This is a genomic window from Natronosalvus amylolyticus (genome assembly GCF_024298845.1).
Taxonomy (GTDB): Archaea; Halobacteriota; Halobacteria; order Halobacteriales; family Natrialbaceae; genus Natronosalvus; species Natronosalvus amylolyticus.
The window spans coordinates 53,831-104,885 of sequence record NZ_CP101158.1; the positions used below are offsets into that span (position 1 = coordinate 53,831).

General features: G+C 55.0%; 58 protein-coding genes and 2 pseudogenes (1 of these 60 only partly in view). 44 read left to right on the plus strand and 16 right to left on the minus strand.

The features are described from left to right. The 17 genes from NLK60_RS17175 to NLK60_RS17255 form a co-directional block, all read left to right on the plus strand. Positions 1 to 543, plus strand: the end of a protein-coding gene (locus NLK60_RS17175; RefSeq protein WP_254810599.1) for a S8 family peptidase. 1,062 nt of this gene lie to the left of the window's left edge; the window shows 543 of its 1,605 coding nt (coding positions 1,063–1,605); its start codon lies beyond the left edge, outside the window; it ends in the stop codon at positions 541 to 543. Positions 544 to 572: 29 nt separating this feature from the next. Continuing rightward, positions 573 to 1,412: a hypothetical protein gene (locus tag NLK60_RS17180; RefSeq protein ID WP_254810600.1), complete on the plus strand. Its 840-nt coding sequence runs from the start codon at positions 573 to 575 to the stop codon at positions 1,410 to 1,412. A gap of 137 nt (positions 1,413 to 1,549) precedes the next feature. Then, positions 1,550 to 2,653: a hypothetical protein gene (locus NLK60_RS17185; protein WP_254810601.1), complete on the plus strand. Its 1,104-nt coding sequence runs from the start codon at positions 1,550 to 1,552 to the stop codon at positions 2,651 to 2,653. A gap of 7 nt (positions 2,654 to 2,660) precedes the next feature. Next, positions 2,661 to 2,927, plus strand: a complete 267-nt coding sequence (locus NLK60_RS17190) for a hypothetical protein (RefSeq protein WP_254810602.1) — start codon at positions 2,661 to 2,663, stop codon at positions 2,925 to 2,927. Between the two features lie 96 nt (positions 2,928 to 3,023). Then, entirely contained in the window at positions 3,024 to 3,464 is a 441-nt protein-coding gene (locus NLK60_RS17195) for a hypothetical protein (RefSeq protein ID WP_254810603.1), read from the plus strand. A gap of 6 nt (positions 3,465 to 3,470) precedes the next feature. Next, the gene (locus NLK60_RS17200; protein WP_254810604.1) at positions 3,471 to 3,617 is read left to right on the plus strand and encodes a hypothetical protein; all 147 of its coding nucleotides are present in this window, start codon (positions 3,471 to 3,473) and stop codon (positions 3,615 to 3,617) included. Between the two features lie 13 nt (positions 3,618 to 3,630). After that, the gene (locus NLK60_RS17205) at positions 3,631 to 4,419 is read left to right on the plus strand and encodes a hypothetical protein (RefSeq protein ID WP_254810605.1); all 789 of its coding nucleotides are present in this window, start codon (positions 3,631 to 3,633) and stop codon (positions 4,417 to 4,419) included. Next, positions 4,416 to 4,787, plus strand: coding sequence for a hypothetical protein (locus NLK60_RS17210; RefSeq protein ID WP_254810606.1), 372 nt, complete (start codon positions 4,416 to 4,418; stop codon positions 4,785 to 4,787). Before NLK60_RS17205 ends, NLK60_RS17210 begins: the two co-directional genes overlap by 4 nt. Next, positions 4,787 to 5,092, plus strand: a complete 306-nt coding sequence (locus tag NLK60_RS17215) for a hypothetical protein (RefSeq protein WP_254810607.1) — start codon at positions 4,787 to 4,789, stop codon at positions 5,090 to 5,092. Before NLK60_RS17210 ends, NLK60_RS17215 begins: the two co-directional genes overlap by 1 nt. Further along, positions 5,089 to 6,117 (plus strand): hypothetical protein, encoded by a 1,029-nt coding sequence (locus tag NLK60_RS17220; RefSeq protein WP_254810608.1) that lies wholly within the window; start codon positions 5,089 to 5,091, stop codon positions 6,115 to 6,117. Before NLK60_RS17215 ends, NLK60_RS17220 begins: the two co-directional genes overlap by 4 nt. Continuing rightward, on the plus strand, positions 6,114 to 6,353 hold the full coding sequence (locus NLK60_RS17225) for a hypothetical protein (protein WP_254810609.1): 240 nt from the start codon (positions 6,114 to 6,116) through the stop codon (positions 6,351 to 6,353). The genes NLK60_RS17220 and NLK60_RS17225 overlap by 4 nt, the downstream gene beginning before the upstream one ends. Beyond that, on the plus strand, positions 6,353 to 6,634 hold the full coding sequence (locus NLK60_RS17230) for a hypothetical protein (protein WP_254810610.1): 282 nt from the start codon (positions 6,353 to 6,355) through the stop codon (positions 6,632 to 6,634). Before NLK60_RS17225 ends, NLK60_RS17230 begins: the two co-directional genes overlap by 1 nt. A 146-nt stretch (positions 6,635 to 6,780) precedes the next feature. Continuing rightward, on the plus strand, positions 6,781 to 7,023 hold the full coding sequence (locus NLK60_RS17235) for a hypothetical protein (protein WP_254810611.1): 243 nt from the start codon (positions 6,781 to 6,783) through the stop codon (positions 7,021 to 7,023). 11 nt (positions 7,024 to 7,034) lie between these two features. Next, positions 7,035 to 7,631: a hypothetical protein gene (locus NLK60_RS17240; protein WP_254810612.1), complete on the plus strand. Its 597-nt coding sequence runs from the start codon at positions 7,035 to 7,037 to the stop codon at positions 7,629 to 7,631. Then, positions 7,628 to 8,671: a hypothetical protein gene (locus NLK60_RS17245; RefSeq protein WP_254810613.1), complete on the plus strand. Its 1,044-nt coding sequence runs from the start codon at positions 7,628 to 7,630 to the stop codon at positions 8,669 to 8,671. The genes NLK60_RS17240 and NLK60_RS17245 overlap by 4 nt, the downstream gene beginning before the upstream one ends. Continuing rightward, complete coding sequence (locus NLK60_RS17250; RefSeq protein WP_254810614.1) at positions 8,668 to 9,981, plus strand: hypothetical protein; 1,314 nt, start codon at positions 8,668 to 8,670, stop codon at positions 9,979 to 9,981. Before NLK60_RS17245 ends, NLK60_RS17250 begins: the two co-directional genes overlap by 4 nt. A gap of 1 nt (position 9,982) precedes the next feature. Then, a complete protein-coding gene (locus NLK60_RS17255) occupies positions 9,983 to 11,692 on the plus strand; it encodes a hypothetical protein (RefSeq protein ID WP_254810615.1) in 1,710 nt (569 codons plus the stop codon). A gap of 10 nt (positions 11,693 to 11,702) precedes the next feature. Here NLK60_RS17255 and NLK60_RS17260 read toward each other — a convergent pair whose 3' ends face one another. After that, positions 11,703 to 12,707, minus strand: coding sequence for a sensor histidine kinase (locus NLK60_RS17260; RefSeq protein ID WP_254810720.1), 1,005 nt, complete (start codon positions 12,705 to 12,707; stop codon positions 11,703 to 11,705). Between the two features lie 128 nt (positions 12,708 to 12,835). On the opposite strand from NLK60_RS17260, the gene NLK60_RS17265 reads away from it, so the two are divergent. Then, positions 12,836 to 15,316: a hypothetical protein gene (locus NLK60_RS17265; protein ID WP_254810616.1), complete on the plus strand. Its 2,481-nt coding sequence runs from the start codon at positions 12,836 to 12,838 to the stop codon at positions 15,314 to 15,316. Between the two features lie 428 nt (positions 15,317 to 15,744). On the opposite strand, the gene NLK60_RS17270 is transcribed toward NLK60_RS17265, so the two are convergent. Then, positions 15,745 to 16,653: a hypothetical protein gene (locus tag NLK60_RS17270; protein ID WP_254810617.1), complete on the minus strand. Its 909-nt coding sequence runs from the start codon at positions 16,651 to 16,653 to the stop codon at positions 15,745 to 15,747. Positions 16,654 to 16,821: 168 nt separating this feature from the next. Continuing rightward, positions 16,822 to 18,405 (minus strand): DUF4175 domain-containing protein, encoded by a 1,584-nt coding sequence (locus tag NLK60_RS17275; protein ID WP_254810618.1) that lies wholly within the window; start codon positions 18,403 to 18,405, stop codon positions 16,822 to 16,824. 104 nt (positions 18,406 to 18,509) lie between these two features. Here NLK60_RS17275 and NLK60_RS17280 point away from each other — a divergent pair, with 104 nt between their 5' ends. Next, positions 18,510 to 19,343 carry an HNH endonuclease gene (locus NLK60_RS17280; RefSeq protein WP_254810619.1) on the plus strand — a complete coding sequence of 278 codons (834 nt, stop codon included), beginning with the start codon at positions 18,510 to 18,512 and terminating at the stop codon, positions 19,341 to 19,343. A gap of 287 nt (positions 19,344 to 19,630) precedes the next feature. Here the strand turns inward: NLK60_RS17280 and NLK60_RS17285 are convergent, their stop codons facing one another. The 3 genes from NLK60_RS17285 to NLK60_RS17290 form a co-directional block, all read right to left on the minus strand. Beyond that, positions 19,631 to 19,819, minus strand: coding sequence for a hypothetical protein (locus NLK60_RS17285; protein WP_254810620.1), 189 nt, complete (start codon positions 19,817 to 19,819; stop codon positions 19,631 to 19,633). A 130-nt stretch (positions 19,820 to 19,949) separates the two neighbouring features. After that, positions 19,950 to 20,576: a Cap15 family cyclic dinucleotide receptor domain-containing protein gene (locus NLK60_RS19720; RefSeq protein WP_425499085.1), complete on the minus strand. Its 627-nt coding sequence runs from the start codon at positions 20,574 to 20,576 to the stop codon at positions 19,950 to 19,952. Beyond that, positions 20,576 to 21,493: a nucleotidyltransferase domain-containing protein gene (locus NLK60_RS17290; protein ID WP_254810621.1), complete on the minus strand. Its 918-nt coding sequence runs from the start codon at positions 21,491 to 21,493 to the stop codon at positions 20,576 to 20,578. Before NLK60_RS17290 ends, NLK60_RS19720 begins: the two co-directional genes overlap by 1 nt. Positions 21,494 to 21,671: 178 nt before the next feature. On the opposite strand from NLK60_RS17290, the gene NLK60_RS17295 reads away from it, so the two are divergent. Together NLK60_RS17295 and NLK60_RS17300 are read left to right on the plus strand one after the other, a co-directional pair. Further along, complete coding sequence (locus NLK60_RS17295) at positions 21,672 to 21,851, plus strand: hypothetical protein (protein WP_254810622.1); 180 nt, start codon at positions 21,672 to 21,674, stop codon at positions 21,849 to 21,851. 290 nt (positions 21,852 to 22,141) lie between these two features. Next, positions 22,142 to 23,332 (plus strand): site-specific integrase, encoded by a 1,191-nt coding sequence (locus NLK60_RS17300; RefSeq protein WP_254810721.1) that lies wholly within the window; start codon positions 22,142 to 22,144, stop codon positions 23,330 to 23,332. A 126-nt stretch (positions 23,333 to 23,458) separates the two neighbouring features. Here the strand turns inward: NLK60_RS17300 and NLK60_RS17305 are convergent, their stop codons facing one another. Genes NLK60_RS17305 through NLK60_RS17320 form a run of 4 tightly spaced genes read right to left on the minus strand, consistent with a single transcriptional unit; the run spans position 23,459 to position 30,073 of the window. Further along, positions 23,459 to 24,202, minus strand: a complete 744-nt coding sequence (locus tag NLK60_RS17305; protein ID WP_254810623.1) for a M48 family metallopeptidase — start codon at positions 24,200 to 24,202, stop codon at positions 23,459 to 23,461. Continuing rightward, positions 24,199 to 27,159, minus strand: a complete 2,961-nt coding sequence (locus tag NLK60_RS17310; RefSeq protein ID WP_254810624.1) for a type I restriction endonuclease subunit R — start codon at positions 27,157 to 27,159, stop codon at positions 24,199 to 24,201. The genes NLK60_RS17305 and NLK60_RS17310 overlap by 4 nt, the downstream gene beginning before the upstream one ends. A 2-nt stretch (positions 27,160 to 27,161) precedes the next feature. After that, positions 27,162 to 28,514 carry a restriction endonuclease subunit S gene (locus NLK60_RS17315; protein WP_254810625.1) on the minus strand — a complete coding sequence of 451 codons (1,353 nt, stop codon included), beginning with the start codon at positions 28,512 to 28,514 and terminating at the stop codon, positions 27,162 to 27,164. Continuing rightward, positions 28,511 to 30,073, minus strand: a complete 1,563-nt coding sequence (locus NLK60_RS17320) for a type I restriction-modification system subunit M (protein ID WP_254810626.1) — start codon at positions 30,071 to 30,073, stop codon at positions 28,511 to 28,513. The genes NLK60_RS17315 and NLK60_RS17320 overlap by 4 nt, the downstream gene beginning before the upstream one ends. Before the next feature lie 1,257 nt (positions 30,074 to 31,330). On the opposite strand from NLK60_RS17320, the pseudogene NLK60_RS17330 reads away from it, so the two are divergent. Next, positions 31,331 to 32,191 (plus strand): annotated as a pseudogene (locus NLK60_RS17330) (tyrosine-type recombinase/integrase); the annotation flags it as partial. Between the two features lie 58 nt (positions 32,192 to 32,249). Continuing rightward, complete coding sequence (locus NLK60_RS17335) at positions 32,250 to 33,983, plus strand: hypothetical protein (RefSeq protein ID WP_254810627.1); 1,734 nt, start codon at positions 32,250 to 32,252, stop codon at positions 33,981 to 33,983. A 16-nt stretch (positions 33,984 to 33,999) separates the two neighbouring features. Here NLK60_RS17335 and NLK60_RS17340 read toward each other — a convergent pair whose 3' ends face one another. From NLK60_RS17340 to NLK60_RS17350, 3 genes are read right to left on the minus strand one after another with little or no spacing between them, the layout of a single operon-like run. Then, positions 34,000 to 36,141 carry a type B DNA-directed DNA polymerase gene (locus NLK60_RS17340; protein ID WP_254810722.1) on the minus strand — a complete coding sequence of 714 codons (2,142 nt, stop codon included), beginning with the start codon at positions 36,139 to 36,141 and terminating at the stop codon, positions 34,000 to 34,002. After that, the gene (locus NLK60_RS17345) at positions 36,134 to 36,475 is read right to left on the minus strand and encodes a DUF8156 family protein (protein ID WP_254810628.1); all 342 of its coding nucleotides are present in this window, start codon (positions 36,473 to 36,475) and stop codon (positions 36,134 to 36,136) included. The genes NLK60_RS17340 and NLK60_RS17345 overlap by 8 nt, the downstream gene beginning before the upstream one ends. Before the next feature lies 1 nt (position 36,476). Further along, positions 36,477 to 37,202, minus strand: a complete 726-nt coding sequence (locus tag NLK60_RS17350; protein WP_254810629.1) for a hypothetical protein — start codon at positions 37,200 to 37,202, stop codon at positions 36,477 to 36,479. Between the two features lie 841 nt (positions 37,203 to 38,043). Here NLK60_RS17350 and NLK60_RS17355 point away from each other — a divergent pair. The 5 genes and pseudogenes from NLK60_RS17355 (at position 38,044) to NLK60_RS17375 (ending at position 41,228) form a co-directional block, all read left to right on the plus strand. Further along, positions 38,044 to 38,319 (plus strand): helix-turn-helix transcriptional regulator, encoded by a 276-nt coding sequence (locus NLK60_RS17355; RefSeq protein WP_254810630.1) that lies wholly within the window; start codon positions 38,044 to 38,046, stop codon positions 38,317 to 38,319. A gap of 131 nt (positions 38,320 to 38,450) precedes the next feature. Continuing rightward, complete coding sequence (locus tag NLK60_RS17360) at positions 38,451 to 38,804, plus strand: hypothetical protein (protein WP_254810631.1); 354 nt, start codon at positions 38,451 to 38,453, stop codon at positions 38,802 to 38,804. Position 38,805: 1 nt separating this feature from the next. Further along, on the plus strand, positions 38,806 to 39,222 hold the full coding sequence (locus NLK60_RS17365) for a hypothetical protein (protein WP_254810632.1): 417 nt from the start codon (positions 38,806 to 38,808) through the stop codon (positions 39,220 to 39,222). A 14-nt stretch (positions 39,223 to 39,236) separates the two neighbouring features. Then, positions 39,237 to 39,362, plus strand: a pseudogene (locus NLK60_RS17370) (ribbon-helix-helix domain-containing protein); the annotation flags it as partial. A 1,404-nt stretch (positions 39,363 to 40,766) separates the two neighbouring features. Further along, positions 40,767 to 41,228 carry a hypothetical protein gene (locus NLK60_RS17375; protein ID WP_254810633.1) on the plus strand — a complete coding sequence of 154 codons (462 nt, stop codon included), beginning with the start codon at positions 40,767 to 40,769 and terminating at the stop codon, positions 41,226 to 41,228. Positions 41,229 to 41,299: 71 nt separating this feature from the next. On the opposite strand, the gene NLK60_RS19820 is transcribed toward NLK60_RS17375, so the two are convergent. Then, positions 41,300 to 41,713 carry an Ig-like domain-containing protein gene (locus NLK60_RS19820; protein ID WP_484555228.1) on the minus strand — a complete coding sequence of 138 codons (414 nt, stop codon included), beginning with the start codon at positions 41,711 to 41,713 and terminating at the stop codon, positions 41,300 to 41,302. 101 nt (positions 41,714 to 41,814) lie between these two features. Here NLK60_RS19820 and NLK60_RS17380 point away from each other — a divergent pair, with 101 nt between their 5' ends. From NLK60_RS17380 to NLK60_RS17425, 10 genes are read left to right on the plus strand one after another with little or no spacing between them, the layout of a single operon-like run. Next, complete coding sequence (locus NLK60_RS17380; protein ID WP_254810634.1) at positions 41,815 to 42,312, plus strand: WDGH domain-containing protein; 498 nt, start codon at positions 41,815 to 41,817, stop codon at positions 42,310 to 42,312. Further along, positions 42,312 to 42,641, plus strand: coding sequence for a hypothetical protein (locus NLK60_RS17385; RefSeq protein WP_254810635.1), 330 nt, complete (start codon positions 42,312 to 42,314; stop codon positions 42,639 to 42,641). The genes NLK60_RS17380 and NLK60_RS17385 overlap by 1 nt, the downstream gene beginning before the upstream one ends. Beyond that, positions 42,634 to 42,888 (plus strand): hypothetical protein, encoded by a 255-nt coding sequence (locus NLK60_RS17390; protein ID WP_254810636.1) that lies wholly within the window; start codon positions 42,634 to 42,636, stop codon positions 42,886 to 42,888. Before NLK60_RS17385 ends, NLK60_RS17390 begins: the two co-directional genes overlap by 8 nt. Beyond that, a complete protein-coding gene (locus NLK60_RS17395; RefSeq protein WP_254810637.1) occupies positions 42,881 to 43,411 on the plus strand; it encodes a hypothetical protein in 531 nt (176 codons plus the stop codon). The genes NLK60_RS17390 and NLK60_RS17395 overlap by 8 nt, the downstream gene beginning before the upstream one ends. Next, positions 43,408 to 43,830 carry a hypothetical protein gene (locus tag NLK60_RS17400; protein ID WP_254810638.1) on the plus strand — a complete coding sequence of 141 codons (423 nt, stop codon included), beginning with the start codon at positions 43,408 to 43,410 and terminating at the stop codon, positions 43,828 to 43,830. Before NLK60_RS17395 ends, NLK60_RS17400 begins: the two co-directional genes overlap by 4 nt. Continuing rightward, the gene (locus tag NLK60_RS17405) at positions 43,827 to 44,249 is read left to right on the plus strand and encodes a hypothetical protein (protein WP_254810639.1); all 423 of its coding nucleotides are present in this window, start codon (positions 43,827 to 43,829) and stop codon (positions 44,247 to 44,249) included. The genes NLK60_RS17400 and NLK60_RS17405 overlap by 4 nt, the downstream gene beginning before the upstream one ends. Continuing rightward, positions 44,246 to 44,686 (plus strand): hypothetical protein, encoded by a 441-nt coding sequence (locus tag NLK60_RS17410; protein ID WP_254810640.1) that lies wholly within the window; start codon positions 44,246 to 44,248, stop codon positions 44,684 to 44,686. The genes NLK60_RS17405 and NLK60_RS17410 overlap by 4 nt, the downstream gene beginning before the upstream one ends. Further along, positions 44,687 to 45,151: a hypothetical protein gene (locus NLK60_RS17415; protein ID WP_254810641.1), complete on the plus strand. Its 465-nt coding sequence runs from the start codon at positions 44,687 to 44,689 to the stop codon at positions 45,149 to 45,151. Then, positions 45,144 to 45,980: a hypothetical protein gene (locus NLK60_RS17420; protein ID WP_254810642.1), complete on the plus strand. Its 837-nt coding sequence runs from the start codon at positions 45,144 to 45,146 to the stop codon at positions 45,978 to 45,980. The genes NLK60_RS17415 and NLK60_RS17420 overlap by 8 nt, the downstream gene beginning before the upstream one ends. A gap of 38 nt (positions 45,981 to 46,018) precedes the next feature. Then, the gene (locus NLK60_RS17425) at positions 46,019 to 46,201 is read left to right on the plus strand and encodes a hypothetical protein (protein WP_254810643.1); all 183 of its coding nucleotides are present in this window, start codon (positions 46,019 to 46,021) and stop codon (positions 46,199 to 46,201) included. Between the two features lie 434 nt (positions 46,202 to 46,635). Here the strand turns inward: NLK60_RS17425 and NLK60_RS17430 are convergent, their stop codons facing one another. Continuing rightward, on the minus strand, positions 46,636 to 47,058 hold the full coding sequence (locus NLK60_RS17430) for a hypothetical protein (RefSeq protein ID WP_254810644.1): 423 nt from the start codon (positions 47,056 to 47,058) through the stop codon (positions 46,636 to 46,638). Positions 47,059 to 47,212: 154 nt separating this feature from the next. Beyond that, a complete protein-coding gene (locus NLK60_RS17435) occupies positions 47,213 to 47,797 on the minus strand; it encodes a hypothetical protein (RefSeq protein ID WP_254810645.1) in 585 nt (194 codons plus the stop codon). A gap of 157 nt (positions 47,798 to 47,954) precedes the next feature. Here NLK60_RS17435 and NLK60_RS17440 point away from each other — a divergent pair, with 157 nt between their 5' ends. The 6 genes from NLK60_RS17440 (at position 47,955) to NLK60_RS17465 (ending at position 50,891) form a co-directional block, all read left to right on the plus strand. Further along, positions 47,955 to 48,239, plus strand: coding sequence for a hypothetical protein (locus tag NLK60_RS17440; protein WP_254810646.1), 285 nt, complete (start codon positions 47,955 to 47,957; stop codon positions 48,237 to 48,239). A gap of 119 nt (positions 48,240 to 48,358) precedes the next feature. Then, positions 48,359 to 48,892: a hypothetical protein gene (locus NLK60_RS17445; RefSeq protein WP_254810647.1), complete on the plus strand. Its 534-nt coding sequence runs from the start codon at positions 48,359 to 48,361 to the stop codon at positions 48,890 to 48,892. A gap of 79 nt (positions 48,893 to 48,971) precedes the next feature. Then, positions 48,972 to 49,175 carry a hypothetical protein gene (locus NLK60_RS17450; RefSeq protein ID WP_254810648.1) on the plus strand — a complete coding sequence of 68 codons (204 nt, stop codon included), beginning with the start codon at positions 48,972 to 48,974 and terminating at the stop codon, positions 49,173 to 49,175. Between the two features lie 112 nt (positions 49,176 to 49,287). Next, a complete protein-coding gene (locus NLK60_RS17455; RefSeq protein WP_254810649.1) occupies positions 49,288 to 49,542 on the plus strand; it encodes a hypothetical protein in 255 nt (84 codons plus the stop codon). Beyond that, positions 49,539 to 49,829 carry a hypothetical protein gene (locus NLK60_RS17460; protein ID WP_254810650.1) on the plus strand — a complete coding sequence of 97 codons (291 nt, stop codon included), beginning with the start codon at positions 49,539 to 49,541 and terminating at the stop codon, positions 49,827 to 49,829. Before NLK60_RS17455 ends, NLK60_RS17460 begins: the two co-directional genes overlap by 4 nt. A 357-nt stretch (positions 49,830 to 50,186) precedes the next feature. After that, positions 50,187 to 50,891, plus strand: coding sequence for an aspartate/glutamate racemase family protein (locus tag NLK60_RS17465; protein ID WP_254810651.1), 705 nt, complete (start codon positions 50,187 to 50,189; stop codon positions 50,889 to 50,891). Positions 50,892 to 51,055 lie beyond the last annotated feature (164 nt).

A 51,055-nucleotide genomic window follows, 5' to 3' on the forward strand; every position in this document is an offset into this window, starting at 1 on the left:
CGCTGGCTGGCAACGCCGGCCTCGAGCGACCACGCTATCGGCGTCGGGGCCACGACGGTCGAATCACCGGAAGACACTCTGAGTGCGTACTACTCAAATACGGGGCCACACGACGGCCTGATCGACACCTCTGGCGGGGAAACTGCCGGAGCAATGCCGACGATTGGCGCTCCGGGCTGTAAGACCGTCGCCGAAGTCGTTTCGACACGCGGCACTGTCGATCACGTCGATTACACGGGTACGAGCATGGCCGCCCCACACGTCGCGGGCGTCATTGCCCTGCTCGTAGCTCACGAGGGCCGCCTTGAGTACGAGGACGTGATAGATCGACTCCAGGCCGCCGCTTCGCCGGTTCCTAACGCCGCCGAAGAGGAAGTGGGCGCTGGCCTACCACACGTTGCCCGGACGCTCGCGGGTGTCGAAAGCGAGGAAACACAGGCTGAGGCGATGACGACCGAAGCTCGAGAGCGCGGGCTCGCGTACGACGCCCTGTCGAATTACCCGCTCACCCAGATTGCGGGCACACTCGAGTCCTGGTACTAATCCCTATGACCGACAGCACACCCACCCAAATGAGCGCAAGCGACAGCCAACACCAGGGCTCTCGAAGCCGACGTGGCTTCCTCCGAACGCTCCCGACCTCGCTTACGCTGGGTACTATCGGGTCTGTCCAGTCAGCGACCGCCAACGAAGGCACCGAGTACGAGTGGGTCAATGACGGTGACTATATCGAGCGTACGTTCGACGAAGACACGCTCCTCGAGTGGGTACCGTTCCTCAATATCTCGAGTGACGCCCGCCGCAAATTCATCGGCCTGTACGGGTTCACCGCCCGATCACCGGATCACGATACCGACGCCCACTGCTTTTGGGCGCGGTACACTCACCAAGAGTCGGCAGCCGATGATATGGGATTCTGGGACGAAGCCGCTGGCTGGATGAGCTCAGATTCTCACCTTTGGGATCACGAGCCATCTACGATTTTCACCGATAGCCAAACCGGTGAGTTCCGGAAGGCAATCGCCACGGGCTACCATCACTACCCACTCGAGATATCGGCGATGAACGCACCACTGACACAGTTCTACGGCACTCGAGATAGCCACCTACACCTCAACGTCGTCGACCCGTGGCACCACTATACGGTTGACCATAATGAGCAGGGCCAGGACCCAACTTATTTCGGGCGCTTTGAATCGTTCATCGCGAACCGCGATTCGTGGGAGGAGCAGAACATCTTCAAAAACTCGAACCCACTGGCAATCGACAACCCGTGGGCGCTTGCAGATGGCCGGGCCGATTCCTGGTGGGACGAAAGCACTCGTGACGCGCGTGCAGCCCGCATCTGGGCCTACCTCGGCCTACGCGGGGCCGGTGACGTTGACTCGAGTGTCCTACCAGCCCTCTACTGAAATCATGATCCAAACACTACATCCGAGATACTCAGCAGGCGGTGTACCCCCACCTCTGAGTGATCCAACCCCACACTCGAGTACAGCCCGCTAACCAACCTCCCGATCTCGTTCCTTTTAGGAACACTCCGAATCCAATGAGACACTTCACCAAACTCACTGCCGTGTTCATGCTGCTCGTCGTCGCGATGGCGGCCATGACCGGCTCCGTTGCAGCCGCAGAATCACCCGTAATCACTACCGAAAGCGACCTCGACGAAGGCGTTACCGTCCAGAACTTCAACGCCTCGAGTGAGCAAACCTCAACACTTCAGTTCGAGACGGACACGACCGTCGACACTAACTCCGTGTCGGTGACGATCGAAGCCCAAAACGGTACTCACTACGACAAAGACGACAACTACGCCGACTACGAACTTGTCGAAGAGAATAACGTCGATGGCAACGACGTTCACGCGTTCAACATCGGCCACGACGACCTCGAGACGGTGCCGATCGACGCCAACGGCACGACCGATATCGACATCACGGTCGCACACACGTACACTGACACCGAAGGCAACACGGTCACCGACGAGACGACCATCACCGTAACGCTCGAGGCGACCAACGAGCGAACCGTACTCTTCGTGAACGAGGAAGCGCTCGAGAATGACGACGTTGGCCCGGAGATCGACGTTGACGAGTACGAATCGCCGTGGTACTCAAGCGATGACGACACACCGGACACCTACCACATCGAAGACGATCTCGCCATCGACGGCGCGAACACGACGGTCTACGTGTTCTTCGACCACGATGACATGGCTGAGGCGTTCGACACCGAAGCCGATTCGGAGTCGTTCATCTCGGATCTGACGTTCTTCGATACCGATGAGGAGACCGTCTACCGCGTCTACGCCGACTCGCCCGGTGACGCGACCGACGCCGACGAGGATACCTACATGCTGGTTCACAGCAACTCGCTGGAACTCGTCATCGGTGACGAGTACGACGGCGAAGAGTCCCTCGAGGGCCACGTTGGAAGCCACGCACCTGGCGACCTCGATGACGTTGGCTTCTGGGACCTCCAGAGTACGTACTTCGACCTGCAAGACATGAGCTTCCTGAGCCTGGACTTCGCGTCGACTGATTTCTGGGAGTCGCTCTGGGATGCGCGCTCGGCTAACGGCGGGCTGCTGCCCGTCCTGTCCGTGATGGCCGGTGGCATTGCCGTGACCCGTCGCCGTCCGGGGGCCTAAACCTACGATGAGCCAGCGAACACAGGCACTAGGCCGTGTGTGGTCGCTACTCTGGCAGTTCACAGTTGGGTACGTCCTCGCTTTGATCATCGGGATTATCGCGATGATTTGGGCGATACTCGACTTGCTGTGGCAACTGATCAGTGGCCGGAACGATTTCTCCGAAGACTCACTGCCCGCACAGTGGGTCTCGAGGACGATTTCGTGGAATGCTACCCAAACCATCTACGGTTTGACAGGCGGGGCCGATAGAAAATGGCGACCGCTGCCCTGACCTGACGAAACCAGTTTTCGCGGTTGCCCGTTTGGACACCACTCACCAGTCGTGAGCGTGAGTAGTGCGTCAGTTCGACTCTGACGGCGGGCACTTATGGCAACGACCTCAAGCAATGCCAGTTCCAACCCATCCCAGACTGACCGCCTACCTCAAGATGGCTTCGAGGCCACGCTCAAAGAGACGGGCGTCCGGCTGTCCGGTCTTACCCGACACGACGCCGTGACTCGGCGCTACAAACCGCTGGGCGGGTACACTCGCTTTTCGATGAGCGAACCGTTCGAGACGCTTCGGGATGCAATCCACCTCGAGTCTCGACTTCGACTCAAGCCACCGGGAGCGTTCAAACCCACGGCTTCAACCCGTAAAGCTCGCGTGTGGGAAGCCTACGGTCATACGGTCACGCTTCGAAAGCCGGACCTGTTCGGTTCGTGGACGCTCACCGTCAACGGCCAGTCACGACTCGAGAGTGTCGAGCGACTCGAGGCGTTCGAAGCCGCCGCCGAAGCAATGTTCGAAATCGTCGAGCGACAGTGACCGGCCATGCCGGGCAAAGACAAAGGCGGCTGGTACGGCGACTCTCGAGGCCACTCGGATGCCGCCCACCAACGATACGAAAACCGAGTCCAAACGTGGCTTCGCCGTGTTCGCTGGAAACTCGGCGACCTCTTCGGGCGGCTCAAACCCTGATCCAAATTCACCTATGAGATACAACACACCCAAACACGTAGCCGTCGCTCTCTTACTCCTGGTTTCAGTGCTGACAGTCGCCATGCTCTTGGCGTCGGCACCCGCCGTTGCGGAGACGACCAACGAGAGTGACGGCTCGCTGTTCGACGACCTCTCCGATGGGGAAACACAGACTCTCGAGACGGGAGAGGATGAGGAACCGGAGGGCTTCGCGGCTGTCCAACAGACTATCGAGGATACCGTCATCACGACGTACACACTGTTTCGGGGCTCAACAGCGGGCCTCTATGACCGCGTGCAATACGAAGCCGGTCAGATCAATCCGTTCGCCGAACCCGTAGACGTCGGCCATCAGGCTAACGAGACGGTCATGCTTGTGAACGGCAACGACGACGCGATCGTTTCCTATCTGAACAACCAGACCAACGCCGCACCCGATGGCGACCTCGAGTACCACCAGTTCACGCTCGTGGGCGAAAATAGCGATGGCGAACCCGTCGAAGAGACGTTCGATGTCGGCCTCGAGTACGATCACGACGCCGAAGAATACGTGACGGTCGAAGCCGCTCGAGAGAGTACGCACGAACCGGATGAAGAACACGTCCATAAGGGCTTCCTCGCAGAAGAGACCGCTGGTGAAACCGTCTACCTCCTCGAGAACTTCGTCTACGATGACGAGCCAATCGATGAGGAATACATCGCCCGCTCGACAACGCGCTATGGTGGCCTTTTCGGGTCGTTCTTCGAAAGCACGCTCCTCGGTGATGACCTCGAGTACATCGATGACGGTGATTTCGAATGAGCCGTCTCAAATCCGCCGCTCGATGGCCGTTCGCAGTCACCCGACAGCACCTCGGAAACATCTGGGCCGTCTTACAAACTGTCTCACTGGGTGACCTACTCCCGCCGTGGCTTCGTGAAAATATCCGAGACACCTGGAAATGGCTGAAACAACAGGTCCCGAACGTCGTCGGCTATCGGGCAACGCCGTACGAGCAGATGGTTGCCAGCGTTGCGCTAGCCCTTGTGATGGTCTTAGCTAGCCTCGGGATACTGACGTGGTTGGCACTCGTGATGATCGTCCCGTTCCTCGTGGGTGCAGCCCGCCTCAATCCGGTGGTCGATCGGGCGTGGCCGCTCGCCGACACAAACGGAGGTGAGCCGGTCTAATGCGCTGGGTTCCAAACCTCGAGTTACGTCGCCGGCTTCGGTCGGGCACACTGCTCACGTTCCGTGGGCTGTCGATCGTCGCCTTCGTCGTGATCATGGGATTGCTCGTGGCGCTCACGCTCCCAACCAGCCCCGTTTTCGCCGGCATTCTGGCGACGTTCATCCTGTTTTTCATGCTCCGAGCTATGATGCCCGTCGAGAAGATCGATGCCGCCGTGAACGCCCTGCTAACGGGCGAAGCGGGCGAACGCGCGTATCTCTGGCTCGAGAACCGAGTCTCGAGACTCACTGGGTGGTTCCGATGACAAAAGACACCAAAACCAACACACGCGCTCGAGTGCTTTCCGTCACGCTCGCTGCGTTACTCGTGGCCTCTCTGGTCACGTTCGGCTTAGGACTCTCGAGTACGGCACTCGCAGACACCGACGCAGACGCCGTGTGTGAACCAGAGCGCTCAATCACCTACGATGAGTTCCGTACCGACCAGGCGACCGTCGACGAAGCCAACCACACTGGGTCGACAGACGTGAGCAAAGACAACACGCTCGCGACCATTGAGGGGGGTGAGGCGTTCCACCGCGTCACGCTCGAGAACCCTAACTCCTACTGTGTCGAATTCGAGTTGCAAATCTCTGAGGAGCTGGTAACGCCATCGACGATTGGCACGATATCGGGGAGCGAACTCGAGGGGTTTGAGGATTACCCAACGCCCAAAGCGTACTGGGAGTCAACCCATAGCTTCGACCAAGACGAGACGTACACGCGGATCACGGTGACGATGCCTGCCGAAAGCCAGGCACTGTTCGCACCGTCGAAAGCTCGCGTCGAAGGCCTCTCGTGGATCGGTGAAGGCGCTGCTGCCGCCGAAGGCTTACAGGATCGACTCGTTAGCTCACTCGGATTCGGGTCGGACCTCGAGACACGAGAGTACACACTCGAGGGCAACGATAGCGAGACGGTCACAATCGATCTGGTAAACCCACAGACGGGTGAGCCACTCGAGGATTGGCACGCCACCTACACGGTCGATGGCAGTCACGATATTCCACTGGATAGTGGCTCTGACGAACCGGTGTACTACCGCGAACTGACTGACGACGATGGCGACGTCACGGCTATCGAGATCACGTTCAACGAAGCCGCCGAACTCGAGTTCACGGCTGATCCACGTGTTCGGGACACCCTGAGTTACGACCTCACGTCCTTCGAGGCTGACCTCCGGGCCTTAATGGGGAGTATCAACCTCCCGTTCATGGTCGTCGGTGAGCCAACCACCATGCCGCTGCCGACACTGACGGATGTTACAACCGGATTCGAGGTGAGTCCATGATCAGCGCCGATCACGTTATCTGGGGGATTGCCATAATCGCTGTTGGAATTACGTTCCTGAACCCTGGTGGCCTCATCATCGGCCTTGCTATCGCGCTGTTCGTACTCGGTGGCCGGTACGGACTCCCGTTTGCTCGAGACGTCTACACGGCCCGCCAGAGCGGTGTCTCGAGCGCGAAAGTTCGGCAGAAAGCTCGCGATATGGGCAGTGGCCGAAACCGTGAGGGTGAGCCCTAATGGCGATGAACCAACTCCTGACCGTCTTACTCGCTATCGGCGTCGGCCTGGCGATTGGGCATCTGGCCTTCTCGTCTCGAGGCGATTCATCGGTGATCCTGTACAGCGCCTACGGCACGCTTTCGATGACCTTCGGCATGGTGATCGGGGCGTTCCTCATCCTCGGCGGGTTTCACCGAACGGGCGTCGTTGTCCTTGCAGTGACGTACTTCCTCGCTCGAGGCAACTACGACCGATTCCAGAGCGAGCGAGATATGCGAGCAAAAGCTGCCAATCGGTGAGCGGCTTTTTTCATCGACCGGATTTTCAAAATGCTTCCAAAGACATTCAAAACCCAGATTCATCGACCCAGAGCGCGCGAAACGCCAGATCCACAGCCACCGCCAGATGTAGTACTACATCGACAAGCCGGAGGGGGTGAGGCCTAATGCTCCAGGCCCACTCGAGGGCCTCGGATGTGAACGACGGCATCCAGTTTTACGTGGCCGTTCGGGTTGCGACGGACTCCCAATTCCCGTTCGACCCCGGCGACCCGTGTGTGATACGCGTCGTCGACGACGCCCTCGTGATTTCGCCGCCGGATGACCCTCGAGACAGTATCGACTTGCCGCCAATCGATGACGACATTCGCCGTGCAGCGACCCAATCCGAATCACAATCCCAATCCTGATTCAAATTTCAATGAGTACAACCACCAATCCCGATTCCACAGAACACTCGCCGAAACAGAGTGAGAAACAACTTGACCGACTGCGAGACAAACTCGGTGACGCCGAGTTCATCAACGACCCCGAACTGACCGAACGCGTAAGGCAGTGGGAGAAACGCTCGTTCGAACTCCCAGCAGGCGACGTTGAAGAGCATATTGAGTCCCAGATCACGGACCTGAAAGCCAGCGGCTACGCTATGTTCGCTCGCGAGGGGCTCGAGGATGCGACCGACGAATTCCCCGATGCGTGTAGCAAATGCCCACACTACGGCGGGGGCTGTCCAATCGCCACCCAGCGTGTGGTTCGCCAGGAGGTGAGCCGTATCGTAACGCAGGCCGAGACGGATTCGGCGTTCCGACGCGAAATGCGCTCGCTTGCCGAAGACTATCGCTGCCACCGGATACCGGAGTGGCTTTCGGAGTGGTCGAATCGCTACACCGAAATCATCCAAGAGGGCCTCGAGTTACAGCGCGAAATCGACAAGCAAATCCAATCGATGGCGTCGAAAGGCGCACAGAAACGCGTCGACCTCCGGGCTGACGACGATGAGAACGGAGGCCACCGATGAACTGGGCGCTAATCGCCGTTGCGATCCTCGTTTCCGCCGCTATCGTATTCGCTGCTTGGTGGCTCTCGCGTTCGATGCGTGACGACACAACCGACGCTACAGAGCGCGTCCAACAGGACTCGAGCAATCCCGATCGGTCGGGTGACCCAGCCCACAAGAAGGGGTCAACGAGAGTCCCGATACGCGACCGGGCGAAGGCCACCTCGAGAACCGCAAAGGTGTTTTTCGGTTCACTCGCACTGCTGGGAATCATCCTCGCTGTCTTCGCCTACCAGACGCTTCGGACGGGCTCACCTGCGGAGGTGATGTTCTCTGATCAACTGCTAACGGCGCTCAAAGTCGGTATCGGCGTCGTCGCGGGTATCATGATATCGAATATCGGCCAGCGGTATGAGGGCCAACTCATCAACGTCTACGAGGGTGACGATGGCAACACGCGCGAAGAGATTATCCCCATCGACGTTCGCAACGTCGGCAGTGACGAAGGTAACCCAATCGTTAAAGAGTACTCCCAAAGCCGTCTATTCGGCGTTTTCCGACGCTACAAGCACTGTGCTGAAGAGCCAGAACTCGAGAACACCCATCGAGCGCCGGGGAAGGTGATCGAACACCAAATCCCCGATCACGCCTTCCAGGTCGACTCGACGACGTGGGTTAACCTCACGACCAAACAAAACGATACCGAGAACCCCGATACGCGACCGGATTACGTCTACTCAAGCCCGGTCGAACTCTCCTATGAGAAATATATCGACATGAAACAGAAGATTCGCCGTCAGGACACTAAAATGCGAGGGCTCGAGGCCACGCTCGCCACCGTCGAACGCGAATTCTCGAAAATCGAGCGCCTCCTCCTGAGCGGTGACCACAAAACCGAACAGGACGTTCGCAACCAGATCAAAGAAATCGCTCAAATCCTGGGGAGCGTCTCTGGCTTCGGCGAGACGATGAACCAAGAGGCCCGGTCAACCTACGTCGATACTGGCGGGAACGGGCAACAACCCCAACAGGCTCACCCAGACGGGGGTGAGCGACGATGAAGCCCGCCTGGACTCGAGCGCTTACGCTCGCACTCGTGGCTCTATTTCTGTGTTCGATGGCCGTTCCGCTGGCCGCCGCCGACACGAGTGCTGGCCCATCGATCGATCACGCTCACAGCTCTGTTTTCGCTCAAGAAAACAACGAGACAGCGACGAACGAAAGTGACGCCGGTAACGATACAGAGACAGACACCGATTCGGACGAATTCGAGGATAGCAATGTCTCGGACGGCGAACCCGGCCTCGCTGATCGGGTACGCGTCTCGCCTGTCTCACTCGGTGACGAAGACTGGCTCGAGACAACGACTGAGGATTCAGACGAAGCGTTCAACACCACTGGCCCGTTCGCTCTGTTCACGCTTTCAGAACCCGCTGAGAACGTTCGGATAGCCCAGAGTGACGCCGAGGCCACACTGCTCGAGGGCGACACCACAATCCTCGTCGAGTACGAACCCGGCGCGGCTGGTTCCTCGAGTACGTTCTTCGAACTCGAGGTTTTCTTCCCCGATAGCTCTACCAGTTCGATCGATCTCTATGCGACGAGTACCGAAGTCTCGGCAGCAGCAGCGGAACTCGAGGCCTACGGCGGGCTTATCGACGATATGCAAGACTCCGCCGAAGAGGAAGGCTACGACACCGACCCAAGCGGGCTCGAGGACTACTACGATTGGCGCGTCGAACGCGCTACGCTCGTTGATTCGTTCCTCGTCGAACGGGCGGCCCAACTCCTTATCTTGGCGATTATGGCCGCCGAGAACCCGCTCGTGTGGATTCTCATACTGCTCTCGATTGCCGTGGCCGCCTACCGCCGCGAACAGGCTCACGGCTGGATTCTCGACCGGATTGAGAACGATTCGGGTGAAACAGCGAGACAGCAAGAGCAACTTGAGGCAGAATACCGCCGCGACAAGCAGACGGCCAATGAGGAATTCATCGGCGAACTCCCACAGATCAACGACCAACAGGCGGTGTACTGGAACGATAGCTTCGATATCCACAGCACGCTCCAACTCGCCGAACTCGCACTCCGTGGTCCGCGAGACCTCGAAATCTCTAGTGACGCGCAACCGGATGGCGGGCAACCGGAATCAGCAATCGCCGAACTCGAGGCTGAAACCATCCACAATTCGTGGCTGGCCGAAGTGTACACGACCAACCGTCTGAGCGGCCCGCGTGAGGCACTCTCCTGTCTCAAAGCCGCCCTGATCCGCATGGAAGCCACCTACTCGATGGGTCACCGCTACTCCGGAGTCAGAAACGACGTCGAACAGCTACTCGATGAGATCGACGAACTCGAGCGAGGATTCTGAAATGCCAGACAAAGACGACACGAACGAAAGTGAGCGACCGCTCCCTGCTACCGTCACAGAAATCGACTCTCGAGACACACCTACAGAGGGGACACTCGAGGACACAGGGACGAACAACAGAGACGAAACCTCGAGTACATACGCAGACGGGCGCTCGTGGACAGGACGCGCTCGAGGCGGCCTCTCGAGTGTCCGGTCGAACCTATCCTCACTCGCGAACGGAATTGCCTCACGGGTACGTAACGCCGGCTCTCGAGTCTCCAGGCTCTGGGGGTGGCTGAAAACTCTCCCAACACGAGTGAAAAACGGCCTGTTGCTCTGGATACTCGGCCCCGAGGACACCGTAGGGACACGTATCGGCTCTGCCGCACTGTTCGGTGCGCTTGCGTTCCTCTTCGGTGGTATCTATCTCTGGATGTCACGCGGCCTCGAACACTCCGGAGACTCCTCGTGGTTCATGGGCCGACTGTTCGGCGTTGCCACGAGTCTGTGGACCTATGCGCTGTTGTTGTTGCTCGTGGTCGCCGGAATCAAATGGATGGGTCGTCGTCGAAAAGCCTCGAGAGCCGCCGCCAAAACCGGGTTTTCCGAACGGACGGTCAAACGGCTGGCTGCCGAAGCCGAGACCACCGATGGCACCGAGACGGTCGTCGTCACTCCTGCCGAAAGCGTTCGCGAGACGGCTTCGCAGTTACTCGATATTTTCGGGATTGCACCGGCACATATCGATGTGGCCGACGTGCATACGATCGATGAGGATACCGTCGACGCCGCACAGGATAGCGCGGATGCCGCCGATATCGATGATATAGTCGTTCACCCCCGCGCAAACCTGAGTACAACCGACCACCTTCGAATGACACAACTCGAGTTGATATCGACGCTCGAGTCTCGAGACCTGCTGTGGAACTTCGGTTTCCCCGCTGCGGTCACGTTCGTGATCGGGCTGTTGGTCGCCCAAATCTGGGTCTCGCCGTGGGTTTACCTCTTGCTCGCCTCAGCGTCGGTCGTCGTCGGCGCGCTCTGGTATCTGGGTAGCCATCGTCGCCGACGAACCCGCGTGCATGGCCTTCGCGAACCCGACGAAACCGAAGCGTTCGATGAGATTGCCGTTCTCGTAAAGCGCGTCGATACGTCGGATACAACCGCCTTTTACGGCTGGTGTGGCGGTTCGGTGTACGCCGACTACGACGGTATTAGGTTGGCCTGGACGCTCGCCGAAATCGCTCACGCCCACATCGAACCCGGTGAAGCTGTCCCACCGACTATCCAGCAAAAGTTCGCACGGAATCTGAAACAGTTTGTCCCGAATATCGAGGGCTACGTCGATGCCGTCGAGCGGCCCGAAATCACGAATATGCTCGCCAAAGAGGTGGCCGATGCCGATCAACACCTCCCGAAATCACAGCTCCTCGATCGCGTGATCGAACGCGACCGCCAGCGTATCGGTGGCATCGGCTATGACCCACGGCTGGTGGCTGATCGCTACGAGCGCAACGTCCCTGAGTTGTTCATCGAGGTGCCCGTCGAGATCGACACGCCGACTCGAGGCACCCAGGAGATGACTGCCGTCAAACTCCGGACGGATGATGCCCGCCCGGCGGTAATCGAGACTCGAGCGCAGTTCTCAACGTTGTATCAACCCGATTACCAACCCGACTTCGAATTACCGGACGTCGAAATGCAGACCGAGCGTTTCGACGGGATTTGATCGTTGGATCTCAATCTACGGTGTTGAGTTCCCGAAACTCAAATCGAGCCCCGCCTTCCTCACTATCGGTCAACGAAACCTCCCAGTTGTGTGATTGGGCGATACGGCTAACAATAGTCAATCCAACACCGCTCCCACTATAACCCGTCGTATAACCGTGTTTGAATACCTCTTCTCTATCTTCTGGTGAGATGCCAGAACCGGTATCCTCAACGAAAAATCCGCTCTCTTCTTCAAGTGGTCCGATTCTCACAGCGACACTATTCCCCCCGTGACCAACGGCGTTTCGAAACAGGTTCTCGAAGAGCGCCTGCAACTGACCGCGGTCACAATAGAGGGATTGGTCTTCTATCTCGAGCGTTGCCTGTCGTGAATCGACCATTTCCCACGCTCGATTCGCTACAGTACGAATTGCCACTGTGTCGTACTCATCCGAAGTGGCGTCCGTTCGTGCTAGAGTCAACAAGTCTGTGGTTAGTTCATCGATTCGGTCAAGCGCTTCCAAAGCTCCATCTAAGTAACCCTCATCACCGGTTTCACGAAACATTTCGATATCAGCAACCGCGAGTGAAAGCGGATTCCGAAGATCGTGAGAAATCATGCTTGCAAACTGGTCGAGGCGCTCGTTTTGTCTTTCTAACTCCTTTGCACGCTTTCGTTCCTCAGTGACTCCCTGCGTGACCAACACTCCATAGGACTGGCCCTTAATATCGACTGGCTGGGTCTCGATGTGATGAACTCGGTCGGTATATTCAATATCAAATGACCGTTGCTCACCTTCGATTGTGGCTTGTAACTCTGACTCGAGTTGATCGATGATCGATGACGGAAACAGCTCATCAATTCGGTGGCCGACCATCTCGATTGATTCCTTTTTACTGAACGGCAGGGTTCGAGGCCCTACAATCTGGTATTTGAGGTCATCGTCAAAGAGTACGAGGACTCCATTTGGAAAATTCTCAATCAGTGCCCGTTGTCCGTCCTGCGCCCGAATAATGTTTGAGTCCCCCGTCATGTCCCCCAATATATTCTCAGTAATTGGACTATCACGCAAAAAGGTACTGAAATTCACAGTAAAGATTAATTTTGACAGACTGTCTTCGAGACTGTACAGATAGTAACTAAATACAATCCACCACAACCATGAGTTCCAACACTACCCACGAAACCGCACCTAGCGTACAGCCCAGTGACGACGATAAACTCGAGAAGATAATCGACCGCCAGCAGTCAAAACGCGCCCTCGAACGTCTCGAGGAAGACAATCGTGAAATCGAATCTCGCGTTCGCGAACTGCTGGCCGAAGCCGACAAAGCCCTGGTGGGCGAGAGCCCGCACGATCCGGGCGACCTTCTCGAGACGATTCACTGGTATCTCGTCAATGATGAACGCGTACAGGACTTACTCAGGCCCGCAGACGACCGCCTCGATGCCGCCACGAAGGCGTGGTTCGAACGCCATATTCGCGCTCGAGCGCAGGGCAAGCACCCACCCGCTGGCGAAGAGTTCAAAGTCGCCTACAGAGTCGCCGTTGCCCTCGAGTACACCTACGCCTACGGTGACTCTTCGCGGTACATCCCCGTCAAAATGGAATCACTCGACATTCCAGGGGCGGCTTCAACCCCATCGAAGGCTATCAACCCCGTAGGGCGTCGGAGACTCTCGAAAACACAGACCCGCGACGAAACCAAAGACGAAGTGCGAATCAATCACGAAGACTGCGAACACGTCCTAGTGATTGCCCTCCCAAGAAAGGGCAAGGACTCGACGATCGTCAATATCGCAGGCAACCTCAAAGACCAACACGGCTACAAGTGGTTTTCCTGCCTGGATGACGGGCGCAACGAAACGCCGATGATCGGTATCCCGAACGACGAAAAGGCTATTCTCGAGAACCTCGAGCAACTCAATCAGTCCCCCAAAGCCTACGATACGCGGGTGTACGTCCCCGACACGAGTGGCGTCCCCGACGTGCTTCCATCAAACTTCAAGCCCTTTACAATCGGTATCGACACGCTCACTCCCCGGTTGATCCTCCGACTCGCGGGAATCACGACCGACGACTCGAATACGATGCGTCGGATCGGGCAGGCACTCGAGGAAGCCAAACTCCAAAACGGCGGTGTCGAAAAACTCGTCGCGCTGTTGAACGAGTACGCCGAAGAGATTGAAGCGACGATTACGGTCACCGAGTTGATCGACGACGAATTCGAGAGCGAAGGCGGCCACGATGTCGTGGCTGACGCCTCACAGGTCGAAGAGGACTATTCCGTCCGAGAGTTCAACACGACGATGGATGCTGATGACGTTCTCGAGGAGTGCGCTCAATCCATCATGATGTTGGCTGGCGAGGGCCTGATTGCAGATTCCGGCGAGGAGACCAACCTCAATATCAAAGCCGAACTCGCCGCTCAAGACCGGGTGGCCGTGTTGAACTGTAACTTCCTCGAGCCACGGAATGAGGCGCTCAAGTACATCATCCTCAATCTCTGGTTGCGTCTGATCTTCCGCGCTCGAGACGAAAACTCGAGACTCCCACGGGCACTGCTCGAGATTCGAGAGTTGAAGGATATCTGCCCTTCGGTGATGGCGAACGCCCAGTACAACAAAGAGGTGAAAGCGCTGCGGAATACGATCTACGAAATCGCCACTCGAGGCGGCTCTCGCCGAATCCTCATGCTCGGCAGTACGCAGAAACTCAATGACGTGTACAAGGCCGTCCGGACGAATATGCCCGTGAAGATTCTCCTCCAGTTGGGCGAAGAAGAGATTATGACGCTGGATAGGTCCTATGACTTCACGCCCAGACAGCAAGAGCAACTCACAGGGTTCGACCCCGGCTGGGGAATGCTGTTGAACGACGGCGAGGCTCATTACCCAATCCAGTGGCGTGGCGCTCGCTGTGGTCTGGGGCTAGGTGACGAACACTGGCGGGATCGGTATGGCAAGGCCTGGGGCGCTCGAGTCCGACAGGGCTTCCGTGACGGCTGGAAAACCCGGCACCGAGACAGCGACTACTGGGTGAACACACAGACGGGTGCAGTCAACGCCATCGATATCTCGAACGACGATATACCGGAGTTAGGTGAGTGGCACCTCACGCTCGCGGATATCCGCAAACACGTCCCCGCTACGTTTGCTTTCGAAGCAATCGAAGCGGGCGAGACGATCGACAGGCAACTCCTCGATACCACGCTTGAAGCTCGACGAGATGGCGAGATACCGAGTCCCCTAGCGCTCCGGAAAGCCGACCGTCGAACCGAACGTACGCTAACCTTTGCGTCCGAAGAGGAAGCCAGAGAACAGCGCAAGCGCCAAATCCTGAATCAAGAGAGCGTTCCGAAGTGTCTCGAGGGCTGGCTGGGTGAGAGTAAACGCGATATGCGGGAGAAACTACTCACGATTCTCGAGGCCGTGAACGGAGATGACCGTGACGAGATTACAGGCGGTCGCCAGATCGCCGAAGCCTCCGGTGTCCCCTATGGAACGGTCACTCATTACATCAAATCCGGCGGGCAACTCGAGCGGTGTCTAACCAAATCCGACGATGGCGTGTACAAACTCACGGGAATCGGTCGGCGAGCGCTCAAAATCGATTGGGAAGATTTGGACCGCTTCTTCTGATCGTGAATCGAGTTCCGATGCACGCGATGATTCAACTCACACCCCGACGCCCGATAGTACTTTTATAACCCACACGAATCACGCACGGGATACCGTGTTCGGGTAGGTCGTACACACTAGTGTAGACGCGCGAATTAAAATCAGATCACATCGCCGTTCACCGTGGTGAACTCTCTGTTGTCGCGGGTCACACACGCCAGAAACACGCCCACAAAACCACCTGACGATACAGTGACCAGGCTATTCGACCGCCAATCGATATAAATACTGTTTTCAGTTCCAAACCCTCTCGGAGCGTTGAACAGGACTAACCCATTGTTTGATCTATGTGGTGATAGGGGAGAGATTATGCCTTCCAAATATTCTCGTTCCACCACGTTCCCAGTGCCAATTTTCAGTGGAAAACTATGGGTTCGACCCGAACTATATCAGTCAGAGGAATGCGCGTTACACATCGGACTGCATATTGCCAATTGGTGTCCCCACAAAGAGAGATTATCCGGTTTTAGCACCGACATCGATTTAATTGTGTAAGAATCCTCTTTATCGAATCCAACTGTACCACCTCTGACACGGTAGGTCAGATGTTGGGTCCTATCGATAGCATCTCGGACTTCTTCATCTTGCGATTCAATGTCACTGAATGTGAAGGGGTTTTTGGCTGCGATGATATCCGCATCACCGGTTTCTTCTTGATCCAGTGGATATACTTCTTGCAGGTCCTGCTGATCCCCCCTGACAGTAATACTCGCAACTTCGGTTTCTCGCTGCGGGACTGGTCGACCCTTGTTATCCTGAACCATCTTCTCAAGATTCGGCCAAGTTAACACCGGGCTATCCATCAAGACTCCAGACTCCCAATCATAAACAATCTCCCACTCTGACTCATCCTGATCAGAGTAGGATTTGCCTCCTCGTAGGAATAGATAGAAGAGACCATATTCGATCGGAGCGAGAATTACGAAACAGGGCCTGTGCATACGGAGCTCCTGGCTGTACCTACTCTCTAATGTTCCCTTCAACTCCTCGCCAAGCGTGAAGGCATTTCGGAGATCATCTGCAAGATTCTCAATGCCACTGGCGTGGAAACTGTAGTCGGAATACTGCAGAGTATAAAATAACTGCCCTTGGTCAGTCTTAACATCGAGGTGTGTCTCAACTTTCTCGATAAACTGTAAGATTTCATTGGGTGACGCCCAGCCATCAGCCACGGGTAGATTGACAGTTACGGATTTGCCAGGTTGTGCAGGATCATAGGAGTGAATACCGTGAAATGGAACTAAACTTCCATAGCCGCCGATTGAGATCGCTCGTTTATCGTAGTTGTCTGGAACCATTTGTATTCACATTATCTCTGAAACGTGGATTGATATGTCTTCTGGAAATGAATAAAAACCAATATTTTAAGATGAGTACACGGCATTTGACGTCCAAAATCTTCCAACCATTGAAATAGGTGTCCAATATCTCAGTTTTGAAAATACAAGCACGGTTGATAACTCCTCTCACTCATCATAGCGCATATTGTACTGTCGGTAGGCCTCGAGTTGCTCGAGGAACGTTCGCCTGGTATCCAACAGCGGCTCGTCGACGCCTGGTGAGTCGGGTTTGGGTAAGGGCACGTCGACGGCGGCCAGTACCTCCCTATGGTCAACCCCGCTGATCGTCTCGGTGAGCTGTGAGCGATACTTCGTAATTCGTTCGTCCTCGCGAACTGCGTACTCTCTGTCCTCGAGCATACTCAATCCCTGCTGGGCGGCTTCGATATCGCCCTCGAGCCGATCCTGGTATCGATCAACGGCCTGCCGAAGTTCCTCGAGTGCGGTTTCAATCTCGTCTTCGCGTGCGTAGAAGGCTCTCTGGAGGGCCTCGCGAGCGTCGTCTCGAGCGTCACTCATGCGCTCTTTGATTCGCTCGCCGAGCTCGGCGTCGTAGAAGGCCTCGAGTCTCTCCTCGAGTTCCTTCTCGAACGCTTCGGGGTAGCGCGTCGAAAACCCCTGAATCTCGACGGGATACTGCCCAGCATACTCTCGGAACAGTTGTTTCTGCGTTTCATACCCTTTCGCAGCGGCCACGCCGCGCTCGAGGCCATCGGGCACCTTCGCCGGGTCGCCTGGAATCCCGTATTCTTTGACCTGCGCTTTGGTCACCGCGCCTTTCACCAACTCGACGTCGACGTCGTTCAGCGCACCGAGTACCTCGAGCTTGCGCCCCGCCGAAAGCGGCATATCTGCGCCTTTGGAATCCCAGTCCGAGACGATCACGACGGCAAGGTCCTGGTTTCGTGTCGCCGCAATGTCGATGGCTTTCTCACACATCGTTAGTGAGAACTCTCCCTTCCCCGCTTCACGGATGGTCGCACCGTACTCCCCCGCAAGCGCTTCGGGAATCACGCCCGATTTTTCGGACCAAATCTCGATATAGTATCGCTGTTCGGCATTCGCGTCGAAATACATCCGATGGAAGGCCTGATCGGCAACCATCTTCGCTGCCGTCTCGATGAACGTCCCCGTATCCTCGAATAGGATCTCAGCAGGCTCAATTCTCGAGGGCAACCGTGCATGGCGATAGCCGTCATCAACGTCGATATCGCTGGCAATATCGTGTAGATCCGTCTCGCCTGTATTCGGCAGTGGCCGATCGACGCTCTCGAAGGCCGTAGGTGTAACATCTGTGTTCGTCGAGTCTTCGATGCGACTCGAGTCGATCAGCCCCAGGATACGCGCCCATTTGAACGCCTCTTTCAGTTCAATCCAACAGCGATTCGAGTGGGCGTACTCACTCCCATCCCGCATTTCGTAGCCTTTCCCCAGGATTCGGTAATGAAAGTCTCGAGCGTGCGTTTCGGGCTCGCCCTCTTGCTCGTAGATATCGGCTACCCACTCGGCCTTCTCGAGATCGGCAGGTGAGATATAGGCAGCATCGTTCTTACGCGATTGAGCGAGAAAGTCCTCAACGGTGGCTTCTTCGCCACGGTCGCGGGCTTCTTGAGCCATCGTTTTGATTCGCTCGCGAAGGGTCGGTATATCAGCCGGTTCGTCGATCACCGCAGAGAGTGGTTGGTCATCAAGTCGGTCGCCGTCGTCCATGTCCGTACGTAGGGAACTTGATGGGCTAGCCGTTGGGGCCACCAACCCTATCGACATCGACTTCAGCCGAAGTTATATATCGAACCGACAACATTACTGAGGTTATGGGCGTTGTTCGACGAGAAGGGGATTGGCGGCTCGAGAAAGAGAATGACGGCCTCTATATGGTTACTTACCAAAAACGAACGGAGGCCATAATCACCACTCCAGAGTACAAACCCCAGATGTTCGACGACAGTTTCCATGTCGGTGTAACGGAGTACGGGGCTGATTCGGCAGCCGAAGCTCGAGAGGTGTTCGAAGATATTGTGGAAAACAATTCAGCATCTATCCTCCCAGGTCTGGGCCGATCCGATTCGGGTAATGGAGCCGGCTTTCCGGCAGGTTCAACAGGTACAGAACAATCCAATGGGCTGGAGGATCTTCCACCCGGTGGAATTGCGTTAGTAATGCTACTCGCTGGCGGCTCCATTCTGTTCTCCGGCTTGTTTGAATTCGGAACAGTAGGGTTCTACATTGGGGCTGTACTGATTCTTACAGGGCTCGCGATCATAGCGTGGGCAATTGCGATTTACAACAAGGAGGGCCCTAAGGAGGCCTGGTCCTTTCTTATCACATTAGAATCTGGTAATGAATCTGATACAGAATCCGATACTGGGGATACAAACAAGGATACTGTCGAACACACACCGCCTACCCCACAGAAAATGAGGGATGAACTGTACTTCGAGCGTGCTAACCAACAATGTGAATGGTGTGGAAAGCGAACAGATCACCCGGAGGTTCACCATATTAAACCCAGAAGTGAAGGTGGTCCAAACGAGCCCTCGAATTTGATTGTTCTCTGCCCCGAGGACCACAGTAAAGCGGATTCTGGAGGGATTTCACGGACGAAGTTACGCGCAAAGGTTCGCCGGCAAACGGAACTGAAGGCATAGAGTTCTCCTACCAGATCCCGTTCTTAACAATCTGATTATCGAATTTTGAACCCAGTTCGGCGTCGAAATCCGGTTTCACTGATTCCTCGAGTACCGTCTTGTACGCTGCTGGATACCGAGATTCGAGCGCTCATATCTCGACTGGGTGTTGGCCTGCCCACTCTCGAAACAGCTCCTTGTGGCTTTCATACCCTTTCCCGACGATCTGGTAGTGAAATCCTCGTCGGTGGATTTCGGGCTGGCCCTCTTGCTCGTAGATATCGACCACCCAGTCTGCTTTCTCGAGGTCAGATGGGGCGACATAGGTTGCGTCGTGATTGGGCCAACAGGTCTTCGACGGTGAGGTCTTCGCCCGTCTCTCGAGCCGCTCGAGCCATCAACTCGAACCGTTGGCGAAGGTCGGGGATATCCGACCGGCCGGATACGAGGTCTGTGAGACGGACGCTCGAGGCTTCCGGTGGCTCATCCTCAGTCATACCGGGAAAAGGTATCTTGAAGGGTTAAAAACGGCTTCCGGCAAGTGACTAATCTCCTATAGAGTTACCTCTCATAGGTAACTAAGATGGGTTGTCTAAGGGTTACCCACAAAACATGATGGCTCTTATGTCATTCATCCTTAAAACAATCGTCAACTTCTTCTGCCCTACGCAATTCCATAGTTCCATGATTGTTTCTTTCTTGATCAGTATAGTACTCCCCTTGGAGCAATTCGTTCCCACTACTGTCAGTCATGTATCTCAGAGTATTAGTTCCTTCATGGGAACGGCGATTAGATGAACTATCTCGGGGGTAGTTTCTGTAAGTGAATATGAGCTGTGGTCTCCCTTTATCTGTGACGAAACTTGCACTCGTACTTTCGGAAATTGACTTTGAAAAGTCTCCGTCCACCTCGATTTCAGACCATTTTTGATGTATGGTAAAAGTTGGGCGCATCGGGCCATTTCCGTTCGAACTATTATACGAAGAATCTAAAGGGCCTACCCACTGTCCTTCAATATTTGGAACTCCTGAAAATCTTCGTGTGATCGGCCATTTCCATAAGTAATTATTAAACACCCATAGAAGGATCGAAAATGAAAGAAAGACGGATGCGGATACACTTTCAACTGTGAAAGGGACTCTTCCATCTATTATCGAAAGCAAATAATTCACAAGATTAGCTATCACGATAGCAGCCAGCATTATAAACCCTGAAATCTTCGGTCGAGACCCATCAATAGAGTAAGAATGCATCACCACTCCTCCCACAACTCCCGAAAAGCCCAAATAGTGTCTTCTGCATCACTCACATTCCATCTTTCTGACTCGTGATCTACACAGAGATCATATTGTTTAGACTGTTCTTCAAATTCAGTAACATCACTAGCCTCTAAGTATTCCACCACAGAGAGATACCTATCTTGCAAACTCGTCATTTTAAATTTTGAATTTGCAATATTGAACAGCAAACCTTCGATATAATACGATGATACGGCATTGGAACCAATATAATCTCGAGAAATCGCGTGGTCTCTTGCTTTTTTAAACATTCGAATTGTAGGCTTATAATTCATATTAGTATTCCCATTTTTCTGGCTACCGTTTCTGCGGTGTTCTTCTGAATAATTGATTATTGTTTTGGAAATTAGTTGTTGAGTTTTAAAATACATTCCCTCAGTCCAATTCTCCTCACCGTTTTCGGGGAATGCGTTATAATTTCGATATTCTACACAAGCCACTACATCTGCATCAACTGGAATGTTAGTTTCATCGTTTGATTTAACCTTAATAGCCTTAGATCCCGGATCAACATTCCCAATGCCAAAATAGTTTTTCAAGGCTGCAAGAACAGTTTGGTAGAACTCCTGGAAGGTATAATCAGATTCAGAATATTGGTCCCAAAATCTTTGTTTTTCTCCAAGTGATAAACCACTGAGGTCTTCTTCGAACGGCTTTGTGAGTTTAACTACTACATCAACATCATTACTTCCCCACAGGTTAGTGTGGTTGGCATATGATCCTTGCAAGTGAATTCGGTAATTATGCTCAAAATCGCCTAATCCGTACCGTTCATTATTAACAGCATTTTGTACTGATTGATAGGTGCGCTTAGAATTCGTAACAGCTCCTTGGGTAGTCCACCCTTCTAGCGTGCCTTCTGGGATGGTCATATAGATCCCCGCGTTGAAGCAAGCGGAATAAGATCAAACAGATTCATCTTTCTTATCCTACCAAAGGACTGGGAAGGTTCTTAATGATTTTCAGAGCGGAGTGAAAGTAATGTACGCTGCTTACTTTCGGTTTGGGCGTGAAATCGCACTCTAGTAAGTCCCGCGTCACCGTGTTCACATGCCTGGCAAGATCTTCGAAATCACCCTCTCGGAGATCGGCCGGATCGAGGAACTCGATAAGCGAGTGGAGCGCCTCGAAGACGAGATCGAAGAACTCCGCGGCCAGTTGGATGCCGAGAATTTCCTCTCCTACTTGTTTTCTAACACAAAAGTTCGTCGGTTAGCACGCCGGATCTGACGATATAGAATCGTGACGGCCTAAGCGATACAGAACTACTTCGTTGAAATCAGCACTTAAATTCCATATAGCGTTATTTGGTTTACCACGGTTCTACACACCCATGCCCACTATAGTACTTATCCCGGTTGTCCCAGGCCCGACAACTTGGTTAGCAGTATTTTTATGTGACTGTCACGAATGTTGCAATACGTGAAAATGCGAGATTTAGAATACACCAGAACCCCAGATTTCGGGTTACTCGAGGTGTTAGAGCGGTGAGTCAGCCCGACCAGATCAATTGGTCGCGAATGTCTCTCGAGGAACTCCAAGAGTACTGGAACGCCCACATTGAACTCGAACTCGAGCGCGAGGGATTCGACCCAGAGCGCAAGCCGACCTACGAGGAGATCACCGAAGCTGGCTACTCTGGAATTTCGTACGCCCTTCGAGAGCACCACAATATGACGCTCTCGCAGTTTCTCGCCACAGTCGGGTATGCAGACCCATCTTCGGACGCTTACACCTGGGGTATAGGCGACGAAACCACCATTGAAGAACTCGAGTCGTACGTTCGAACGATTGATCGACGTCGAGGCCTCGCCAAGTCGACTGTCGATACCAAACGAGCGCGACTCGCTCAGTTCGCGCGCGTGTACGCAGACATCCATGGACAAGCCGACCTGGTAGAACGCGTCGGTGATGGGGCGAACCGACAGGAAGAAATTCAGCGTCTGCTCGCTGTCTTCGACGAATTCCACCGCGACCTCGAGAGTGACGCGTCGAAGTTGAAGTACTACGGCGACGTGAACCAGTTTTACGACCACCTCGAGCGTCGGGCGAAAGGCGCGTTCAATCCTGTCTCGGGAATCAAAGCCGAGTACAACTGGCAACGCGGCGATCCAAACAACCAGCCACTCACCACGCGACAGGTTCGCCGTCTGTACGAGGTAGCCGACGACCCTGCGGAGAAAATCCTCGTCCTGGGGCTATGTGCCTGGGGTCTCAGACGAAACGAGGTGGCCTCGCTGCATCACTCACAACTCGTTCTCGAGACCGACGACCCGCATATTGCGTTCGAAAACCGAAAGAACGGCCCTGGGACGGTGGCACTGCTATATGGCGTCGACGAACTGGTTGATCGAATCGACTGGCTGGGTGGCCGTGATCGGGACTGGAACGGCTATGTGTTCCCCTCGAGAGCCTCACAATCCGGGCACATCATCGGCGGGACTGTCCAGAGCCGGTTCCAGAATCTCGCCGATCGGGCCGACGTCCAGGTGGGTGGCGAACTGCCGACCTCGAAAATGGGGCGTCGATTCTGGTACACGACGTATCTCAAAGCCCAGAAACAACTGCTCGAGAGTCTCGACGTAATCGCAGGCGAACAGGGTAGTTCGGACCCATCCGTCGTGTTGAACAACTATCTCTCGGAAGCCGAACGGCGGAAGTACCGGCGGGAATTCATGCGAGAGCGACTCTCAGATGCCTTCGAAGGATAATCACGTTCTGATTTTTCTTTCCGCTACGGCCCCGCACCCTGACAAATGAAAGGTGGAATTAAAACCCACCCTCGTGCTGAAAACGGATCGTTGTCGGTTTATGTTTGAAATTTAGGGTGTGACAATTCAGACACTCAGAGTGTTTCCGTTCACACGGAGCCACCTTCGGCGTTCCTCGTAGTCCGGGATGAGTGCTCCAACTGTATTCCAGAACGAGTCGGAATGATCATCGTGAACGGAGTGAGCCAACTCATGAACGAGAACGTAGTCTTGTATCCGGACGGGGGCACGGACCAATCGCCAATTGAGGCGGACAGTACCGTCTTCATACTCTCCCCATCGCCCGTCAATCTCACCAACGTCCACGGGTACGTCTTCAAGCCCCAACCTTGACTCGAATCGAGTCGCCCGTTCGGGGAGTTCCTGGTCGGCCTGCTCGATAAACCAGTCGACAACTGCCTGGCGTTTTCTCCGAATGCTCACCTCGTCACCACCTTTTTCAAAACGATGGGTTTGAAGGGTGAATTTCTGTTCGTCGAAAGATAGCTCCGGTTGGGAGACGTCCGCCTCGACAACCTCGAGCGGATACTGCCGACCACGATACTGAAGTTTCTCGCCGCTCATGTACTCTTTCGGATACGGCGGTCCCTCCTGCTCTTTCAGCCCATACAGCTTCTCGAGCAGCCACTCTTGCCGAGATTCGAGTACCTCCTCCACATCAGCAGTTGTTGCGGTCATCGGCGCTGTAACCGTCACCTCGAGAGATTCGTCGATCGAGAGCTCCATCGTCTCCCTGTTCTCCGACCAATCAATCGTGTACGGAACGACCGTTTGCCCGATATGATGGTGCCGTTTAAATCGTTCACTCATTGGTAGTGAGCACGCGCCAATTCGATGACGCGGTTCGTCAGCTCTTTGCGTTCATCACCCGAGAGGCCTATTTCAGACCGGTACAGGTCTCCAGTCACCTCCTTCCGCATTCGGTTCTGGAGGTGCGACCGCTCTTTCCATTCAACCTTCGTCACGAACCCCTCAACGGTCTCAACCAAATCTGCAGTGAGCTCAATGAAGTCTTCATCTCCAACGTCGTGGTCTCCCAGCACGTCCTCAACGGCGTGATAGAACGAGAGGTCGGTTTCGTCACGGAGTCCTTTACTCCGAGCCGCTTTGTCGCGTGAACGTATCTCGTCCATTAGTGATCGAAGTTGTTCGATCGTTTCACGTTCGCTTCGGCGTCCTTCACGATACTCCTCGATGAGTTCTTCAAGCCGCTCTCTGAGCGACCCATACTGAACAGGGTCTTCGTCGAACCGGACGTTGATTTCGTGCTTGATAGCATTCTGCATCTCACTTGCCCGAGCTTCGTCGCTCTCTAGGTCTTGAAGTTTAGCATCGAACTCAACCTCGTCCATGATGGAAACGGGCTCCTCGTTCAGAATCTCGATACCCTGCGAAGTAATGTGATCCTGGATGAGCTTCCGCACCTTCGCTCCCGCCCCCTCGAGATTCATACTCTCGTCACGATAGCGTTCCTTGGCCTTGCCATAGATCGTGCTGAGCTGGTCCAAGTCGTCGCGGTACGGGTTCGCCATCGGATCCGGCAAGATGATATCCATCAGTTGCGAGAAGCGCTTGAACGCGTTCTTGAACTCGATTCGTCGGTCATCAGGCTCGAGCGATTGGACACAAGCCTCAACATCATCGAGGTCTTCGAAGAACGAGACCGCTTTGCTGTGTGCCGCCTCAAGGTCAGGCTGCTTGTCCGCAACCGGCACCATCGCCCGCTCGACGTCCTTCGAACTGAACATCGCAAGCGCCTCCTTCAACTCGTCCGAGACACCGTAGTAGTCGATGATGAGCCCGTGGGTCTTCTCCTCGAACGGCCGGTTCACACGGGCGATTGCCTGCAACAGGCTGTGCTCCCGCAGCGGCTTGTCGAGATACATCACCTGGGCCACCGGGGCGTCGAAACCCGTCAGGAGCATATCACAGACGATGAGCAACTCGACTTCGCCGTTCGGATCGACGAACGACTCCTTGTACTGGCTCTTCTGTGAATCGGTGGGAGTCCATTTTTTGATGGGCTCGGGGTCATTGTGCCCCTCAGAGACGATGACCCGTGACTCCGGCCCATTCAGACTGTCAAGGGTCTCCTTGTATCGGATCGCCGCCTCCTTGCTGGTGGTGATGACCATGCCTTTGAACGGCGGAGGCAACTCGTTCTCGAAGTGTTCGATGATGTCCAGCGCGACGCGGTCAATTCGGGGCTGGGCCTCAGCGAGGTCTTGCGTACGAGCGTACCGTTTTTGGATTTCCGCCTTCTCCTCGTCAGTCTTGTCCGAGAAGATGCGATCGAACAGGCGATCCAACGTCTCCCCCTCGAGGTGGATGTCCGCGAGACGGCCCTGATACAGGATCTCGACTGTCGCGCCGTCATCCAGCGACTGGTCGATCGTGTACGTGTCGATGTAGTTCCCGAACGTCCGGCGAGTGTTGATCTCGTCTTTCTCGATAGGCGTGCCGGTGAACCCGACATAGAACGCGTTCGGAAGCGCCGTTCGCATGTTGTTCGCAAGTTCCTTGTCCTGCGTCCGGTGGGCCTCGTCGGCCATCACGTAGACGTTCTCGTTACGGGAGAGCACCGGAAAGTCCTCTTCGTCATCAGTGGTCTGGAACTTGTGGATCAGCGTCGTAATTGTCTCGCCCGCATCGTACGAGAGCCGGTCGCGAAGGTCGTCGATACTCTCGGCCTTCTTCGGGTTCGGGAAGCCACACCGCTCGAACGTCGCGTGAATCTGGTCATTGAGTGCTCGTCGATCCGTGACCAGCAGAAGCGTCGGGTCGTCCTTGAGTCGGCGCAGCTTCAGCGCGAGAAAGAGCATCGTTAGCGACTTCCCTGAGCCCTGGGTGTGCCAGACGACACCTCCTTGTGCCTCGCGCCGGCCGCGCTTGTCGATCCGCTCGAGTGCCTTCCGAACCGCACGGTACTGCTGATAGCGGGCAACCATCTTGATTGCACCACTCTGGCGGTTCTCGAACACCGTGAAGTGTCGCAACAGGTCCAGCAAACGCGATGGCTCAAACAGCGCGTAGAGCATGCGGTACTGATCCGGGAGGTACCCCTCGAGGTCGAACAGCTCAATCAGTTCGTCATCCTTGAGCGGGTAGGCGTCCCGCCATGGCTTGTACTGATCCTTCGGCGTTCCGTAGGTGCCCATAACCGCTCCCTCCATCCAGGTGGCGACCGAGAACTGGTTGTATCGGAACAGTTCCTCGGCCCCCTCCGACTCTCCGTCGCGTTCGTTTTGATAACGGGTGAGCTGATCGAGCGCCTCCGACCGCGGCTCCGGAATCTGTGGGCTCTTGCACTCAACGACGCCAAGCGGGATGCCGTTGACGAACAGCACGATGTCGGGCTTGACGACCTCGACCGGCCCGGCGACTCGGAACTGGTTGAGCGCGAAGAAGTCGTTGTTCTCGGGGTTCTCGTAGTCGATGTACTGGACCGTCTGGTGTTGCTTGCCGTGGCCGCGGTCCTGCTCGACGGAGATGTGGCGGACGAGCTTCTCGTGGATCTGTTCGTTCTCGTCCATCGTGCTCGTCCCGGCGACCTGCTGAATCTCGTGGACGGCCGTGTGCAGATTGTTCTCGTTGAGCCACGGGTTCAAGCGCTCGACAGCCTTGCGCAGCCGCGGTTCGAGTACAGCTGAGGACTCCGTCTCTCTGGGATCGATCCAAGTGGACTGTTGCTGATCGACGACCTCCCAGCCGAGTCGCTGGAGGGCTTCGAGAGCAGGGCGTTCGGACTCGGCGTACTCGTCTGGCATAGTCACTCGGTGTTGACGCGGACCTTCCCTGTGAGGAGATCCTGCATGAGGCCGCGTTTGAGGTCTTGAAGCGATTTCTTTGTTTTTCGCTCCTGTTCGATATTCTGATCCACAGTCTCTAGTATTGACACTATTTCCTTTTGTTCATCAATTGGCGGGAGTGGAAGAAGAATACTGGAATATTCTCCCGTGTTGATGTTCTCTTGTGCGCCTTGTCGCGTGATTCGAGATACCCAGCGATCATAGTTATTTGTCTGTGTAAAATAAAAAGCGAACTTGGGGTGAATGCGCGTCTGATCAAACTGAAATCGGATCAGATAACCAGCATATGCCGCCTCGGGATGGTCTTCTTGATAGAGGAGTGTCTTGCCGACTGTGGCACCGGTCCTCGCAAACACCAAGTCTCCAGGTTTCAGTTCGTATCCATCAGATACATCCCGTGAGATACTTTTAGGATCTTCTTCCTTGAGATGACCATCGTCAGCGATATCTGTAATTCGAAGATATCGAGGCTTTTCAGTATCGAACTCCTCTGCGCTGGCATTCACTCCGTATGCCGAATTCTCTGTGAGTTCACCGAGTCGCTCTGTTTCCCAACTTTCTGGAATCTGTCCAATAGTTGTCTGGTCCATTCCGGTGTTGACACCACCGGCCTTGTCGGCCGACTCTCCTAGATCAAGTATCCGTTCATGTTCGACCGCACCTTGGTGGAAGAGTTCCTGAAGCAACCCCTTGCGTAATTCTCCCCGTTTCTCGATGATCTCGATTGTCTGTTGAATCTGCTCGTCGACCGTTGAGAGGATGTCGGCGATACGGCGCTGTTCTGGGAGAGTAGGTAGCGGTAGCCGAAGCTTCTCAAATGAAGACTGCTTTACTCGCTTGTGACTGTTCGTACTGGACGCAGACGTCACTTTTGGATTGCTAGTGAATTCGTAACTACCGAAATAATAGTGGTAAAAATCAAGTTCAAGAGATCTCTTTGGTAATAGAGGCCAGTATTCGGTCGAACATATTGCGGGGAGGCTATGATCCTGTTTAACTCTCCAAAATCGTCGTTTTCGGATATTCAGCTTGGGGAACAGGATTGTGTCTTTTGGAACTCGGTATTTTTTACTCCCAATCTCGGACGCGAGGGTTTGAATAGGTTCTTGACCGGAATCGTACGCTGGCATTGAGTAGAGCATCACCTCGGACCCCGAGTCCAATCCACTAGGATCAAACGAATTTTTCTCTATCTCGAAAAGTTCCTTAACTGGGTAGATCTCCCAATCCTCGGGCAGCATGATCTCTCGTGGCCCTAATTGAACGATCTCATATCCGTCACGGGGATCTCCGAGGGCTACTTCACTGGTCATCGATACTCCAATTCCCCCATGTACTGCTCAAGTTTCTCGTCGGTTTTCTGACGCTCCTCGGCCAGTCGATCCAACTCCCGTAGCTTCTCGCTCACGTCGATCGGCTCCTCGGGTTCGGTAGTATCAACGTATCGTGGGACGTTCAGGTTCCAGTCGTTTTCCTCGATCTCCTCCAGATCAACCAGCCGACTGTGGTGGTCTTCCTCCCGACCAACCTGGAACGTCTCGGCGAGGTACTCGACACCGTCGTCGGTCAGTCGGTTCTGATTCGAGAGTTCTTCGAACACCTGCACCTCGGAGTCCCGAAGCGTCTGGTCCTCGGCGTAAATGAAGTGCACCTTGCCCTCGCGTTCTGCGGGCTTGTCCTTGTTCAGAATCAGGATACACCCCGGCGACGAGGTGTTGTAGAACAGGTTCTCCGGGAGCGCGATCACGGCCTCAACGAGGTCGTCCTCCAGGATCGGCTTGCGGATCTTCTTCTCCGAGCGCGAGCGGAACAGCACGCCATTATCCATGACGACGCCCGCCTTCCCGGTCTCGTTCAGCGAGGCGATCATGAGCTGGATCCACGTCCAGTCGCCACGGTTCGACGGCGGGAGCCCGTACGGGAAGCGGTTGTACGGCTCGTTGTCCTCGACCCACTCCTTGTTCCACTCCTTCTGGTTCCACATTGGGTTCGCGATGACCCGATCAAACACCTCGAGCTCGTCGTGTTTCGTGACGCGTTTGGGCTCCGTGATGGTATCGCCCTTCTCGATCTTCGCGTCGTACAGCTCGTGCAACAGGACGTTCATCTGGCCGATCGCCCAGGTGTTTAGGTTCTTCTCTTGGCCATACAGCGAGATGTCGTCCATCTCCCCGCCCGACTCGCGGATGTGCTCGGCGGAGTAGATGAGCATCCCGCCGGAGCCACAGCAGGGGTCGTAGACGCGATGGCCCGGCTCCGGATTCACGCACTTGACGATGAGACGGACGACCTCCCGCGGCGTGTAGAACTCGCCCCCCTTCTTGCCGGCGTCGTCGGCGAACTCGCGGATGAGGTACTCGTAGGCCCGCCCGAAGATGTCCGGATCCTCGAGATCCACGTTCCGGTACCGGTGCTTCGAGAAGTGCGAGACGAGGTCGGAGAGCAGTGAGTCGGGTAGCCTTTCCTTGTCGTTGAAATCGACCGTTGTGAGCACGCGGTCGGCGATAGGGTCGTTCTCGTCTTCGACCGTCGCGAGCGCCTTGTTTAGTGCTGCACCGACGTCGGTCTCCTGCGCTTTGATGTGGTCCCACCGGGCGCGTTCGGGAATCCAGAACTCTTTGTGGAGGTCACGGTCGTCTCTGGCGGTCTCTATCGGTATCCCGAGCTCCTCGGCAACCTCTTCCGTTTCCTCCTCGAAGCGGTCGTTCGCCCGCTTGAGGAACAACAGTCCGAAGATGTAGTTCTTGTAATCTGCTGAGTCGATGCTGCCGCGCAGTTTGTCCGCAGCCGCCCACAGATGCTTCTCGAGCGTCTCGAGCGTGAGTATATCAGATTCCGTGCCAGGGAGCGTTGCCTGGTCGCTATCAGCCATACATCTGGAATGATATCGCAAGGTAATAACACCAACGTCCACAGGATGTAGGGGGCCGACTCACCCTGTGGCTACACGCTACGCTGTCGGGATTCAAAACTCCGAGTTAGTAGTCCCGGGCGGATTTTGACCACCAAAAGTCTGCGTTCGCCATCGCTCGGCGTTTTCCTGTTCGCTCCAGCACAACTAACCCTTGCAGGATTACGACAATGAGAGTGACCAGATCCCCTACTACGACGACCTCAGGCCAGTCGTTCTGAATAGTGGGATGCTTCGATGAGCAATCCGTTCGACGAACTCAACCTCGACGCTGAGGGCGAACCGGAACCAGAGCCAAATCCCAAGCATCGAACCACTCCCTTCGGGCGATATACCGGGCGATATTAGAGAACTCGAAGTTCGTCAGCGCCCGTAGTACGCCCGCAGCGAGGGTCGCGTCGAGTCCGAGTTGGCGCTGGCCAAAGACAAGACCAATCCTGAGACGGTGGACAGATTACTCCACGAACACGACACCCCACACCTCCAGCACTCTCTAAAGAGAGCGCTCGAGAGGTTTTGAAACAACTCTCGAAAGAGGCCGTATCAATCCTGAGAGCGATTACGACCACCCTACGATGCACGGCGCGCGTCGAGCGGTCGGTTGGGACTCTACGACCCGACCAGTCCGAATGCGCACAGGAAGCGCTCCGACACACGTCAATCGAGACGACCCACGACTCGTATGTGGATCTGAAGACGAATGATTCAGCGAAGAGCATCGACGACGTGCGAAAATAGCCCTCCACCACGTTAACTTGTTCTGACGTTCTATTTACCTGGCCTAAATGCGAAAGATCGGTTCCGATGAGCCAGACCCCACCACTCGAACCGCCTACGAAGCAGGTGTCAGTGCTGTGGGTCGTGGATACGTCATCGTCAAAGACAAACCTGCACGGAAAGTGACTTACTGAACCCTGCATGGCAACACCTAATCGCACTATTTTACACCACTCTTTGTCGCCAATTTAGCTTTCACTAATATAATTGACCCTAGTAATATATACTGAAACGTTGTAGAATTGTCTGGTTGCCATCGAAAAACAAAGCAACCGGAAAGAAAAATGATTGAAAATTGGATTCCATTCGTGTTTAGCTACAGCACCGAACAGTTCGTAACGCATATCGAGGTACTAGTATACCTCTTTGTAATCGCCATGTTCATCGCAGCGATCGCATCACTGTTCCGTGGGTAGCTAAACACTCACGTCGTTCTTTTGAGCGGTGAATTATCAATTACCCGTCTCAGCATTTCTTTCATGGACGACTAAGAGGCACAATCTAATCAAGAAATCGGCAGCGAAAGAGCGGGCGAAATCGAATCTCCCTACAGATTCAGATAGCAACAGCGGCTCACAACAGTTCTGATCGCCCGAACAACGGAGAGCCATCGTCGAGTACGTCGACGAACAGGCTCGAAAAGAAATCGACGAACACGGGATGGATGCGTTCGAGGCCGTTCGGAACCGGGCACTGATCACCGTGATCGCGTACACGGGCGTTCGTGGAAGCGAGATACTGGCCGACTATCGCGATGATCGACGCGTCGGCCTCCGGTGGCACGCCGTCGACCTTGAGAACGGAACCATTCGCGTCTTAGGGAAGAGCCAGGAAACCGAAGACGTCGGTCTCACCGGGCAGACGATCAAACCCCTGCATCAACTTCGCCGAATTATCGATCCGCCATCCGAAGGCTGGCCCGTGTTTCCCTCGAGGCATCCGCCGTCGCTATACAAGAGAATCGAGGAGGAAGGATACGACAAACCGGACGGTGACCCCTGGGATTTCATGCTCGAGAACGACATCGAACCGCCCGCAATGAGTACCTCCGGTACTCGGACGCTATTCAAGCGACTCTCGAAGGAAGCCGACGTTCCTGGGTTGGATCTCGAGGCTGGAGAATATCTGACGTTGCACGGGGCTCGTCGAGGCGTCGGTGAAGCGCTGTATCGAGAACACGGTGCACAGCGAGCTCAACGAACGCTTCGTCACGCCGATCCAAAGACGACATCGAAGATGTACTCGCATATCGAAGCAAGCGAGTTGGGTGAAGACAATACGGCAGTTTTTGAAAGGGAGTGAGGGCCTTCTAATTGTTTTTGAGGACACCCTTATGAAGGTACAGCCGAGAATATTGTTAATGCCCTGTAATGAGTGTGGTAACATCTTAGGAGTTTCAAACTCACATTCAGATCAAAGGGACAAGTTTCTCTTTTGCCCCAATTGCCTAGGACTAGACTTGGAAGCTCAACCAATAGTAACAGGTAAAACCAACTATTTAATCAATAAATCGCGATTCACTGTGGAAAACATACCTAAGGCATTACAAGATTATCGAAAACATGATGTTCTATATTACCTTATAAGCAGGTTGAACAAAAGGAGTTATGATTTCTTTGATAGAAATGGTTTTCAGATTTTTGAATTCGGATATTTGGCACGATTGGTCCGAGGGGTACTTTGCTCAAACTACTCTGGCCAAAAACGTATAGAAAATTATTCAGGCTTTGACGAAGATATCACTATTCTTCGCAACAGCTATGCAATTCTACAAAGATTGTATTTGGATGCCAACGATCAGTTCATATATTGTGAGAAAAAGGACGGTACATCTGTTGACGCCAATAGGTTCACCAAAGACTATTCGTTCATATATACTGAGAAGTGGCTTGCATTTCGACGTATCGCCGAATCAATGTTCTGTGCAGACTATGATGAGTATGAGATATTTTCCAAAGTTATGGATGATATCAGGTATGAGATTGATTACAGATCAAGAGATACACCTGAAACAATAGAGGAGTTTGGGGACTACTGGTATGAATTAATTGTACAATTGAAAGTAATTGCATCAGTTGATGAGATGATTAGTGGTGTATACTATTCAAACCTAACCCCTGAAATAACAATAAATTATATAAATGATTTCTTATCTAATTTAGATAATTCTCTATCACTTGAACAAGCTAAGAATGCGGACAACGGTTATCCTGTGACTTTGGATAAGAAGACAGTTGAAAAGGCTGGAAAAGACGCTTTTGGCGGGTATTGGCCTGATGTACGAGATGAGGTGATTGTTAGTAAAAACAAACCAGAGGGACATCCGTTCTTATTCAAATTAGAACACACTGACCAGTTTTCAAAAGCGGATAGCACTGGGATGGCTACCGTTCGTAAAACGGCCTATTTATATCCACAACACTATGCCAGACTGATAAAATATCAAGTTTACCCACTACTTAGAAATAAGAATGCAGGACCCACTGGGCACGAAATTATTAAATCCGCAACAGAGAAAAGAACGAAACGATATGAGGAAAATTTCTACAAATATCTTAAGCAACATGCTCAAGAGTGCTATTTGAGACCTGAAATCACAGATTCGGATGGTAGTGAGTTGGACATTATATTGACAACGGATGATGAAGTCCACTTTATTGAATTGAAATTATTTGTTCCTACAATAAACCTCCGTGCATCAGATGGTCTGAGAGTCATTGACGAAAAGTTTGATCTTGAAATATTCAACGAAGAACCGACTACCGTCAATAGAAGCCCATCTGGCCCAACCCTCCCAGAAAAGATTGGAATGTGGTTGGACCTCGATGTAGACGACAGTTTCAATTCAGACAAATCAACACCTCTTGCTAAGGCAGCGAATAGAGTTACAGATCACTGGGAGGAAAATGACATAAAAGTGTACGTGGTGTCAAATTTAACTCCAACATACATTAAAAGACAAAACATTGAATTTCTGACGGACGTTGAATACATTTCGATGTTTGAAAAAGACGAAACAGTGATCTCAGAACGGATCTTTGATGGACCGGTCACTAAGGTACCTGACGAGAAAATCATTATCGAAGAAGATTGAGCGGCATGTTCTCGTTTTAATACGCCTCGAGCGTCCCCTTCTCGTCCTTACTCAGATACGCCTCGATCTCCTCACGCCGCCACCCTAGCGGCGAGACTACACTCTCGGCTGCCCGCTTGGCCTCAGTCTCATACCACTCGTAATCCACCCGATCAATGGCCTCGTGAGGCAGCCGAACCCGCTCACGACCTCGCTTGGAATCATCCGCAACTACATATCGAACGTCCTGGCCGGGATGTTTCTCGAGGCCCAGCGCCTTGGCTCGCTCGAGCGCTGCAACCGAAAGCGTCGACTGCGTATACTCCTCGAGTCGCTTCGAACTACGCATTCGAACTTCGAGATCCCCACTCGAGACCTCACCCTCCCGCAACGCCTCGAGTTCCTGTTTCAACCGATCACACACCGCCTCCGGCGTTCGACACTCACCCAACACCTCGATCAACTCTCGCTGCAAATCCGCGATCCAGGTGGGCGTCGACCGCTGGCGACACTCTATCCCGCGATACTTGTACCCGCCATCGATTTTCGCGCCAAAATACTTCGTGAGCGCTCCGGCCTCGCTATCTCGCATTGGGACAAAGGCCACCCAGTCGAACTGGGCTTCGTACTCGAGGCGAATCCCAACACTCGCTGTAATCTCGCGGGCGAGCTGTCGAAGATCGGTCTGTTCACAGTCGTCTCGAGCCTGGACCCAGAGACTATCGACGATGCCATGCACGACACGCCAGCCACCGGCCTCGAGTGCGTCTTTTGCCTCGAGCAAGATCTGGCGAGCGTAAGCGTTGATAGCCTCGTGGCACTCGATTCGCCCGAATTTGGCGTTCGAAAACCCCTGGTAGCCGAAACACGACACCAGTATCCACTTGATGGCTGCTGATTTGCGCTCGAGGGCCTCGCGTTCGTCGGGATCGTCATTCTCCCGAATTCGACGTTTGATTTCGTCTCGGTCACGGATCAGGGGCTCGAGTACGTCACAGAGATAGCCGCGTTCATCACACACTGAATAGCCTAACTCCGGTACATCAGCGCGGTCGCTATGGCAGTCACAACAGATGGTATCGGGCGAGACGTTTCGCTCGACGATGATATTGGGATACAGACTCGAGAAATCGAGTTCGTGAACGCCCTCGTGAAAGCCAACGTCGGGGGCGAACGTGAACCCACCTCGATCAGCCTGGTGTAGGGTTCGCATGGGTTTGAAAAACTCGTGACGCCACGAGCGCCACGGCGTCAACACACCTCGAGAGCGGGCTTCGTGGATCTGGATTGCCGTCAACACATTGCCGATAGACGCCCACGCAATCTCTTGCAGCGGCTTCGATGAGCGTCTCGCTAAATCCAGACAGCCCTCGAGTCCCGATTGGTCGTAAAAGAACATATTCGAGCGGTCGATAATCGCCCGGCCTGGAACGTTGTAGCGGGCCGGGGAGTGCCCAACCTGCCCGTAGCTTTCGAACGTCGACGCACCCGCGAGCGTTTGATACCCACCGAAGGGACCTCGCCCTAACTCGAAATCGGCGTAGCCATACTCGGTCGCTGTTGCGTACAGTTTTGGGGCGAGTTGACTATTCGAGAGTACCAACACATCGGGGTCGATGGCCTCGAGCGTCTCCTGAACGGCCACGATGGCTTTCTCGGCATCCCCGTTAGCTTCGACCGTCGTTTCTTCGTCAGGGACGGTCACGGAGATGGTCTCGAGAATATCGTCCGTGAGCGCCGTCTCTGGGGCGCTGATTTCGACCGTTCGCAGGTCGCGTTCGGGCGTCGGCGTCTGGCCTGTCTCGAGGCAATACCGGAACTCCTGCGAGAAATCCACATTGTAGCAGGTGATCGAACCCGGTTTGCCACGGCCTCGAAGCCAGCGAGCGAGTTCGTCGACGCCCGCGATATCGGCGACGTCGATTGTGACGACTAGCTCTGGCCCTTCGCGAAAGCCACGGCGTAAACGCTCGAGTGCTGTATCGACGGTCAGCGGGTGTCGCTCGAGTGCTGCGAGCAGTGACTCGAAGGTTTCCTCACCTCGATCTTCGGGGATGGCGTAGATCGTCGGCTTGTATGAGGAGTTCTCGAGACGCTCGAGGCCATCCCCCGTATCGGTGGCGTGCCATTCAACGACGCTATCGGTGAGATAGTCGACTTTGAACAGGCCGTTAGGCATCGACATTAGCCGGTTCCTCCGCTCGATCTGAGTGTTTCTCGGCAGTCTCGGCACTCTCGAGCGCTTCGAGCGTCTCGAGTGCCTGCTGTAACTCCTCGAGTTCGGCTTCGAATTCCTGGAGGTGGCGTTCGTGCTCGAGAGCGATTGAGAGCAAGATGGCGGGCATCGGGTCGGTGGGATTCTGGTGACCTGACGCGTCGGCGTGAGCGCGGGCGTATTCGAACAGTCGGTCGAAGTGCTCCTGGTGATCGTATCGCAACGCCCGGCGGTAGGTCGCCCACTGCTCTTCGAGATGGCGCAGTTGGTCGCGAAACGTTGGATTCGTCCGACCCATCTCAGACCACCGTCGTGGTTTCGGGTGAAATTGGCTGGGCCAGCCGGTACAGTGGTTCGCGGGCTTTGAGAACTTGCTCCCAGAACGCGAGCGTCGTCTGCACCCAGCCGTTACCTTCGGGATAGACGAGCGTCTCGAATTCCTCGCCAATGAATCGCGGCCCCATCCCCGTCGAAACGCACTCGAGGTGTTGGCTGGCACAGTTCGCGATTGGCTCTGCAAACGTATCGTCGCGAACGCGTGTCGTGAGGACAGGTATCTCGAGGCGTCGAGCAACGCCTGCGAGCGTGGCGAGCGCGTCCATCAGCATGGTTTGGCCTTCCCCGTCGTAGAGATCGGTATCACGGTAGTGGTGATCGAGCGCTGGCACAACGATCAGGCCGGGTTGGTCGACTTCGGAACTCCGTTCGAGGCGTTCGACGAGCGTCTCGAGTAACGCAGCGTGCTGGTAGGCGGTGAATCCACGGGCGATAGCAATGCGGTCGAGGATTCGGTCGCTCGGTGCGATATCCGTCAGTGGGCGTGTACTGCCAAAGCCCCGACTGTCGATCCACGTTGCCCGTGTATTCTCGAGCAAGACGTGATCGACGACCAGGGCGTGCAGCGCACCCCGGAGTGTCGATCTGGAGTCGGGCGTCTCGAGTAAGACGAGGCCGGACTCAAGTGGTGGGAGTTCGGGAAACTCGAGACGGTCATCATCTGGTGGTATCGCTGTATCAGTTCCCATACTCGAAAGTCAGTGCAGTAGGGATTAAACGCGGCGAGGGGGTGTTCGGAAATTCGGATAATTCGTTTGGTTGGTGGATTCTTGCTCGAGAGCGTCTGTAAAGTCGGTTTGTGAAGATCAGTATCCGAAAACCGATGTTCGGTTATCTGAATAACTGATGGACGGTGTGTTATAGTGGTGCTTGCATCGATCAGTAGAGATGCACGCTGGACAAGGAAAGACCCATCAGTGCATAGGTAATATTTTTATAATATGGTGAACGGTAATTCTCACTCAAGAAGGGGACTCAGCTTTATTTTCGTCTTCGCACTTCTTGTACTTCTCCTAATAGCCTCAAGAGGCGCTATGGGGGCCGTATATGCGTATTTTTCTAACGTCAACTGGGCGGCTGGCCTACTATTCCTCATACTTACAAGTATAATCCCTGTTTGGCTTGTTCTCCGATACGTTGGTTCTCACGGTGAGGAGTAAAATCCCTGTACTGCTCGTGTTTGCAATCCGAACGAACTCTTCCAAACACGCTCGGTGGCCGAGAACAGTCTGAGTTACCCCCAGATCATGAACCCGCCGACGAAAACTGCCGCTGTGAGTGTAAAGATCAATCCTGCAAGCATGAGTCGTAGCTTTACTTCTAGCGATGTCAATGTGTCCCCCCGTCCCCCGTACACCGAATCGACAGTTCGAGCCCCCCAGCCCGTTCTGTTGCTACCGCGTCACTTCGGTGTGGACATCTAAACAATAGACTCCAGTGTACATAGGTATATTGTAATTGTTATACTAACAAACAAGTTAACATACCAAAACCTAAGGCTTTATCTAACCCGCTTGGGTTAGTGACTCTATGTACGATTTGACCGGTTTTCAGCGCGATTTGTTGTATGTGGCGGCAGGAGTCGACGAATCGCACGGTCTCGCAATCAAAGCAGAGATGGAAGCATACTACGAAAACGAAGTGTTCACTGGGCGTCTCTACCCAAATCTGGACGAACTCGCAGACAAAGGATTACTGGAAAAAGAAGCGGCCGACCGACGCACCAACAGTTACACGATCACCCGGCGAGGACGACGGGAACTCAAGGCTCGGCGTGAATGGGAGTCACAGTACGTTGGTTTCTGAACACGCATTATACATAATTCTGTGGCGTCGGACATTGAGCACACAAATGTTGGTGGTCCGTAAGATTTTAATGTAGTACTACATCGGAACAAACGAGACTCGAGGCAAACTCTCGAGTCCGAAATCGAACGATGGCACACCCCAAGCACCACTATAGCGATAGCGACGTATCGACTGCGACGACGACTGCAACCATTGCCAGACCCGGTGGCGACGAAACGCTGTCACTCGAGGATATCGAAGACGGCGAACTGATTCGTTGTGTGAACCCGGCCTACGAGGACCTAACATGGTTCTACGGCTTCGACGGCAACGGAACCCTGTGTACCTATCACGAGATGGAAGGCTACGCTGAAAGCCGGACGACCACTCGTAAGAAGGCTGAATCGTCGATTGAACACGAACAGATTCAGGTCGATATCGTCGACCGCGAGACGCTCGAGGAGTACCAACAGGGCGCTCTCGAGAGCGAGGAGGGCCGGTAAGATGTCGGTCGAAATCGAGACACCGTATCCCGTGACGGGAGAAATCGAGTTGACGCCTTACGGCTACTCCCTTTCGCTCCCATGCGAGACTGAATGGATTACCGAACACGAGAACGGTGACCTGGCCGGGTGTGCAGCCGCCGATATTCGTCGTCAACACGGCGTTGGCGCGACTGTCGAAGTAACCTGGCGGGCAAACGGACGGTACGATATCGGAGCAGTGACGGACAAATCCGAACGCCTGAAACTCGAGGAGAGCCCCATCGACACAGCCTGTATCGAAACCAACGATGGCGTCTTATTGAAAGTCGATGGCAACGTCGTCGAAACCGATCAGTCGGCGGCAAAGCTGCTCGCGAACGAAATCATCGAAACGCTCGAGTTACATGTCGCTGGCGACAGCGACGGGGCTCGATAATGGCCGAAAGCAACATGGAACGCGTCTCGCTTCGCATTCCAAAAGCGAATCTCGAGGCTATCGAGCAGATGGTCGAGGATGGCGTGTTTCCGAATCGGTCGGAAGCCCTCCGATCGGGCGTCGTCTCGGTGATCAACGAACACGCAGCCCGGCCACCGATCGAAGCCGATGGCTCTGGCATACTCGACAGCAAAGAGGAACAGAGTCGGCGGGAGCGAACGCGGGAGAAATACGGGACGCTCAACCCCAGCGGTGCGTTGCTCGCCAGCGACGAAGCCCTACGGTCGGAACTCCCAGCGGTGTTGGCAAACTCCCAGGCTGATGGCGCTCGAATCATGAAGGCCAACGGCACACAGAATACGGCCGCTATCGAGTTGACCTATCACGTCGACGGGCGACTCGGTTCGCGGGTGTTCGGCCTCGAGCGAGATAGCGGCGACGTCCATCCCGACGACGTTCGTATCGTCCAACTCGGACAGACGTACGTGGCTCTCGAGCCCGGTGCGACCGTCCGTGATCTATACGCTCGGTCGATGGGGCTCACGTCGGGTGGCTACCCGGAGACGCTCGAGGACGCACTCTCGACGATAGCCGTGATTCGCGAGAGCGATTTCAACGAACTCGAGATGCCACATCCTGACGATTACGTACCCTACAATCTCGAGTGTATCGGGGACGAGGCGGTGTTGTGTACCCACCTGGTGCCTGCGTCCGAACAGCCGGTGTATCCAGAGGGACTCGAGGATTCCGGGGTGACTGAATCATGAACGTGCCTCTGAAGTGTCGTCACGACCCGGAACTCGAGAGTTCCTGCCCAAAACTGAAAGGGAATGGACCCTTTGAGGTTTACCACGGTGGTGGTGGACGATACCACGGTACTGATGGTGGTTTTCGTGGTGATAGCCCTGCCCTGGTATGGGTGCTAATTACTTTCCAAGGCGGTATTGACTCTCTTTCGTATGCATATCAATCAGTGAGGAAGGACGTAATATTGCCACCGCTTCGACGATGTGTCGTTCTGAACAAGGATAGTGGTCGGTCAACTCGAGGCGGATCGGCATGAGCGAGCACGCAACGCATGAAGACGATAGTGAGCAAACTATATCCGAAGGTACCGTACTTCGGAAGAAAGACACAGGCGACGAGTATCAGCTTGTTGACGACGATGCACTTGGTATCGTCGCCACCGAGATAGGTGACCGAACGCTTTCGGATGAGCAGGCTCCCGAAGTGGGCGACGACTGCATTCGTCCGAATTGCGACGGTACGGTAAAGGACGTTAATGGTCGGCGCTGGTGTAGTGAGGGTTGTTTAGAGTGGTTACGAACGACCCCTGCACAGGGCGACGAGTGCGATAAATACGGCGACAAATGCGACGGTCACCTCGATGTGACTGTCAACGACAATGGCCAAGTCAACCATAAATGTGACACCTGCTCGAGAGAGGGATGGTCGGCAGAGATCACGTGGCGAGAGTCTTGGCTCCCCTTCTACGACCGCAACGTAGAGACGGGCAGTGAGCATTCTGAACGGGGTGACTCGAGGTGAGTACCAACGCCGATTCAGACCCACTCGAGACCCTATTCGGAGACGAAGCCGACCGGCCCGATGAAATCGAACTCGAGGACGCCACTGTCGACACCAAGCTGTTCCACGAGCGCCTGACCCAACTGGCTCAGGCTGCCGAAAGCCTCGAGACACTCGCCACGGATCTACGAGCGCTTCAACGCTCCGGGCTAACCGATGAGGACGTAGTAGACTTGCTGTACGGTCGCAATGCCAGTCTGACGAAAGAGTCGATTCGAACGACCCTCGAGACGACTGACGAGATTATCCAGGCGCTCGAGGGCGAAAAACGCGTTCGTAAACGGGAGTTGTTGATCGGGCTGCTGTACGATCAGACCGATCTAGGGAAACGCGAGACAGAGAGTGTCGTCGAAGAACTCGAGGCACTCGTCGAGCGCTATGGGTACGACGACCTCCGAAACGGAGGTGATTCGGAGTGAGCGAGAACGCTACGCAAGAAGACGGAACTGAGCAATTTATGGGTGGGAATGGGCTAACCTGTCCCTTCCAGTCAGCATTCCTGAGACGCAATGATCGACGGTGGGTTAAAGCCTCCCGCGCTTCCGATTTCGAAGCGAACGATGACACACCGTTGATCGCCGTCGACATGTTCCGTTGTGTCGATTTCCTGCTCACCGTCAGTGGCGACGACTCTGACGAGATAACGGCCGGAACTACCGACAGGGGATTCCTCCACGATCTCCGATCCCGGCTCAACAGAATACGTCTCCGAAAAACGGGTTTCTCCGCTCTCAACGACGCTTACATCAACTTCTTGTATCTCATTGTGTCGATTTCGAACGGAAATGGTATCCAACATCGGCTCTGCTGGTTCGTCGTCGAGGTACGTGCAACCAGCCGTACCGAGGAGAGAACCGCTAGCTACCGCCAAGAGGGCCCGTCTCTGCATATCGTTTCTTCTCATTCCTTGGCCAATACGTTTCTGATAATTAGTCCGTCTTCTAGAACAAGGAATACCCGCTCACTACAGCCAGGTACTGAGCAACCAAACGAGGGTGGGTCGGCGTGAGCGAGAACGCTGCTCGAGGCGAGTATCGCCCGCCCTGCGAAGCGGTTGGTCACATGGGCGAAAGTGCCAACTACGACGGACTGGAACGCCGTGTCTGTCCGACCTGTCGCCTGTACTTCGATACGGGCGAGGATTCAGATACCGTGTTCTGCGGTACATCCTGTCGCCGTCGATACGAAGATGGCCTGCGAGCAGACGGCGGCACCGACAAGGCACTCGAGGAAGTCTACCAGGACCGCAATCTACTGGCCTGTGCGCTCGCGGAAGCGACAGGTGCGCCCTCCGGGTGGAAACCCGACCCGGAGAGCCCCGACGAGTGGGCTATCGTCTGGATCCAGACGCCGATGGGTCAGGTTTCCTGGCACGTCCCTCGAGCAATGGTCGGAACCGACCAACTCGGGCTTCACCCACGAGATTCGGAGTACGACGGCTACACGCGCGAGGAAAAGAACGACCGGCTTGCTGCATGGGCCAAACGGGGGTGTCCGTACTGATGGCCGCCGAAACCGATATCGACAAAGATCGGCGGCGGGCGATTGCACAGGACGCCCTCGAGACAGGCTTCGAAGACCCGTACTGGCTGCACAATCTCGCCCGGTGTCTGTGGTTCCAAAACGAAGCCTACGACGACCTCCTCGAGACAGTCGAACAGCTTCGCGAAGACGCCGATCGACTCGAGCGAGCATACGAGCGTATCGAGGACGGTGAGTTGCTCCCAGCGGAAGCCGCGCTGTACATCGCTGAAGGCGTGCATTTCGGTGAGTACCACACCCGCCAACACCTGTACGATGGCCTGCCAATCGGTGGTGATGGCGGTGAGTGATCGTTGCTCGAGCGAGACTGGGCGTTCCGTTCCGACACCGGAAGAGGGAGAACTAACCGGCACACTCGAGAAGGTTGCTCGAACCGGACACGCGCAATGTCGGCTCTGTGACCACGTTGTAAACGGAGACAGCTTCGGGGAGATATTTCAGGCGTTGGCCGAACACGGCGAGGAAGCCCACGAGTGGGATAACCGTACAGGGTGGTCAGTTGGCCCGGAAACCAACCAGGGTGAAACCGATGAGTGACCGATCATCACCTTCGGAGTGCCACCACTGCGGGGCTACCCGCGAGGGACACAGCTATCTCGTTCTGTATGGTGACTGGAACCCAGAGCGCGACGGATTCTCGAGGGCACCGATCGCCGAACCTGTGTGTCGATCCTGTTGGCGAGAGGACTACCAGCGAACAGTTGGCGCACACTGGGAGGTGGACGATGCCGACACGCTCTGGAACGTACTCGAGGCATCGAACGGCGAACTCGTAGCCGACCTATACGGCCTGTTCGTCGGGGGTCGCCCGTACGTTCGCGTCGTCGACGGCGAGTTACAGTGTCTCGGCATCAAAACGAAGGCCAACCGCGAGGCCCAGGTACTCCGGGTCGTTCCAAAATTCATCGATGTCGACCGGGCGTGGTTCGACGAACTCTTCAACGCGGATTCAGACCGGCCAACGATAGCGATTATCCGCCCGGTCGAAGAGACGCCGTTCGGTGACGTTCGAGATCGGGGCGGCGACAGTCACAAAATCGAGACGTGGGTGGAACCATGACCGACCACGGCGACGATAAGATGGGCAAAGCGTGGCTTCGCGACGTTGCCTTGCTCCTTGAGACAGGCGATGAGGTGACGGTCGTCGCGAGCGATACCACGCGTTCGCTGACGGTCGCCGAACCCGCCCAGCAGGTCAACCGCGAGCCCTATCGGTGTAACGCTACGCTGGTGACACTCGAGGGCTACGGCACCCAGTACACGCTCGAAATCCCGATGAGCGACAAACCCGCGAAGCTGGTGTTTCCCTCGAATCCCGTGTTCGGACCCTTCGTAAAGCAACTGCAACTCGATGAGGAGTCGGTGGCGAAAGCCGCCGAAGCAGCCCGACGTGACTCGAAAGCCGAGCCTGAGCCCGGCCCTCAAGAGATTATCTCGGATATGTCGGTCGTCGATTACCTGGAGGGTGAGCTACGATGAAGATGCTCTCTGTCGAGACGGTGAACGACTTGCCGATCTGGAGCGACGGCCCCCGACTCGAGACACCAACGCTCGAGCGACCGGGCACGCGCTACGTGCTGGCCGGGGCGGGCGTGTGGGCGTTCGTGCTTGCGTCCGTGTTTGCCGACCTGTATACGACTGCCTACGGCCTCGAAATGGGTGCTCGAGAGACCAACGACGTCGCCGTGATGGTTCTTGAGGGGTATGGTCTCTACGGGCTGGCCGTGTTGAAGGCGGCTATCACTGGCGTCGTCGCGGCGCTCTCGGTGGCGCTGTACGCTGTTGGTGACCCATACCGGTCGTCGCTCTGGATGCCGATGCTTGCGGGCCTGCTATGGCTTGCAGCCGGGCTCTGGAACGCCTACCAGATCGTTGGTGTCCAAGGGGTGGTTCTGTGAGCGAACCAAACCTGGACCTCGAGACGCTTGCAAGGAAAATCGACGAGACGCGAATCACGTACGAAAGCGTCGGCTCTGGAGTTCGAATTCACGGGCAGACCTTTACGCTCGAGTTTGCCGATAGCCTCGAGCCCGAGGTGTTCTGTGATACGCTGTCGACTCCGGATGAACCGTGGCAGATGTTCGGACTTACCTCCCAAATCGGCGACGACTACCACAAGCTGTTGGGGACGTTGATCCATGTTGAAGACGGCGAAGTGGTCGATGCTTCGAAGATCACACTCGAGGTATCGCCAGCGTGGGCTCGCGTCTACGTCAAAGAAGCGTGTTGTGAACACAGAGCCGCCGAATTCGTTCAAAGCGTGTGTGAGGAGTTCGACGCCGAACCACTGTTCGCGAATCCTACCAGGGATGAAGGCGAGGAGGTGAGCGACTAAATGGCCCTACTTGACCACACTCGAGAGTTACGCTCGGCCCGTCGATTATTGTATGAGTGCGAAGGGACACCCTTTGCACCCAGCGAACGCACCCACCCGCTCGTCGAACGACTCGAGGGGCGACGGACGAACGCCGACCTCGACGCCCGAAACTGGCTCGAGGCGCTCGAGGCCACCGAGGGTGAGATAGCGATTTACCTCGAGTTGGCCGCCGATCACGAGTGGTGGCTGGCCTTTGACGCCGATAGCACTGGTAGCGAGTACGACAGAGAGTTTGACGGCCCGTACCATCACTGGTCGACGCACCCTTCGGGACCGTGGAAACACAGTTCGAAATCCCGGTCGATCATGCTGGCTTTGCTCGAGGAACTCTACGAATTCGAGAATCAGATTCGGGCGTCTCGAGTCGTTCGACTCGATGAATCGCCCAAATTCGTTCGACACAAGGTAAACGAAAATGAGTGAAACCACACCAAATCCGACCGTCGACGTTGAATCGTACATGCAAGCCGATATCGAACGCCTCGAGCGAGCAAGCGCACCCGCGTTACACCGGCTTCGAGACTTCAAAGTGATAGGCGCACACGCCGATATCGTCGGTGAGGCTATCGATTACGCTATCTCGAGGCATCATCACCGCAAAAGCCTAGGATGTGAGGGTTGGCGAGACCTGCTTAAAGCCGCCAACGGCGAGTTCTGTCTGCGTTTCGACAGCGATGCTACGATTTCGCTGGTTCGATGGGCGTACAACGACGTCTATCTCGTGAAGAAAATATGGACTGATCCGTGGCCCGAAGTTCGCGAACGCGGTGAAGTAGCGTATTCACTTCGAGGACCTGCAGCTACTCGAGGGCACTTCCTCGATCACCTGCTGTGTTCACACCGAAACCCCACGATATTGCTTCGAGAGAATCACTTCGACGAACCCCGGCCAGACGGCGAAGTGATCGATCACTCCGGCGACACTGAGGAGAAATTCGACGTGTTGATCCATGCCACCCGCGAGCAGATCGATGAGAAACTCGAGGGAAACGTTCCCGACGATCACCATTGCTATTGGACGGTCAACGGAACGCCACGGCAAACGGCCACCGGGCAACGCGTGTGGTTTGAAACCGGCGGGGAGATCGTCGCTGGAGCCCGGATTGTCGGTCTCGAGAGCGGAAAGCTCTGGTTCGAGCCCGCCCTCGAGACGAGATTTTACCCACCGAAAGAGCCGCCGGAACGTGGGTTTGCGTATATCGAACCGCCACAGCGGCGACTCGAGGTACACGAGAGGAACGGCGATGAGTAGCTCGGATGATTTTAACGTCCAGGCACTAAGACACTATTATGCCACCTCGAACATACGAGTGCCCATCACCAGACGATTGCGAGTTCGTCGCTGGCGGCGCTGCCGAACTCGCCGCACACGTCAATACCGAACACGCTGGCGAGTTCAAACGCGAAGACTGGCCCGATACCGAAGTCGCTCGAGCCCGCCGGGCTGGAGAGCAGAGTGCCGACGAAGAATAGACGAAAACTCGAGGGACCGGGAGAACACCTCGAAACCCCGATCGATCACGCTGGATTTGCTCGAGGAGTTGTGCCAATTCGGCTTTGTTGAAACCCTCTGTATTTGATACCTTTGTCCCGGTCGTAGTCAATACAGGTGGATAACTCAGCTTCAGTTCCAACTAGAATATACTGAAAACATCCAATAGTTTATCAATATATTTGTCATACTTCCCTTCTTTCTCTTCCTCTTCGTCGGACGGTTCTGTATCTATCCTATCGCCAGCCATGGATAAACAATTGATATGAGCAGAAATCAGCCTTCTGGTCATAATAGACGTTCACTTCACAGCTCTCATCGACCGGCTGTTTCACGCGAGAATATATCTGATGAATAGGATTTCAACAGAGCCGCCAATTCTATAACCGGATTCGAGCAACTCGAGTAGTGCGCCCTACTTTTTGACCGCCGGGAACTCCCCGTCTCGAGTGTAGCCAATCATCTGTGCAACGGCGTGGGTCTGACAATCCTCGAGCGTATACGAGACGCGACCGCTAGACCACAGCGTACGTTGGGGAACCGCCCGGTCACCCGGTCTGCCTACGAGCACATCGAATCCATCGGAAAGCGTGGCCCTCGAGAGTCGAACCCAGGCCCCATCCTCGTTCGCCAATCGGATGGATGTCTCTGAGACATGCGTGTTGGCCCGCCACTGGTCGGTCAGCCCCTCCCACTCATGGATGGTCTCGCCATCGACGAGGATTTCCTCGCTCTTTGCGAGCTGGTCGAAGATTCGTTCGGCGGCAATCTCGAGGTCGGCCTTCGAGAACGTTTCCGGCCCCTGCTGTTCGTCTGCTTCGGCGTTCGTATCGTACATAGTCGTGGTCACCGTGTCCGGTTTCCCGGTCACAACTACTCCTACAAACACCAGTAACTTATAATTTACTATTGTATAATTACTATACGCCGTCTCGAGGTAATCGGGTTAGCGGTCGCTCGAAAAAAGCGTGAGTGCGCTGGTTAGGAGTTGTTCAATCCCACCAGGCGCGAACGACGTAGCGCTTTCCGGGCACCGTTTGCCCGATAGTTGCGCCCATCATTTGCGTGGGATAGGTGTCTGCCTCGAGATGGGCACCCAACTCGGACGGACGGGCGTCGTCGAGAACGCCCATCACGTAGGGCGCACAGTCGGTCCACACGTAGACGACGGGAGAGCCCTCACGGCCAACGACGACTCGAGAGCCATCCGGTAGCGCCTCGAGCGCGTCACACACGGCGTCGGCGTCGAAGTAGTTGTACTGGTTGATGACTCGGATGCACGCTTTCGCCACGTCGACTGAGAGCCAGCCGGTGTGGTAGGCGGTCGAACGCCGTGGCCGACCATCGATCACGCGCTGGTGGATCGCCGAGTGCGTGTTGTGTCTCGAGTCACCGTAGGCTTCGGCGGTACAACGGACGACATCCCATTCGTACTCTGGGGCGTACATCACGCCGTAGTAGCCGGTCTGTCGTTTCGACTGGTATACCCTCGAATCCGTGCTGTAGGGATAAGCATAGCTGGGTTCGTCGAACTGTTCATCACTGCAATCGGTCGCTAAGGATCTGTGTTCGTTCATCGGTCACCTTCGAGCGCGACGGTTTCCCGCTCGCTCGCATTTCATTCTATACACCCCACCCATATCAGTGTTACTATTGTATCATAACTTATTTAGTGTCCGGGCTCCTACTACAGAGTGTGGCCGGGGAAACCGGGCCACAAGGTGACCACGACAGATGGACACAATTCCAATTGATGGCGATTTGGTCGGGAAAACGAGCGGGACGGTTGCACACCCGCCGTACTACGAAGACCAGACCGTCGAAGTCCGGGTGTATCGCAACGTCGAACGCAACTTATTGTTGCTCGAGCGTCGGTATCCGAACTGTACGCTCGTGTCCGAATTCGATATCCTGAGCACAACGACCGTACGCTCGAGAGTCGACCCGGATAAACACCCGAAGTACGTGCTTCGAGCAGTGGCGGCAATGGGCTTCGATACGATTAAGCAGCCAGAATAGCGCCGAAACCACACCGTCGAATTATTTCTTTGTATGCAATAATCCAATAGTAACTACTAAGTAGGTGGCACGCTGAGTGGGTAGTAGACACCGGGAAACCGGTGTTGGTGACCACGACTATGCAAGATGAAATCGACGACGGCGACGAACTGACCGACGAATCGATGAGCGAAGACATTCTGACCGGCGAGAGCCACCTCGAGCCCCGGTATATGCCAAACTGGGGCGACGGTGCGATGGGGCGCGTACATCTCGAGGGCGAACTCGAGTTCAATCCAGAGACGCCAGCCCGACAAGTGGCCGACGCGCTATGGGACGTATCCGAGCAGATCGGGGCGGTAGTCAGTCACACTCCCAAGGCAGGAACGATTCGGTGTTACCCCTGGAACGGCCCCGGACACTTCCGTCTGAACTACGATGCTGAGGACCGCAACGCCCGTGTCGCGTCGATCACCGTCTTTGACGGCGCTGGGGAGCCCGCCAGCCACATCTCGATGGATGACTTGATCGTCGAAGGCGAACGCGCGACAGACGTGCTCAAGGCGCTCGAGGCGAATATGAAAGCAGCGACCGAAGAGAGCGATAATGGATCCATCTATCGGATCACAACCGATGGCCTCGAGCCCGTGACTCGAGACGAAGTAGGGTTCTAAAGCCAGAATCCGCTTTTCGGTTGGATACACAGCGAGAATTCACAGATAAAGATATATCGGTTGCAGATCCATCGAAAGCATGGCTGAGTTTACTGAAGATTTGAGTGACGAAGAGCTACTCGGAATTTGTTTGGCTTTCGGTGCTGCAATCGGTATGACCGTCGGGTTTTCCATCGGGTTCATCAACAATGATTTGCTAATGTGGGCACCGATGGGGACCGCAATCGGCGTTTCTATGGGCCTGTTGTTCTGGATTGGGGTGTCCGACCAAACTGATTTCTAAGCCTTGGGGTACGGTCACCTTTGTAAGCCTTGTATGCCATAATACAATAGTAATAGATTTATACCCATAGTGAGTACGCTAGGGTGACGCCAGGAAACCGGCGGTGACCACGATGGAACGACGAAACACAGCAGACGAAGACGCATTGGACGAAACGACCGGTATCACCCACCACGACGAAGGTGTCTCGTGTGAGGTGACGATACAGGATGGCTCTTCTTCCGACCGCGTTCGCGTGAAGGCCAAACTCAAATCCCGAACGCTCGAGACCTTCCAGGGAGAGAAAGACGAGTTCCTCGATGCGATCCGAGACAGTGCCGAAGAGTCACGCGAGATTCAACAGGACGTTTTCGAGGCAGACGAATGAGCGCAACAGCACACCGTGAGAGCGAATCGATCACCGAGACTGCCGAAGCCCTTCGACAAGCGTTGCTTGGCCTCGAGACAGTCTGTGGCCCAGCACAGATCGAAGCCGACACCTACCGGGAGACGTCGATCGACTACGAACTGAAGGCCGCCATCAACGGCTGGCAGCCCTGGGGTGAGAGTGCAGCCCGCCAGTTCGTCGGGGACTGTCTCGAGTGTGCCTCGAGCGACCTCGAGAATATGTGGTACAAAGCGTTGGTGACGATTGACCACTCGGCGGTTCGATAGGAGGGCACACCCCTTCCTTTCCACTCGAGTTTTTAATTTTTGAGATAGCGCTCGAGCTATCGGTTTGGGCATCGGAATTGTTTTTTACGTCACCGAGAAAGCATAGGTGTCGCGCTGCCGGTGGACCAACGCTAAGGATCTTAATTCCGTCGTGGTCACCGCGGGCCTCGCCCGTTCACGATGTTCGGCCACCGTAGCAGGCGACGTTTCTACACTCTCGAGTGGCTACTGGGTAAGTTAGTCTCTGCTCTGTTGAACCTCCAGTAAATGATGTTTTTTGGGAACCGTGTTGCCTACAGAGACCTCATCCGTCGTGCTAACAAAAGCACTTACACTGGTTGTGTGGTGAGAGAGTCTATGGACGAGCTTCAAACAGTTGGGATTTTAGGCGGTATGAGCAGTGAATCCACAATTGAGTATTACCGTCGTATTGATGAGGGCATCAATGATGTGTACGGTGGCCACGCTGCAAGCGACCTTCTAATACGGAGTGTGAACTTCGCTGAAATCGAACGGTGTATCCGAAACGAGCAGTGGGATACTGCTGCAGAGATTCTGACTAAAGCTGCCCGTGATCTTGAACGCGGTGGTGCTGATTTCCTCATCATGGCGACGAACACGATGCATAAAGTCGCGCCCCAACTAACCGATGCACTCTCGATACCATTCCTTCACATCGTCGACGTCACAGCCGATGCGATACTAGCCGAAAACATCCAGAAGGTCGGTGTCCTTGGAACGAAGACCACGATGGAAGCCCCGTTTTACCGTGACCGATTCGCGAATCATGGTATTGAGGTCGTCACCCCGGACGCTGAGGACCGCGAGGCGGTCAATTCCATCATATTCGACGAACTGACGAACGGTCTTGTCCGGGAAGAATCCAAAGAACGGTATCTTTCTGTGATCGATACGTTGACCGCGAAGGAGGCAGGCGGTCTTGTTTTAGGCTGTACGGAGATCGAAATGCTCGTAAAACAAAGCGACCGCCCCGATGTACCGATGTTCGATACGACAGCACTGCACACCGAACGCGCAATACAGCGATGTCTCCCCGAATGATTCGAACGATCTAGAATCGTCCAAACTGCCATGTCGTGTACGTGCTGTCTAATTCTGTGACCGACACCTGTGCCAGATGTTCGCCACAGGCCCCAGTCACAGACATCTGTTACAGATATCTATTACAGATATCTATTACATACATCTGTTACAGATGACCAGCA

Excerpts from the sequence above, each read along its gene's own strand:
- NLK60_RS17440 (WP_254810646.1), top strand. The coding sequence starts at position 47,955 with ATGGACACAATTCCAATTGATGGCGATTTGGTCGGGAAAACGAGCGGG.
- NLK60_RS17185 (WP_254810601.1), top strand. The coding sequence starts at position 1,550 with ATGAGACACTTCACCAAACTCACTGCCGTGTTCATGCTGCTCGTCGTC.
- NLK60_RS17280 (WP_254810619.1), top strand. The coding sequence starts at position 18,510 with ATGGGCGTTGTTCGACGAGAAGGGGATTGGCGGCTCGAGAAAGAGAAT.
- NLK60_RS17395 (WP_254810637.1), top strand. The coding sequence starts at position 42,881 with ATGAGTGACCGATCATCACCTTCGGAGTGCCACCACTGCGGGGCTACC.
- NLK60_RS17230 (WP_254810610.1), top strand. The coding sequence starts at position 6,353 with ATGGCGATGAACCAACTCCTGACCGTCTTACTCGCTATCGGCGTCGGC.
- NLK60_RS17425 (WP_254810643.1), top strand. The coding sequence starts at position 46,019 with ATGCCACCTCGAACATACGAGTGCCCATCACCAGACGATTGCGAGTTC.
- NLK60_RS17225 (WP_254810609.1), top strand. The coding sequence starts at position 6,114 with ATGATCAGCGCCGATCACGTTATCTGGGGGATTGCCATAATCGCTGTT.
- NLK60_RS17215 (WP_254810607.1), top strand. The coding sequence starts at position 4,787 with ATGCGCTGGGTTCCAAACCTCGAGTTACGTCGCCGGCTTCGGTCGGGC.
- NLK60_RS17445 (WP_254810647.1), top strand. The coding sequence starts at position 48,359 with ATGCAAGATGAAATCGACGACGGCGACGAACTGACCGACGAATCGATG.
- NLK60_RS17335 (WP_254810627.1), top strand. The coding sequence starts at position 32,250 with ATGCCCTGTAATGAGTGTGGTAACATCTTAGGAGTTTCAAACTCACAT.
- NLK60_RS17255 (WP_254810615.1), top strand. The coding sequence starts at position 9,983 with ATGCCAGACAAAGACGACACGAACGAAAGTGAGCGACCGCTCCCTGCT.
- NLK60_RS17195 (WP_254810603.1), top strand. The coding sequence starts at position 3,024 with ATGGCAACGACCTCAAGCAATGCCAGTTCCAACCCATCCCAGACTGAC.
- NLK60_RS17450 (WP_254810648.1), top strand. The coding sequence starts at position 48,972 with ATGGCTGAGTTTACTGAAGATTTGAGTGACGAAGAGCTACTCGGAATT.
- NLK60_RS17220 (WP_254810608.1), top strand. The coding sequence starts at position 5,089 with ATGACAAAAGACACCAAAACCAACACACGCGCTCGAGTGCTTTCCGTC.
- NLK60_RS17465 (WP_254810651.1), top strand. The coding sequence starts at position 50,187 with ATGGACGAGCTTCAAACAGTTGGGATTTTAGGCGGTATGAGCAGTGAA.
- NLK60_RS17415 (WP_254810641.1), top strand. The coding sequence starts at position 44,687 with ATGGCCCTACTTGACCACACTCGAGAGTTACGCTCGGCCCGTCGATTA.
- NLK60_RS17210 (WP_254810606.1), top strand. The coding sequence starts at position 4,416 with ATGAGCCGTCTCAAATCCGCCGCTCGATGGCCGTTCGCAGTCACCCGA.
- NLK60_RS17275 (WP_254810618.1), bottom strand. The coding sequence starts at position 18,405 with ATGGACGACGGCGACCGACTTGATGACCAACCACTCTCTGCGGTGATC.
- NLK60_RS17250 (WP_254810614.1), top strand. The coding sequence starts at position 8,668 with ATGAAGCCCGCCTGGACTCGAGCGCTTACGCTCGCACTCGTGGCTCTA.
- NLK60_RS17295 (WP_254810622.1), top strand. The coding sequence starts at position 21,672 with ATGCCTGGCAAGATCTTCGAAATCACCCTCTCGGAGATCGGCCGGATC.
- NLK60_RS17240 (WP_254810612.1), top strand. The coding sequence starts at position 7,035 with ATGAGTACAACCACCAATCCCGATTCCACAGAACACTCGCCGAAACAG.
- NLK60_RS17320 (WP_254810626.1), bottom strand. The coding sequence starts at position 30,073 with ATGGCTGATAGCGACCAGGCAACGCTCCCTGGCACGGAATCTGATATA.
- NLK60_RS17315 (WP_254810625.1), bottom strand. The coding sequence starts at position 28,514 with ATGACCAGTGAAGTAGCCCTCGGAGATCCCCGTGACGGATATGAGATC.
- NLK60_RS17460 (WP_254810650.1), top strand. The coding sequence starts at position 49,539 with ATGAGCGCAACAGCACACCGTGAGAGCGAATCGATCACCGAGACTGCC.
- NLK60_RS17200 (WP_254810604.1), top strand. The coding sequence starts at position 3,471 with ATGCCGGGCAAAGACAAAGGCGGCTGGTACGGCGACTCTCGAGGCCAC.
- NLK60_RS17405 (WP_254810639.1), top strand. The coding sequence starts at position 43,827 with ATGAAGATGCTCTCTGTCGAGACGGTGAACGACTTGCCGATCTGGAGC.
- NLK60_RS17400 (WP_254810638.1), top strand. The coding sequence starts at position 43,408 with ATGACCGACCACGGCGACGATAAGATGGGCAAAGCGTGGCTTCGCGAC.
- NLK60_RS17365 (WP_254810632.1), top strand. The coding sequence starts at position 38,806 with ATGTCGGTCGAAATCGAGACACCGTATCCCGTGACGGGAGAAATCGAG.
- NLK60_RS17245 (WP_254810613.1), top strand. The coding sequence starts at position 7,628 with ATGAACTGGGCGCTAATCGCCGTTGCGATCCTCGTTTCCGCCGCTATC.
- NLK60_RS17235 (WP_254810611.1), top strand. The coding sequence starts at position 6,781 with ATGCTCCAGGCCCACTCGAGGGCCTCGGATGTGAACGACGGCATCCAG.
- NLK60_RS19820 (WP_484555228.1), bottom strand. The coding sequence starts at position 41,713 with ATGAGAAGAAACGATATGCAGAGACGGGCCCTCTTGGCGGTAGCTAGC.
- NLK60_RS17310 (WP_254810624.1), bottom strand. The coding sequence starts at position 27,159 with ATGCCAGACGAGTACGCCGAGTCCGAACGCCCTGCTCTCGAAGCCCTC.
- NLK60_RS17270 (WP_254810617.1), bottom strand. The coding sequence starts at position 16,653 with ATGGTTCCAGACAACTACGATAAACGAGCGATCTCAATCGGCGGCTAT.
- NLK60_RS17340 (WP_254810722.1), bottom strand. The coding sequence starts at position 36,141 with ATGCCTAACGGCCTGTTCAAAGTCGACTATCTCACCGATAGCGTCGTT.
- NLK60_RS17435 (WP_254810645.1), bottom strand. The coding sequence starts at position 47,797 with ATGAACGAACACAGATCCTTAGCGACCGATTGCAGTGATGAACAGTTC.
- NLK60_RS17190 (WP_254810602.1), top strand. The coding sequence starts at position 2,661 with ATGAGCCAGCGAACACAGGCACTAGGCCGTGTGTGGTCGCTACTCTGG.
- NLK60_RS17345 (WP_254810628.1), bottom strand. The coding sequence starts at position 36,475 with ATGGGTCGGACGAATCCAACGTTTCGCGACCAACTGCGCCATCTCGAA.
- NLK60_RS17290 (WP_254810621.1), bottom strand. The coding sequence starts at position 21,493 with ATGACCATCCCAGAAGGCACGCTAGAAGGGTGGACTACCCAAGGAGCT.
- NLK60_RS17360 (WP_254810631.1), top strand. The coding sequence starts at position 38,451 with ATGGCACACCCCAAGCACCACTATAGCGATAGCGACGTATCGACTGCG.
- NLK60_RS17265 (WP_254810616.1), top strand. The coding sequence starts at position 12,836 with ATGAGTTCCAACACTACCCACGAAACCGCACCTAGCGTACAGCCCAGT.
- NLK60_RS17455 (WP_254810649.1), top strand. The coding sequence starts at position 49,288 with ATGGAACGACGAAACACAGCAGACGAAGACGCATTGGACGAAACGACC.
- NLK60_RS17300 (WP_254810721.1), top strand. The coding sequence starts at position 22,142 with ATGTCTCTCGAGGAACTCCAAGAGTACTGGAACGCCCACATTGAACTC.
- NLK60_RS17350 (WP_254810629.1), bottom strand. The coding sequence starts at position 37,202 with ATGGGAACTGATACAGCGATACCACCAGATGATGACCGTCTCGAGTTT.
- NLK60_RS17260 (WP_254810720.1), bottom strand. The coding sequence starts at position 12,707 with ATGACGGGGGACTCAAACATTATTCGGGCGCAGGACGGACAACGGGCA.
- NLK60_RS17430 (WP_254810644.1), bottom strand. The coding sequence starts at position 47,058 with ATGTACGATACGAACGCCGAAGCAGACGAACAGCAGGGGCCGGAAACG.
- NLK60_RS17180 (WP_254810600.1), top strand. The coding sequence starts at position 573 with ATGAGCGCAAGCGACAGCCAACACCAGGGCTCTCGAAGCCGACGTGGC.
- NLK60_RS17305 (WP_254810623.1), bottom strand. The coding sequence starts at position 24,202 with ATGAGTGAACGATTTAAACGGCACCATCATATCGGGCAAACGGTCGTT.
- NLK60_RS17385 (WP_254810635.1), top strand. The coding sequence starts at position 42,312 with ATGGCCGCCGAAACCGATATCGACAAAGATCGGCGGCGGGCGATTGCA.
- NLK60_RS17205 (WP_254810605.1), top strand. The coding sequence starts at position 3,631 with ATGAGATACAACACACCCAAACACGTAGCCGTCGCTCTCTTACTCCTG.
- NLK60_RS19720 (WP_425499085.1), bottom strand. The coding sequence starts at position 20,576 with ATGCATTCTTACTCTATTGATGGGTCTCGACCGAAGATTTCAGGGTTT.
- NLK60_RS17355 (WP_254810630.1), top strand. The coding sequence starts at position 38,044 with ATGTACGATTTGACCGGTTTTCAGCGCGATTTGTTGTATGTGGCGGCA.
- NLK60_RS17420 (WP_254810642.1), top strand. The coding sequence starts at position 45,144 with ATGAGTGAAACCACACCAAATCCGACCGTCGACGTTGAATCGTACATG.
- NLK60_RS17285 (WP_254810620.1), bottom strand. The coding sequence starts at position 19,819 with ATGACTGAGGATGAGCCACCGGAAGCCTCGAGCGTCCGTCTCACAGAC.